Annotated in this window: 47 protein-coding genes (2 of these 47 cut by a window edge); 11 read left to right on the top strand and 36 right to left on the bottom strand. The window is 40.5% G+C overall.

The genetic code is table 11. From position 1 onward, the window contains the following. On the top strand, positions 1-323 hold the final stretch of the coding sequence (locus tag SJY38_RS06240) for a putative manganese transporter (protein ID WP_377109413.1). It extends 847 nt beyond the left edge of the window; only the last 323 of its 1,170 coding nucleotides appear in the window; the start codon falls outside the window, past its left edge; it ends in the stop codon at positions 321-323. 68 nt (positions 324-391) lie between these two features. Here the strand turns inward: SJY38_RS06240 and SJY38_RS06235 are convergent, their stop codons facing one another. The 7 genes from SJY38_RS06235 to seqA all read right to left on the bottom strand — a co-directional run bounded on the left by SJY38_RS06235 (position 392) and on the right by seqA (position 8,317). Further along, positions 392-757, bottom strand: coding sequence for a DUF805 domain-containing protein (locus SJY38_RS06235; RefSeq protein ID WP_054982556.1), 366 nt, complete (start codon positions 755-757; stop codon positions 392-394). 140 nt (positions 758-897) lie between these two features. Beyond that, the gene (locus SJY38_RS06230) at positions 898-2,496 is read right to left on the bottom strand and encodes a dihydrolipoyllysine-residue acetyltransferase (protein ID WP_377109412.1); all 1,599 of its coding nucleotides are present in this window, start codon (positions 2,494-2,496) and stop codon (positions 898-900) included. 8 nt (positions 2,497-2,504) lie between these two features. After that, a complete protein-coding gene (locus SJY38_RS06225) occupies positions 2,505-3,482 on the bottom strand; it encodes an alpha-ketoacid dehydrogenase subunit beta (protein WP_138685663.1) in 978 nt (325 codons plus the stop codon). Then, a complete protein-coding gene (locus tag SJY38_RS06220; RefSeq protein WP_004586667.1) occupies positions 3,482-4,696 on the bottom strand; it encodes a thiamine pyrophosphate-dependent dehydrogenase E1 component subunit alpha in 1,215 nt (404 codons plus the stop codon). The genes SJY38_RS06225 and SJY38_RS06220 overlap by 1 nt, the downstream gene beginning before the upstream one ends. Before the next feature lie 265 nt (positions 4,697-4,961). Then, positions 4,962-6,014 (bottom strand): succinylglutamate desuccinylase, encoded by a 1,053-nt coding sequence (gene astE / locus SJY38_RS06215; protein WP_377109411.1) that lies wholly within the window; start codon positions 6,012-6,014, stop codon positions 4,962-4,964. Positions 6,015-6,093: 79 nt separating this feature from the next. Continuing rightward, positions 6,094-7,731: a phosphoglucomutase (alpha-D-glucose-1,6-bisphosphate-dependent) gene (pgm, locus tag SJY38_RS06210; protein ID WP_377109410.1), complete on the bottom strand. Its 1,638-nt coding sequence runs from the start codon at positions 7,729-7,731 to the stop codon at positions 6,094-6,096. Between the two features lie 10 nt (positions 7,732-7,741). After that, a complete protein-coding gene (gene seqA / locus SJY38_RS06205) occupies positions 7,742-8,317 on the bottom strand; it encodes a replication initiation negative regulator SeqA (RefSeq protein WP_024033550.1) in 576 nt (191 codons plus the stop codon). A 344-nt stretch (positions 8,318-8,661) separates the two neighbouring features. On the opposite strand from seqA, the gene SJY38_RS06200 reads away from it, so the two are divergent. The 5 genes from SJY38_RS06200 to fur all read left to right on the top strand — a co-directional run bounded on the left by SJY38_RS06200 (position 8,662) and on the right by fur (position 11,201). Beyond that, positions 8,662-9,429, top strand: coding sequence for an alpha/beta fold hydrolase (locus tag SJY38_RS06200; RefSeq protein ID WP_055253688.1), 768 nt, complete (start codon positions 8,662-8,664; stop codon positions 9,427-9,429). A gap of 95 nt (positions 9,430-9,524) precedes the next feature. Continuing rightward, positions 9,525-9,746 (top strand): DUF2788 domain-containing protein, encoded by a 222-nt coding sequence (locus SJY38_RS06195; RefSeq protein WP_004586672.1) that lies wholly within the window; start codon positions 9,525-9,527, stop codon positions 9,744-9,746. A gap of 2 nt (positions 9,747-9,748) precedes the next feature. Then, on the top strand, positions 9,749-10,027 hold the full coding sequence (gene ybfE, locus SJY38_RS06190) for a LexA regulated protein (RefSeq protein WP_004586673.1): 279 nt from the start codon (positions 9,749-9,751) through the stop codon (positions 10,025-10,027). A 14-nt stretch (positions 10,028-10,041) separates the two neighbouring features. Continuing rightward, on the top strand, positions 10,042-10,569 hold the full coding sequence (gene fldA, locus SJY38_RS06185) for a flavodoxin FldA (protein ID WP_004586674.1): 528 nt from the start codon (positions 10,042-10,044) through the stop codon (positions 10,567-10,569). A gap of 188 nt (positions 10,570-10,757) precedes the next feature. Further along, on the top strand, positions 10,758-11,201 hold the full coding sequence (fur, locus tag SJY38_RS06180) for a ferric iron uptake transcriptional regulator (RefSeq protein WP_004586675.1): 444 nt from the start codon (positions 10,758-10,760) through the stop codon (positions 11,199-11,201). 126 nt (positions 11,202-11,327) lie between these two features. On the opposite strand, the gene glnS is transcribed toward fur, so the two are convergent. Continuing rightward, positions 11,328-12,992 (bottom strand): glutamine--tRNA ligase, encoded by a 1,665-nt coding sequence (gene glnS / locus SJY38_RS06175; protein WP_054982561.1) that lies wholly within the window; start codon positions 12,990-12,992, stop codon positions 11,328-11,330. A gap of 208 nt (positions 12,993-13,200) precedes the next feature. Here glnS and SJY38_RS06170 point away from each other — a divergent pair, with 208 nt between their 5' ends. Beyond that, positions 13,201-14,271, top strand: coding sequence for a DUF3083 family protein (locus tag SJY38_RS06170; RefSeq protein ID WP_377109409.1), 1,071 nt, complete (start codon positions 13,201-13,203; stop codon positions 14,269-14,271). A gap of 62 nt (positions 14,272-14,333) precedes the next feature. Here SJY38_RS06170 and sucD read toward each other — a convergent pair whose 3' ends face one another. The 8 genes from sucD to sdhC all read right to left on the bottom strand — a co-directional run bounded on the left by sucD (position 14,334) and on the right by sdhC (position 24,201). Continuing rightward, positions 14,334-15,206 (bottom strand): succinate--CoA ligase subunit alpha, encoded by an 873-nt coding sequence (sucD, locus tag SJY38_RS06165; RefSeq protein ID WP_004586678.1) that lies wholly within the window; start codon positions 15,204-15,206, stop codon positions 14,334-14,336. Then, entirely contained in the window at positions 15,206-16,372 is a 1,167-nt protein-coding gene (gene sucC, locus SJY38_RS06160) for an ADP-forming succinate--CoA ligase subunit beta (RefSeq protein ID WP_004586679.1), read from the bottom strand. The genes sucD and sucC overlap by 1 nt, the downstream gene beginning before the upstream one ends. Before the next feature lie 177 nt (positions 16,373-16,549). After that, positions 16,550-18,073: a 2-oxoglutarate dehydrogenase complex dihydrolipoyllysine-residue succinyltransferase gene (odhB, locus tag SJY38_RS06155; protein WP_054982563.1), complete on the bottom strand. Its 1,524-nt coding sequence runs from the start codon at positions 18,071-18,073 to the stop codon at positions 16,550-16,552. Between the two features lie 3 nt (positions 18,074-18,076). Then, positions 18,077-20,896, bottom strand: coding sequence for a 2-oxoglutarate dehydrogenase E1 component (locus SJY38_RS06150; protein WP_377109408.1), 2,820 nt, complete (start codon positions 20,894-20,896; stop codon positions 18,077-18,079). Between the two features lie 89 nt (positions 20,897-20,985). Continuing rightward, entirely contained in the window at positions 20,986-21,702 is a 717-nt protein-coding gene (locus SJY38_RS06145; protein WP_004586682.1) for a succinate dehydrogenase iron-sulfur subunit, read from the bottom strand. A gap of 10 nt (positions 21,703-21,712) precedes the next feature. Beyond that, positions 21,713-23,485, bottom strand: a complete 1,773-nt coding sequence (gene sdhA, locus SJY38_RS06140) for a succinate dehydrogenase flavoprotein subunit (RefSeq protein WP_004586683.1) — start codon at positions 23,483-23,485, stop codon at positions 21,713-21,715. Continuing rightward, positions 23,486-23,833 (bottom strand): succinate dehydrogenase, hydrophobic membrane anchor protein, encoded by a 348-nt coding sequence (sdhD, locus tag SJY38_RS06135; protein WP_004586684.1) that lies wholly within the window; start codon positions 23,831-23,833, stop codon positions 23,486-23,488. Beyond that, positions 23,824-24,201 (bottom strand): succinate dehydrogenase, cytochrome b556 subunit, encoded by a 378-nt coding sequence (gene sdhC, locus SJY38_RS06130; RefSeq protein WP_084554498.1) that lies wholly within the window; start codon positions 24,199-24,201, stop codon positions 23,824-23,826. The genes sdhD and sdhC overlap by 10 nt, the downstream gene beginning before the upstream one ends. 416 nt (positions 24,202-24,617) lie before the next feature. On the opposite strand from sdhC, the gene SJY38_RS06125 reads away from it, so the two are divergent. From SJY38_RS06125 to SJY38_RS06115, 3 genes are all read left to right on the top strand, one after another. Then, entirely contained in the window at positions 24,618-25,904 is a 1,287-nt protein-coding gene (locus tag SJY38_RS06125) for a citrate synthase (RefSeq protein ID WP_004586686.1), read from the top strand. A 110-nt stretch (positions 25,905-26,014) separates the two neighbouring features. Continuing rightward, positions 26,015-27,241, top strand: coding sequence for an aminotransferase class V-fold PLP-dependent enzyme (locus SJY38_RS06120; RefSeq protein WP_377109407.1), 1,227 nt, complete (start codon positions 26,015-26,017; stop codon positions 27,239-27,241). Positions 27,242-27,254: 13 nt separating this feature from the next. After that, on the top strand, positions 27,255-27,671 hold the full coding sequence (locus SJY38_RS06115) for a SufE family protein (RefSeq protein ID WP_377109406.1): 417 nt from the start codon (positions 27,255-27,257) through the stop codon (positions 27,669-27,671). A gap of 1 nt (position 27,672) precedes the next feature. Here the strand turns inward: SJY38_RS06115 and tcdA are convergent, their stop codons facing one another. The 7 genes from tcdA to SJY38_RS06080 are packed head-to-tail and all read right to left on the bottom strand — an operon-like array spanning position 27,673 to position 35,134. After that, complete coding sequence (tcdA, locus tag SJY38_RS06110) at positions 27,673-28,476, bottom strand: tRNA cyclic N6-threonylcarbamoyladenosine(37) synthase TcdA (RefSeq protein WP_154944550.1); 804 nt, start codon at positions 28,474-28,476, stop codon at positions 27,673-27,675. After that, the gene (locus SJY38_RS06105) at positions 28,477-29,148 is read right to left on the bottom strand and encodes a TIGR01621 family pseudouridine synthase (protein ID WP_377109405.1); all 672 of its coding nucleotides are present in this window, start codon (positions 29,146-29,148) and stop codon (positions 28,477-28,479) included. Between the two features lie 2 nt (positions 29,149-29,150). Further along, a complete protein-coding gene (gene kdsB, locus SJY38_RS06100; protein WP_024033541.1) occupies positions 29,151-29,912 on the bottom strand; it encodes a 3-deoxy-manno-octulosonate cytidylyltransferase in 762 nt (253 codons plus the stop codon). Then, positions 29,900-30,097: a Trm112 family protein gene (locus SJY38_RS06095; RefSeq protein WP_004586692.1), complete on the bottom strand. Its 198-nt coding sequence runs from the start codon at positions 30,095-30,097 to the stop codon at positions 29,900-29,902. Before SJY38_RS06095 ends, kdsB begins: the two co-directional genes overlap by 13 nt. Next, positions 30,087-31,067, bottom strand: coding sequence for a tetraacyldisaccharide 4'-kinase (lpxK, locus tag SJY38_RS06090; RefSeq protein WP_377109404.1), 981 nt, complete (start codon positions 31,065-31,067; stop codon positions 30,087-30,089). Before lpxK ends, SJY38_RS06095 begins: the two co-directional genes overlap by 11 nt. Beyond that, positions 31,064-32,809 (bottom strand): lipid A export permease/ATP-binding protein MsbA, encoded by a 1,746-nt coding sequence (gene msbA / locus SJY38_RS06085; RefSeq protein ID WP_004586694.1) that lies wholly within the window; start codon positions 32,807-32,809, stop codon positions 31,064-31,066. Before msbA ends, lpxK begins: the two co-directional genes overlap by 4 nt. A gap of 60 nt (positions 32,810-32,869) precedes the next feature. Beyond that, positions 32,870-35,134, bottom strand: a complete 2,265-nt coding sequence (locus SJY38_RS06080) for a DNA internalization-related competence protein ComEC/Rec2 (RefSeq protein ID WP_377109403.1) — start codon at positions 35,132-35,134, stop codon at positions 32,870-32,872. Here SJY38_RS06080 and SJY38_RS06075 point away from each other — a divergent pair. Beyond that, positions 35,114-35,626 carry a DUF2062 domain-containing protein gene (locus SJY38_RS06075; protein ID WP_377109402.1) on the top strand — a complete coding sequence of 171 codons (513 nt, stop codon included), beginning with the start codon at positions 35,114-35,116 and terminating at the stop codon, positions 35,624-35,626. The two genes, SJY38_RS06080 and SJY38_RS06075, sit on opposite strands and share 21 nt — an antisense overlap. Positions 35,627-35,763: 137 nt before the next feature. Here the strand turns inward: SJY38_RS06075 and SJY38_RS06070 are convergent, their stop codons facing one another. The 13 genes from SJY38_RS06070 to pepN form a co-directional block, all read right to left on the bottom strand. Beyond that, positions 35,764-37,500, bottom strand: coding sequence for a DUF3466 family protein (locus tag SJY38_RS06070; protein ID WP_004586697.1), 1,737 nt, complete (start codon positions 37,498-37,500; stop codon positions 35,764-35,766). Between the two features lie 11 nt (positions 37,501-37,511). Continuing rightward, positions 37,512-39,422 (bottom strand): ABC transporter ATP-binding protein, encoded by a 1,911-nt coding sequence (locus tag SJY38_RS06065; RefSeq protein WP_064387343.1) that lies wholly within the window; start codon positions 39,420-39,422, stop codon positions 37,512-37,514. A gap of 13 nt (positions 39,423-39,435) precedes the next feature. After that, positions 39,436-39,672, bottom strand: a complete 237-nt coding sequence (locus SJY38_RS06060) for a glutaredoxin family protein (RefSeq protein WP_096041650.1) — start codon at positions 39,670-39,672, stop codon at positions 39,436-39,438. After that, complete coding sequence (gene rlmKL / locus SJY38_RS06055; RefSeq protein WP_377109401.1) at positions 39,665-41,782, bottom strand: bifunctional 23S rRNA (guanine(2069)-N(7))-methyltransferase RlmK/23S rRNA (guanine(2445)-N(2))-methyltransferase RlmL; 2,118 nt, start codon at positions 41,780-41,782, stop codon at positions 39,665-39,667. Before rlmKL ends, SJY38_RS06060 begins: the two co-directional genes overlap by 8 nt. 89 nt (positions 41,783-41,871) lie before the next feature. After that, positions 41,872-42,402, bottom strand: coding sequence for a cell division protein ZapC (locus SJY38_RS06050; protein ID WP_024033533.1), 531 nt, complete (start codon positions 42,400-42,402; stop codon positions 41,872-41,874). A 131-nt stretch (positions 42,403-42,533) separates the two neighbouring features. Further along, positions 42,534-43,544, bottom strand: a complete 1,011-nt coding sequence (gene pyrD, locus SJY38_RS06045; RefSeq protein ID WP_004586702.1) for a quinone-dependent dihydroorotate dehydrogenase — start codon at positions 43,542-43,544, stop codon at positions 42,534-42,536. Positions 43,545-43,661: 117 nt separating this feature from the next. Continuing rightward, the gene (locus tag SJY38_RS06040) at positions 43,662-48,503 is read right to left on the bottom strand and encodes an NAD-glutamate dehydrogenase (RefSeq protein ID WP_377109400.1); all 4,842 of its coding nucleotides are present in this window, start codon (positions 48,501-48,503) and stop codon (positions 43,662-43,664) included. 213 nt (positions 48,504-48,716) lie between these two features. Beyond that, positions 48,717-51,038 carry an RND family transporter gene (locus SJY38_RS06035; RefSeq protein WP_096041646.1) on the bottom strand — a complete coding sequence of 774 codons (2,322 nt, stop codon included), beginning with the start codon at positions 51,036-51,038 and terminating at the stop codon, positions 48,717-48,719. Further along, entirely contained in the window at positions 51,038-52,033 is a 996-nt protein-coding gene (locus tag SJY38_RS06030) for a WD40/YVTN/BNR-like repeat-containing protein (RefSeq protein ID WP_377109399.1), read from the bottom strand. The genes SJY38_RS06035 and SJY38_RS06030 overlap by 1 nt, the downstream gene beginning before the upstream one ends. A 127-nt stretch (positions 52,034-52,160) precedes the next feature. Continuing rightward, positions 52,161-53,525, bottom strand: coding sequence for a DUF1329 domain-containing protein (locus SJY38_RS06025; protein WP_024033529.1), 1,365 nt, complete (start codon positions 53,523-53,525; stop codon positions 52,161-52,163). A gap of 13 nt (positions 53,526-53,538) precedes the next feature. Beyond that, the gene (locus SJY38_RS06020; RefSeq protein ID WP_004586707.1) at positions 53,539-55,632 is read right to left on the bottom strand and encodes a DUF1302 domain-containing protein; all 2,094 of its coding nucleotides are present in this window, start codon (positions 55,630-55,632) and stop codon (positions 53,539-53,541) included. Between the two features lie 250 nt (positions 55,633-55,882). Then, complete coding sequence (locus SJY38_RS06015; RefSeq protein ID WP_024033528.1) at positions 55,883-56,104, bottom strand: DUF2835 domain-containing protein; 222 nt, start codon at positions 56,102-56,104, stop codon at positions 55,883-55,885. Then, on the bottom strand, positions 56,105-57,671 hold the 3' portion of the coding sequence (pepN, locus tag SJY38_RS06010; RefSeq protein WP_377109398.1) for an aminopeptidase N. The gene runs 1,028 nt beyond the window's last position; only the last 1,567 of its 2,595 coding nucleotides appear in the window; the start codon falls outside the window, past its right edge; it ends in the stop codon at positions 56,105-56,107.

Raw genomic sequence — 57,671 nt, 5'->3', positions numbered from 1 at the left:
TGGCTTCGTTCATGTTGTTTGAAATATTAGTCAGTGTGGTAGGGCTTGATTTAAAAACCTGGTTTATGCACTACGCCTATTTAGCACCGTTAATTGCAGTCGTCATTGGTTTTTTACCTGGCTGTGGGCCACAAATAATTGTAACCACGCTTTATATACAGGGCATTATTCCTTTTAGTGCATTAGCTGCTAATGCGATTTCAAATGATGGCGATGCGTTGTTTCCTGCCATTGCAATGGCGCCAAAAGCGGCTGTAATTGCTACCTTGTATACCTCTGTACCTGCTTTAGTTGTTGGTTACGGGCTTTATTTTTTAAGTTAACAGTTTAAAAAATCATAAGTACAAAAAAGCTCAGCAATTGCTGAGCTTTTTTAATGTTAGCGTATTATTTATACAGAAACAGGTTCAGCCGCTAACTCTTTTGGATTTGGGCCATAATCGTTCTCACCTTCATGTGAGTCTTGCGCAAGGAATACAATTATAACAATCCAGCCAATGATTGGCACTAACCAAAGTAGCTGCCACCAGCCAGAGCGGCCTGTATCGTGTAAACGGCGTGCGCCAGCGCTCAATTGAGGAATTAACAGTGCCAAGCTATAGATAGTACCAATTACAGCTACACCCATTAGCTCATCAACAACACCTAGTACTATGCTGATTAATAAATTTATTAAGTAAAACATCCAAAATGCTTTACGGCGATTACGTCCTGAAAAATCTGCGTAGCTACGCAGCGCGTTCATATAATGTTCCATTACAATTCCTTAGTGTTAGTTTTTATATTCCCTAGCGGGTTTGTTTTATTACCTTTTAGTAACATTTGTATCTTAATTAAAAACACCGCGCTTTAAAACAAAAAACCAGCAAATTGCTGGTTTTTTTATAAGTTTAATTTTTAACTCATTGCCATCATCATCGCCGATGGGTTTTCTAAATACGATTTCCACAAATTATTAAAGCGCGCAATTGTACCGCCATCAATAACACGGTGATCGCCTGACCAACTCACTTGCATAATAGCTTTGCTAACAACTTGGCCGCTTTCATCAAAGCGCGGTAAGTGTTGTAATTTCCCTAATGCTACAATAGCAACTTCTGGCTTATTAATAATCGGGGTCGCAATAGTGCCGCCAATTGCCCCAATATTTGAAATGCTAATGGTGCCCCCTTTTAAGTCATCTGGTGCTACGCGCCCCTCGCGTGCTGCATCAGTTAAGCTTGTTAAACTGTTTGCAACTTCAACAATACTCTTAGATTGGCACGATTTAATATTAGGCACTAACAAACCCACTTTTGAATCCACTGCTACCCCAATATTATGATCGTCAAAGTAGGTAAGCTCAGTGCAATCATCATTTACTTTAGAATTAAGCACTGGGTACTCTTTCATCGCAAGCGATAACGCTTTGATAAAAAATGGCATCATAGTGAGCTTTACACCTTGCGCTTTATATTGCTCTTTTAAACTCGCTCGCAGGGCAATTAATTGCGTTAAGTCTATCTCGTCACTAAAGGTAAAGTGAGGGATTGTAGAGACCGAGGCCATCATTTGCTTTGCCATAGCCGCTTTAATGCCTTTAATTGGCTCTGCTCGCATACCACCGTTTTGTGTTTGTTGCGATTGTGGCTCTTTCTTTTGAGTAACGCTGTTTTTAGTAGTAGCACTACTAAGTGGTGATGTATCTATTGTGTTAGGTACCTCACCTTTAATAAATTCTTCTATGTCTTGTTTATAAATGCGGCCATTTTTACCGCTGCCCGGTACGCACGTTAAATCAACATCAAGCTCTCGCGCTTTGCGCCTTACAGCTGGAGAGGCAACCGCTTTTTTATTAACAACTTTATTTGCTGTTGTTTGCTGCGTTGCTACAGATTTATCTGCCGCTTTACTTTGTGCTTTTACAACGGCGTCGTTTACATCTACATTGGGTTTAGCTGTACTGCCGGCTATGCTCATTTGAAATAACGGGCTATGTACCTGAGCAATTTCACCTTTTTGATAGTAAAGCTTTTGCACTGTACCTGTGTATTTAGCCGGAATTTGTACCAGTGCTTTGTCGGTCATTACATCACACACAGCCTGATCTTCTTGTATTTCATCGCCTTCGGCCACTAGCCAATCAACTATTTCACACTCAACAATCCCCTCACCAATATCTGGAAGAATAAAATCTTCTAAATGCTCTGACGATGCGTTGTCGCTTTGTGTATTTTGCACTTGCTCTGTGTGTGTTTCATCGCTTTGGCTTTGCTCATCGGCTACATTCATAGCAAACAAGGGTGCATGAACCTGCGCTATCTCCCCTTTTTGATAATACAATTTAGTGATTACGCCATCGTGCACAGCCGGTATTTGCACTAGGGCTTTATCGGTCATCACGTCACAAATGGGTTGATCTTCTTTTACGGTGTCACCCTCTTGTATTAGCCATTCAACCACTTCGCACTCAACAATGCCTTCACCAATATCGGGTAATATAAAATCTTTAGCCATGGTATCCCCTAAAAATCCATTGATTGTTTAATTGCGGCCATTACTTTTAGCGCATCAGGCACATATTCTTTTTCAAGTGCTAATGGGTAAGGTGTATCTAACCCACATACTCGCATAATAGGTGACTCAAGGTGTAAAAAGCACTCTTGCTGAATAGTCGCCGCAATTTCGGCACCAAAGCCATTGGTAATAGGCGCTTCGTGGCTTATCACTAAACGTCCTGTTTTAGTGACCGACTTAGCAATTGTCTCAACATCCCAAGGTAATATGCTTCTAAGGTCAATCACCTCACAACTAATGCCTTGTTCATTGGCTTGTTTTGCTGCGTTTTCAACAATTTCCATTTGCGCGCCCCACGCAAGTACAGTGATATCTGTACCTTCTTGTACTACTTCGGCTTTACCCAGCTCAATGGTGTAATCATCCTCTGGTACTTCGCCGGTAGAAGCGCGGTATAAACGTTTAGGCTCGAAGAAAATAACGGGGTTATCGTCTTTAATACTTGCTCGTAGTAACCCTTTTGCTTGGTAAGGGTTTCGCGGTACCACTATTTTTAGCCCTGGCGTATGGGCAAAGTATGCCTCTGGCGATTGTGAGTGATATAACCCCCCCGCAATACCGCCACCATACGGTGTTCGAATCGTTAAATTGCCCACGTTAAATTCATTACCACTGCGGTATCTAAATTTGGCAGACTCATTAACTATTTGGTCAAATGCCGGAAAAATATAATCAGCAAATTGTATTTCAGCAAGTGCAGGCGCGCCAAACGCGGCTAAGCCATTGGCAAAACCTAAAATACCTTGCTCTGTAAGCGGTGTGTTAAATACACGGTGTTTACCGTACTTTTCTTGCAAACCTGAGGTCGCTCTAAAAACACCACCAAAATAGCCAACATCTTCCCCAAAAATACACGCCTGAGGGTGCTCATTCATGGTGATATCGAGCGCAGAATTAATTGCGTGTAGCATGTTCATTTTAGCCATTACTTAATTCTCCCTGCTGTGATTGGGTACGCATCTGGGTGCTGCTTTATATGTGCTTTTAAATCGTTATATTGGCGCTCAAGTGAAGGAATTGGCGTATCGTAAACATCTGATATGAGCTCTTCAAGCGCTGGCTTTTGCACTTTTTCAGCACGTTTAAGGGCGGCTAAAATATCTTCACGAATAGTGTCTTTCGCTTTAGCATCGTCCTCTTCGTTTAACCACTCTTGTTTGATCAACCATTTTTTAAATTTATCAATTGGGCAAACTTTATGCGTGGCCTCTTCATCTTTTGAGCGATAACCACTTGGGTCATCTGAGGTTGAGTGAGCGCCTAATCTGTACGCTATTGACTCAATTAATACCGGCTCGCCCTGCGTTGCTGCAATTTCGCGGGCCTTTTGTGTTGCTGCAAACACGGCTAATGCATCTGAGCCATCAACACGTATGGTTTTAATGCCATACCCTACGCCTCGCGACGCTATACCATCGCCTTTAAATTGCTCATCTGCAGGTGTTGATATTGCATACCCGTTATTACGTGCAAAAAATATAACAGGGGCTTTGTGTACCGCAGCCATATTTAAACCCGCATGAAAGTCACCTTCAGATGCTGCGCCCTCACCAAAGTAACAAATCGTCACATTATCTATGGTGCTTGCAAGCTCGCCAGTTTTTGCGTCAATGTGTTTTACTTTTTGCCCGTAGGCATACCCTGTAGCTTGAGGAATTTGCGTACCGAGGGGCGATGATATGGTCATATAATTTAATTCTTTTGAACCATAATGAATCGGCATTTGGCGCCCTTTTCCTAAATCTAACTCATTAGAAAACATTTGATTCATAAATTGGTCAAGCGTAAATCCGCGATAATGCAAAGCGGCTTGCTCGCGGTATTGCGCCATAATCATGTCATCTTGATCAAGTGCGGCAGCAGAGGCAGTAACAGCAGCTTCTTCACCTAAACATTGCATATAAAAGCTTACGCGGCCTTGGCGCTGCGCCCCTTGCATCCGCTCATCGAGTAGGCGAATAAAACGCATTGTTTCGTATAATTTAATCGCTGTGTGTTTAGAAATAGTCGGTGCGGTAGCACTAGGATGAATGTCGCCGTCCTCAGTTAAAATACTAAGGGTTGGAATAGTTAGCGCATGACCGTCTATAAACTCGAGGTCGTGGTTAATATTCAGCGATACGTTATTTGGATTACTCATAACCTACCTTCTCTTGTTGTCTGTGATACAGCACCCCTTTTAAGTTTTTATTATGGGTGAGGCTTGCGAATAAACTTTGCAGCATCTGCGCTGTATTTAATTAAAGCTGCCACCACCTTACGTTAACGTAAGATGTTATTCAACAAGTGTAAGACGAAACAAAAGTAAAATACGATTAAAAAGATGGAAAGTTAACTGTACGCGTTTATTAAACTAATAAAAACATACAGTTAAATATTTAAGGCGAGTGGTCTGATGAGTTTTGTTAGACGAAATTACTATCTACTTGCATAGGAATAACGGTAAGCAATGCCCTTTGCCCAAGTGCAACGTGCGCATTTGGAAAAATAATAGCTTCCCCTTCCACATCGGCATAATAAGGGGTATCGCCGTCTGTTGCTAGCAACTCACCTTTAGCAAACCCTGTGAAATTTTCTGCATCATCAGAAAACGGAAAGCTAAAGTCCTGCTGCGTTCTATTAATTGTGCGATGCACGGCAAACAGCTCAAAGTCACTTGCATTAAATTGAGGGTATTGAACTTCTTTTTGGCTAATTAATGCAGTTAGCGTTTGCTTGGTTTTTGCAAAGCGAGCCATGTCGTTTTCACCAAACGGTTTAACTTGACCCAGTTCAACGGTAAATGAATCAGCGCCATGAACAAACGAAGAATAGTAACTGAATGTGGTTGCCGGTGATTTCATCATCAATACGGTATTTACACCGCAGCTAAGTAAAAATTGTAACTGCGATTTTTTCCATGGTTTACCATGAAGATAAGGATACACAGCGAATTTTTCATTTTTTGAGCCACGTATAGCAGTATGTAAATCATAATGATAACGTGCACTGCCTTGCTCGCCCCGTGCAAAAAAGTCAGTTACATACTCTTCTAGTTTTGCTGCGCGTTTGCGCTCATCATTCATTGGCACACCCTCAACAGTGTGGTGGCCATTAAACAAACGGTTTAGGTTTTCTTCTACAAAGCGCAGGCCAATATTTATTGATTTTGGATTACCAAATATAAAGAGCACACGCTGATTTAATGCAAGCTCACCTTTTATTATGGTTTTTATTAGCTCGTCACATATTTCTATAGGTGCGGTTTCGTTACCGTGTACAGCGCTTGAAAGCACAACATCTTTTGTTGTTGTACCCTGAGGTTGAAATTCAATAACACCTGTATCGTGAACAGTTACGCACGTGCCATTTACTAGCGTGAATTCACTTGCCTCTAAATGCCATTCATTGTCGCGACTGAGTGTTAAAAAATCGCCGCTATTTATTAGTTCATTTAAATAATCTGGTTTGGCTAACATGATAAGCCCTTTTATAGTGTGAGAGATACAAACAAAAACGGCTGAATAAATCAGCCGTTTTTAAATAGTGTAAACCGTGTTAGCTGATCACAGAATCAACTAATTGCTTCGCTTCTTTTTCTAGTAGTGCTAAATGCTCTTCACCTTTGAAAGACTCAAGATAAATTTTATAAATCTCTTCAGTACCAGAAGGGCGTGCTGCAAACCAGCCGTTTTCAGTCACTACTTTTAAGCCGCCAATAGCCGCATCATTGCCAGGGGCATGAGTCAGTTTTTGTAAAATAGGTTCACCAGCTAATGTATCGGCTTTAACATCGCTTGCACTAAGTGCTTTTAAACGTGACTTTTGCGCACTGCTAGCAGGGGCATCTAAACGCTTATATAGTGGAGAGCCAAATTCTTGCTCTAGCTCTTTATAAAGCGCTGATGGTGTTTTACCTGTTACTGCGAGTATTTCAGCTGCAAGTAACCCCATTATAAAGCCGTCTTTGTCGGTACACCATACGCTGCCATCAAATCGTAAAAACGCAGCACCCGCACTTTCTTCGCCACCAAAGGCAAGTTTACCTTTGTTTAAGCCATCTACAAACCACTTAAAGCCAACCGGCACTTCTTTAACTTTACGCTCATTACGAGCTACTACGCGGTCAATCATTGAGCTAGAAACCAGCGTTTTGCCAATTTCTACACTGCTGTCCCAGTCGCGGTGTTTTAATAAATAATCAATCGCTACCGCTAAAAAGTGATTAGGATTCATTAATCCATCTGGGGTAACAATACCGTGGCGGTCGTAATCTGGGTCGTTGCCAATAGCAATATCAAAGTCGTCTTTTAATTTAATTAAATTAGCCATTGAGTAAGGTGATGAGCAATCCATACGGATTTTGCCATCTTTATCAAGTGGCATAAATGCAAAACGCGGATCAACACTGTCGTTTACTACGGTTAAATCTAAATTATATTTTTGCGCTATTAATGGCCAAAAGTTAATACCAGAGCCACCTAGCGGGTCAATACCTACTTTAATACCCGCATCGCTAACGGCTTTTAAATTAACGATATTTTCTAAGTCGTTAATGTATGGCGTCATTAGGTCTTCGTATTTAATAAACCCTGAACGCGATGCTTTAGCAAATGGAAACAGCTCAACTTCTACTAAATCTTCTAATAGTAATTGATTTGCTCTGTCTTCAATCCATTTAGTTACGTCGGTATCTGCTGGGCCACCGTTAGGTGGATTGTACTTAAAGCCACCGTCTTCTGGCGGGTTATGTGAAGGCGTTACCACAATACCATCGGCTAATTCGTTAGGATTTAATTTGTTATGGCAAACAATAGCATGGCTAATGACAGGGGTTGGCGTGTAATCGTGATTTTGCTGGGTAATTACTTGCACCTCATTAGCCACTAATACTTCTATGGCAGAGTTAAAAGCAGCTTCACTTAATGCATGCGTATCTTTACCTAAAAAAAGCGGACCAAAAATGTCATTTTGCTTTCTGTAGTCACAAATAGCTTGTGTAATGGCTAAAATATGAGATTCGTTAAACTTAACATCGTAAGAGCAACCACGGTGACCCGACGTACCAAAAGCAACACCATGCTCTGGGTTTTGCTCTAAGTCTGGCTCATTTAAATAATAAGCCGATACCAGTTTTGGTACGTTAACTAAAGTTGAATGTGGCGCAGTTTTCCCAGCACCTGAATGAATAGCCATGTTTATTTCCTTACAAGTAATCGCGAATTTCTTCTGCTTGCTCTGCTGAATAACCTAAGCACAGCGCAACCTCGTGTAGCATCATTTTTTTACGTGTCGTGTTTGAATTTGTCATTACCCAGTACTCACTGTCGGTAATGTTTTTAGGGTTCATACTACTGCCGCTATTAACTAAGTCTTCTTTGCTGGTTGCAAAGTAAACGCGGTCGCGCCCTTTTATATCAAGCACAGCACTAAACTCTTTTTTATGCGTTCTATAAAAAGCACTTAAAATAAATAAAAACCTGCCTACCACCCCTTTTTGCATTGCTAGTTCTTCTTTATTTAGAATATTAAATACATTAGCGTTTGTTTGCTTCACGGGTGTGACAACCTCTTGCTCTTGGCTGTCGTTAGTAGCTGGCGTGTCGTCAAGTGGGGCTTGAGTAGCTGTTTGGTTGTTTTGATTGTTCTTAGCAACGGGAGTGTTGTCATCACCGTTTAGATTTAATAAACGACGTAAAATAGTGGATGCGCTTTCGCCAATACTTTGTGTATTGCTAGCAATATACTGATATAACTCGTCGTCTATGTCGATTTGTTTCATGTTGTTCCTGTCATTACGGGCCACATTTTTTCTTTCCCCGTGATTATACCCAAACCAAATATAAATGCGAGTTACAACAAGCACTCGCACAAACATAACCTATAAACGCGCTAATAAAAGTGTGTTGATTATTTGCTTATAAACCCAATGTAGTAATTAACAGCTTTTAAAAGTACTACCCATATTATTATCTCCATTAGGCTGGTAACACCAAAGAGCCCATAACTGGCGTAAAAATAAACGGTGTTACCCCATAAAAGGCGCGTGCAGAGCAGTTAACCGTTATATCTTTTGCTTTTTAGGGCAATGCTCGGCAAACTAAGCCAAAATTTTAGGAGGCGGTCATGCTATTAAACTATAAACAATACGGTGAAGGTCCGGATGTAGTGATCATTCATGGTTTATTTGGCTCTTTAGAAAACCTAAATGTTATTGCAAAACCATTGAGCGAGCACTTTAGGGTAACGAATGTAGATTTGCGTAACCATGGCGCTTCACCGCACAGTAATGAAATGAACTACCCTGCAATGGCCGCAGATATTGTTGAGCTAATGAACGCGTTAAATATTAACAATGCGCACCTGATTGGCCATTCAATGGGCGGTAAAGTGGCGATGGAAGTGGCGCTAATGCATAGCCAAAAAGTAAATAAGCTGGTGGTACTTGATATTGCCCCTGTGAGTTACCCTGCCCGCCACACACAAATTATTAATGCACTAAAAAAAGTGGCAACTAGCCAGGTTACTGATAGAAAACAAGCCGATGCTATTATGAGCGAGTACATTAATGAGCTAGGTGTTAGGCAGTTTTTACTAAAAAGCTTAGCTAAAAACGACGATGGACAGTACAAATGGCGATTTAATTTAGATGTACTTGATGAAAAATATTCGACAATCACAGCCAATGTTAATGAAAACAATTCTTGTTTGTGCGATACTTTGTTTATCAAAGGTAACGATTCTGATTACATACTGCCAGAATACCGCGATGAAATAACAAAGCGCTTTAAAAATACACGAGCAAAAATTATACACGGTGCAGGACATTGGCTTCATGCGCAAAAACCCGCTGCAGTTAATAAAGCAATAAATGACTTTTTAACAGGGCTTTAATGCAATTTTAATCATGTGTTTTTGGTTATCCGTACTAAATTAATGCATATTTATATGCTATAGTACGCGCCGTTTAATTTAAAGGTTATACGTTGATGGTCAGTCAGTTTATTAACGAATTTGATACCCTAGGGTTGTACTTTGGCTTAGCCGGTATTTTTGTATTCATCGGCCTGGCAATTAAAGACGTACTTAATAGTGGTAACGTACCTAAGTTTGGTCGCTACATTGTGTGGGGCGTCCTCTTTTTAGGGTGTTCTGGCTTTATTGCGAAAGGACTTATACAAGTTTTTTGGCAAGGTGCAGGTGTAGGTTAGGCATGGCGAAGTCAGAAACAGATAGAACAACTCCCGATTTATTTGAATACGAAAAGCGCCCAGGCAGGCCTAAAACGAACCCTTTACCAAGGGATATGCAGTTAAAGGTTAATAAACGTAATCAAATAAAACGAGATAAAGCACGCGGTTTAAAGCGTGTAGAATTTAAAGTTTCATCACAGTTATATCAGGCACTGAGTGATATGGCAGATGCACAAAATATTAGCCGTAGTGCGCTGATTGAAACAATTTTACAAGAAAGATTGGCTATTGATAGATAAAAGGTTTGAAGTCCATGGCAAGTGTAGGCATTTTTTTCGGAAGTGACACAGGTAATACAGAACACGTAGCAAAAATGATCCAAAAAGAATTGGGTAAAAAGCTTGTGGCTGTACACGACATTGCAAAAAGCTCTAAAGAAGAGATTGCAGAGTTCGATTTAATCTTATTCGGTATTCCTACTTGGTACTACGGTGAAGCACAATGTGATTGGGATGACTTTTTCCCTGAGCTTGAAGAAGTAGACTTTGAAGGAAAGCTAGTGGCTATTTTTGGTTGTGGCGACCAAGAAGACTACGCAGAATACTTTTTAGACGCTATGGGTATGATCAACGATATCGTTACCGAGCGCGGTGCTATTGTGGTTGGCCATTGGTCTAGTGAAGGCTACGACTTTGAAGCATCTAAAGGTATGGCTGATGACACACACTTTGTAGGCTTAGGTATTGATGAAGACCGCCAACCTGAATTAACAGAGCAACGTGTTAAAGCATGGTGCGCACAAGTATATGATGAAATGTGCTTAAGCGAACTAGCAGACTAACCTCCCCCCCTTTTATCGCTAACTGTTTAAATAATTATCAAACAGTTAGCGACTTTAGAATTAATAGCAAAATTGATCAATTGTTCTTTGCACTCAGTGCTTAGGCGCGTTATCCTTGTTATTGCTAATGTGTCGTGTGCATCTGTAAGAGATGTCTAGTATAACCAAACAAATTTGAGACAGATTTAATGACTGATCATAACTTGGAACTTAAAAAAGCCGGTTTAAAAGTAACTTTACCGCGTATTAAAATCTTAGAAATTCTACAATCTCCAGATAACCAACACATCAGCGCTGAAGATGTATACAAAATTCTTTTAGATTTAGGTGAAGAAATTGGTCTTGCGACTGTTTACCGTGTATTAAACCAATTTGATGACGCAGGTATTGTAAGCCGTCACCATTTTGAAGGCGGAAAGTCAGTATTTGAACTTTCTGGCAGCACTCACCACGACCACCTAGTGTGTTTAAAATGTGGTAAAGTTGTTGAATTTGAAGATGACTTAATTGAACGTCGCCAGTTAGAAATAGCCGAAGAAAACGGTATTACACTAACAAATCACTCTTTATACCTATACGGTGAGTGTCAAGACAAAGCAGCGTGTAAAGCATTTAGCGATTCAAATAGCTAATAACGCGCTATAGTAATAAAAAAACCTGCTTTTGCAGGTTTTTTTGTGCTTAAAATTAAGCATTTAAACTGTGTTTAATACCAATTTGCAATAATAATATATTATGCAAATTGGTATTTTAAAGCGTTACTGCTTCTCGATTTTAGCCCATGAATCTCTAAGACCAACCGTTTGGTTGAATACTAAATTTTCTGACTTTGTATCACGTGAGAAATAGCCAGTACGCTCAAACTGGAAGCCTTGGGCTGGTTCGGCTTTAGCAAGCGATGCTTCTAGTTTTGCATTTTCTAATACAACTAACGAATCAGGGTTAAGTGTCGATTCGAACTCTTCAGCTGCACCTGGGTTTGGTACATTAAATAAACGGTCATACAATCTAACTTCTGCATTAACCGACTCAGGCGCAGAAACCCAATGAATAACCCCTTTTACTTTACGACCGTCACTTGGGTTTTTACCTAGTGTTTCGTTGTCGTAAGTACAGTAAATAGTGGTAATTTCACCATTTTCATCTTTTTCTACACGCTGGGCTTTAATTACATAAGCACCACGTAAGCGTACTTCTTTATCAAGTACTAAGCGTTTAAATTTATTATTCGCTTCTTCGCGGAAATCTTCACGCTCAATGAAAAGCTCACGAGTAAACGGTACTTCACGACGCCCCATTTCTTCTTTATTAGGGTGGTTAGCTACCGACAATGTCTCTACTTTATCTGCATCAAAGTTTTCTATTACAACTTTAACTGGATCGAGTACTGCCATTGCGCGTGGTGCGTTTTCATTTAAGTCTTCACGGATACACGCTTCAAGCATGCCCATTTCAACCATGTTTTCTTGCTTAGTCACACCGATACGTAAACAGAACTCACGTATTGAAGCCGGTGTATAACCACGACGACGTAAACCAGCAATAGTTGGCATACGTGGGTCATCCCACCCTTCTACATAGTTATTTACAACTAAGTCGTTTAGCTTACGCTTAGACATAATTGTGTATTCAAGATTTAAGCGCGAAAACTCAATTTGCTGTGGGTGGCACTCAAGGCTGATATTATCAAGTACCCAGTCGTATAAACGACGGTTATCTTGAAACTCAAGTGTACACAATGAATGGGTTATCCCCTCAAGCGCATCAGAAATACAATGTGTGAAGTCATACATTGGGTAAATGCACCACTTGTCACCTGTTTGATGGTGATGAGCAAAACGAACGCGATAAATAATTGGATCGCGAAGCACCATAAATGAGCTTGCCATATCAATTTTAGCGCGTAGCACACACTCACCTTCTTTGAATTCACCCGCGCGCATTTTTTCAAACAAGGCGAGGTTTTCTTCTACTGAGGTGTCTCTGTATGGGCTGTTTTTACCCGGCTCTTTTAACGTACCGCGATACTCGCGTGCTTGATCGGCCGTTAAAAAACAAACGTACGCTAAGCCTTTTTCAATAAGCTCTACTGCATAGCCGTATAGGGTATCAAAATAGTTTGACGAATATTTTATCTCACCACTCCAGTTGAAGCCTAACCACTGCACGTCTTCTTTGATTGAATTAACGTAGTTAATATCTTCTTTTTCTGGGTTTGTATCATCAAAACGTAGGTTACATAAACCATCGTAATCTTTTGCAATGCCAAAATTCAAACAAATTGATTTTGCATGGCCAATATGTAAAAAGCCATTTGGTTCAGGTGGAAAACGTGTATGCGTAGTTGCATGTTTGCCACTTGCTAAATCTTCATCAATTCGAGTTCTTATAAAGTTACTTGGGCGATTCTCAATTTCCGCCATAGGAGTGCGATCCTCTGAATATTCGTGATAACAAAACTAATGCATTATTACAAAAACAAACACTAACATACAGCACTAGATGCGGGTTTATTCTAGTTATTATGACAATGGTGCATTAGTTTATTACTTAAATTTGTTTTAGCGCAATATTTGAGTCATGAAAGGCATTTATAGTACCTAAACTTAAGCTCCTTAAAAGGATTCAAAGATGGCCAGTTCTACACAACACAGAGTTTATATTCCAACAAATGCACGAGCTAATCACTATTTACTCGCTGAAATAACACCCACTGATGACTTTTACACTAGTTTTAGCGATATCGATAGTTGCTATACCCGCATTGCCAAGCAACTATTTGCAAGCTGTGATGAATACGAGCTACATAATGTACACCTACTCGCTAACGACAAATTACCTGTGGTCAGATTTCATGATGAGTCGTATCAATTAGAAACAGCAAAGCAAATGTTGTTTTTTTACAACCCGCGTTACCACGAGGCGCACAAACTACACTACACCCCTACTTTTAAAAGTAAAAAAATTCGCTTGTTATTTTTAGCCACCGGTGATGATTTACGCGCAAGCTCGGCACAATTTCACAGCAGGGTGCAAAAAGTGTTAGATAATTTACAAACACAATTATTTATTGAACAACCCCAGTTTAAGCTTCGCGATCATCAGCATTTAACCTATGACTTATTTGCCAAGAGTAAAGGCTGCAACCAAAGTTACGGCTACAAACTTAGAAGCCTATACCCCCGTTACTTAGCTCGCCAATGTAAAATACCCGCCGAGCATGCAGAAATGACCTATGCAACGTTTTCTATACCGGTTTCGCGCGGCATTAAAACTCAATTTCAAAGCTTAATAAATAAAAATAATTACACTGAGTTTTATAACTACTTCGCCCAATCATTTAAAGGGTGCTGCGAGCGATACGAATTATCTCACGGCGCTATGGTTGCTAATGGTGTAAGGCCCATAGTGCGTAATAGCCAAATAGATAAAAATGATGGGAATGCAGAATTACAAAAAATAAGTTTTGATGTGAATGGCACAGCCACGCAAATACATATTTTTTTCAATGCTGAAAAATTAGTTGAGTCACTACATTTTGTGATTGTTGCCACCCATAAAGATAAACATGAAATGGGCTACGGCCGCTTTATGAATCAAGTAGAAAAAACAATACACGCTATGTGCTCAGAGCTGGCAATAAATAAAGAACGACAAGATTTATCAGTACGGTTTTTTCAACACATTAGTTATCCATACTAATTTTTTAGCCAATAACAAAAAGGCTCGCAAATGCGAGCCTTTTTAAAGATTAAGCAAACTGATTACCAGCCTGTTTTTTCTTTAAGTGCTTTACCGATATCAGCAAGTGAACGTACAGTTTGTACGCCAGCAGCTTCTAGTGCAGCAAATTTCTCATCAGCAGTACCTTTACCGCCTGCGATGATTGCGCCAGCGTGACCCATACGCTTACCTTCTGGTGCAGTTACACCAGCAATGTAAGAAACAACAGGCTTAGTTACGTTAGCTTTAATGTACTCTGCAGCTTCTTCTTCTGCAGTACCACCAATTTCACCAATCATTACGATTGCTTCAGTTTGTGGATCTTTTTCGAACATTTCTAGCACGTCGATAAAGTTAGTACCTGGGATTGGGTCGCCACCAATACCAACACACGTAGACTGACCAAAACCAGCGTCTGTAGTTTGTTTAACTGCTTCGTACGTTAAAGTACCAGAGCGAGAAACAATACCTACTTTACCAGGCTTGTGGATGTGACCAGGCATGATACCAATCTTAGTCTCACCAGGAGTGATAACACCTGGACAGTTAGGACCGATCATACGAACACCAGAGTTATCAAGCTTAACTTTAACGTCAACCATGTCTAGTGTTGGGATACCTTCAGTGATACAAACAATTAGCTCGATGCCCGCATCGATAGCTTCTAAGATTGCATCTTTACAGAACGGTGCTGGTACGTAGATAACTGACGCTGTTGCGCCTGTTTCTTTAACTGCATCGCGTACTGTGTTGAATACTGGAAGACCAAGGTGCGTTTGACCGCCTTTACCTGGGCTTACACCACCAACCATTTGTGTACCGTACTCAAGCGCTTGCTCAGAGTGGAAAGTACCTTGGCCACCAGTGAAACCTTGACAGATAACTTTTGTATCTTTATTGATTAATACAGACATTATTTGCCCTCCGCAGCAGCTACAACTTTCTCAGCAGCGTCTGTTAGTGATTCAGCAGCGATGATATCTAGGCCAGAGTTCTTAAGAACGTCACGACCTAATTCAGCGTTAGTACCTTCTAAACGTACAACTACAGGCACGTTTACACCTACTTCTTTAACTGCGCCAATGATACCTTCAGCAATCATGTCACAACGTACGATACCACCAAAGATGTTAACTAAAACAGCTTTTACGTTATCGTCAGAAAGGATGATTTTGAATGCTTCAGAAACACGCTCTTTAGTCGCGCCGCCACCAACATCTAGGAAGTTAGCTGGCTTGCCGCCGTGTAGGTTTACGATGTCCATAGTACCCATCGCTAGGCCTGCACCGTTAACCATACAACCTACGTTACCATCTAGTGCTACGTAGTTAAGCTCGAAGCTTGCTGCGTGAGCTTCACGTGCATCTTCTTGAGATGGATCGTGCATTTCACGGATTTTTGGTTGACGGTAAAGTGCATTACCATCGATACCGATTTTGCCGTCAAGACAGTGAAGGTTACCTTCGTCTGTGATTACTAACGGGTTGATTTCAAGAAGTGCGAAATCAAAATCGTTGAACATGTTGCCAAGACCCATAAAGATCTTAACGAACTGCTTCATTTGTGTAGGGTTAAGACCCAGTTTAAAACCTAACTCACGTGCTTGGTAAGCTTGAGGACCCACTAATGGATCGATCTCTGCTTTGTGGATAAGCTCTGGAGTTTCTTCAGCAACAGTTTCAATTTCAACACCGCCTTCAGTAGACGCCATGAAAACAACTTTGCGAGAAGCACGGTCAACAACTGCACCTAAGTACAATTCGTTAGCGATATCTGTACAGCTTTCTACTAAAATTTTAGCAACAGGCTGACCATTTTCGTCTGTTTGGTAAGTAACTAAGTTTTTACCTAACCAGTTTGCAGCGAATTCTTTTACTTCTTCGATTGTTTTAACTAGCTTAACACCGCCAGCTTTACCACGGCCACCTGCGTGAACCTGAGTTTTAACAACCCACATATCACCGCCAATTTTTTCGGCAGCTGCTGCAGCTTCTTCAGGTGTATCGCAAGCGAAACCTTGAGAAACTGGTAAACCATATTCGGCAAAAAGTTGTTTTGCCTGATACTCATGCAAATTCATGATGCTTTATCCAATTTTTTATACTAAAAGAGCTGAATATTTATGCAAATAAACAGCTATCCCAAATTGCGCACCTAGTATAGATCCCAAGGCTTAACATGAAAACCCCAGTAACACCAAAGGCGCAAAAAAAAAGCTGTGAATTGTCATTCACAGCTTATATTTCATACTACTCGATTAAACATCCAGTAATAAGCGAGTTGGATCTTCAAGTAACTCTTTAATAGTCACTAAGAAACCAACAGATTCTTTACCATCGATTTGGCGGTGATCGTAAGATAGTGCCAAATACATCATAGGAAGAATTTCAACTTTACCATTTACAGCCATAGGACGCTCTTGGATTTTGTGCATACCCAAGATTGATGACTGTGGTAAGTTAATAATAGGCGTAGAAAGTAACGAACCAAATACACCACCGTTAGTAATAGTAAAGTTACCACCTGTCATATCGTCAAGTGTTAGTTTACCATCACGGCCTTTAAGGGCTAATTCACGAATACCTTTCTCGATTTCAGCAACAGATAGTTTGTCGCAATCTTTAAGTACTGGTGTAACTAAACCACGTGGTGTAGATACAGCGATGCTGATATCAAAGTAATTGTGGTAAACAATATCGTCACCATCAATTGATGCATTTACGTCAGGGAAACGCTTAAGTGCTTCAGTTACTGCTTTCACGTAGAAAGACATAAAGCCTAAACGAATACCGTGACGCTTCTCGAATACTTCTTGGTATTGCTTACGAAGGTCCATGATAGGTTTCATGTTTACTTCGTTAAATGTAGTTAACATTGCTGTTGAGTTTTTAGCTTCTAATAAACGATTAGCAATGGTTTTACGTAAGCGCGTCATTGGTACACGTTTTTGTGTACGGTCACCCATCGGTGCAGCAGGTGCTGAAGCGGCTTCTTTTTTAGCAGCTGGAGCAGGCGTTTTTAAGAAAGTATCAACGTCTTCTTTAGTTACACGGCCGTTTTTACCTGTGCCTTTAATTTTAGACGCATCAAGCCCTTTTTCAGCGATTAAACGACGTACAGACGGCGTTAACACATCTGAGCTATCGTTAGACTCACTTGCAGCAGGCGCTTCTTCTGCTTTAGCAGCAGGTGCCGCTGGAGCGCCGCCCGCTTTAACGTTACCAATAACTTGTTCGCCAAGTACAGTATCGCCTTCTGCGTTTAGTTGCTCGCCCATGATACCGTCTTCTTGAGCTACTACTTCAAGAACAACTTTATCAGTTTCAATATCTACCAAGTTTTGGTCGCGAGTTACCGCTTCACCTGGTTGTACATGCCATGTAGCAATTGTTGCGTCTGCAACTGATTCTGGAAGTACAGGTACTTTAATGTCCACTTCTTTACCTTCTGATGCTGGAGCTGATTGCGCCGCAGGCGCGTCTTCTGATTTTTCAGGTGCGGCTTCTTCTTTAGCCGGAGCACTGTCACTTGCTGGTGCTGCATCAGCATCACCAAGTAAACCGATAACTTGGTCGCCAAGTACCGTTGCACCTTCTTCTTGTGATATTTCAGTAATTACACCGTCATTTTGTGCAACCACTTCTAAAACCACTTTATCTGTTTCAATGTCTACTAAGTTTTGGTCACGGCTTACTTTGTCGCCTACACTTACATGCCATGTAGCAACGGTAGCATCTGCAACCGACTCAGGAAGAACAGGAACTTTAATTTCTGTGCTCATTGCTTATCCTTTCTTTTGTATAGTAAGCGCGTCTGCAACGAGCGCTTGTTGTTCTTTAGTATGTACTGACATGTAACCACACGCTGGAGATGCCGACGCCTTACGCCCTGCGTAAGTCAATTTAGCACCCTGTGGGATTGCATCAATAAAGTGATGTTGCGAACAGTACCAAGCACCTTGGTTTTGTGGCTCTTCTTGACACCAAACAAAATCAGTAACGTGTTGGTAACGTTCCATAATCGTGTCCATTTCTGCATGTGGGAACGGATATAACTGCTCCACACGTACAATAGCAATATTGTCTTGCTCAAGCTTACGACGCTCTTGTAATAGTTCGTAGTAAACTTTACCACTACAAAATACTACGCGTTCTACTTTCTCAGGGTTAATATCATCGATTTCGTCGATCATATTATGGAATACACCTTGTGAAAGTTCTTCAAGTGAAGATACCGCAAGTGGGTGACGAAGTAGTGATTTTGGTGTCATTACAATCAATGGACGACGAAGTGGTCTAACTGATTGACGACGTAGCATAGCGTAAACTTGTGCAGGTGTTGAAGGAACACACACTTGCATGTTGTGATCGGCACAAAGCTGTAAAAAACGCTCTAAACGTGCAGAACTATGCTCTGGGCCTTGACCTTCATAACCATGCGGAAGCAAACATGTTAAGCCACATAAACGGCCCCACTTTTGCTCACCAGAGCTTAAGAACTGGTCAAATACGACTTGTGCACCATTTGCGAAGTCACCAAACTGGGCTTCCCAAAGGACTAATGATGTAGGTTCAGCTGTTGCATAACCATATTCAAAAGCAAGTACCGCTTCTTCTGATAAAACAGAATCAAATACTTCAAAGGTACCTTGGTCATCACTTAAATTTTGAAGAGGGAGGTAAGTTGAACCATCCGACTGGCTATGTACTACAGCATGGCGGTGGAAGAAAGTACCACGCCCTGAGTCTTGGCCAGTTAAACGTATATCTGTGCCTTCAGAGGCAATTGTTGCATAAGCAAGTGTTTCTGCCATACCCCAATCTAGTGGTTTTTCGCCACTTGCCATAAGCTTACGGTCATCGTAAATCTTTTTAACACGAGACTGTGCTTTATATTGTTCAGGGAACTGCGCAACTTGTTCGCCAAGTGCTTTTAGCTTATCTACCGGTACGCTTGCGTCGTACTCAACATTCCACTCATGGCCAACATATTTTGCCCAATCAGATGAGTGCGAAGTTTCTGGCTGAATTTCTTCAACAACACAGTTACCTTCATCTAAGCCGTTACGGTATTCATCAGCTAATGCTTTAATTTCACTCTCAGTGAATGAGCCTTCAGACATAAGTTGATCAGCGTAAATTAAACGCGGAACCGCATGCTTTTTAATTTTTTGGTACATAAGAGGCTGTGTTGCATTAGGCTCATCAGCTTCGTTATGACCATGGCGGCGATAACATACTAAATCGATTACTACGTCACGTTTAAACTGGTTTCTAAAATCAAGTGCAAGTTGTGTAACAAATGCAACGGCTTCAGGGTCATCAGAGTTAACGTGGAAGATTGGTGACTGAACCATTTTAGCAATGTCAGTACAGTAATCTGTAGAACGTACGTCGTCTTGTTTTGAAGTTGTAAAACCAACTTGGTTATTTACAACAATACGGATACTACCACCACATGAGAAGGCGTTTGTTTGCGACAAGTTAAATGTTTCTTGTACAACACCTTGGCCTGTAATCGCAGAATCACCGTGGATAGTAATAGGTAATGCTTTGCTACCTGAACTGTCACCTAAACGGTCTAAACGCGCTCTTACCGAGCCCATAACCACAGGGTTAACAATTTCTAGGTGAGAAGGGTTAAACGCAAGTGCCATATGAACATTGCCACCTTTGGTCGCAAAGTCAGATGAATAACCCATATGGTATTTAACGTCACCAGAGCTTAACGTGTCTTTGTGTTTACCAGCAAACTCATCGAATAACTCAGATGGGTTTTTACCTAACACATTAACTAGTACGTTTAAGCGACCACGGTGAGCCATACCAATAACTGCTTCTTTTTGCCCGCTTTCGCCAGCACGGTGAATAAGTTCTTTAAGCATAGGAACTAACGCATCGCCACCTTCAAGTGAGAAACGCTTAGCACCAGGGAACTTTGCACCTAAATATTTTTCAAGACCATCTGCTGCGGTTAATCCTTTAAGGATACGCAGTTTTTCTTCTTTAGAAAAAGTAGGTCGTGATTGAACAGATTCTAAACGCTGTTGTAACCAACGCTTTTCTTCTGTTGATGTGATGTGCATATACTCAGCACCAATAGAACCACAATAGGTGGTTTTAAGTGCCTGGTATAGTTCACCTAAAGGCATAGTATCGCGGCCTACGGCAAACGATCCTACGTTAAATTCGCGGTCAAAATCAGCTTTAGATAAGTCGTGGTATTCTAGCTCTAAATCTCGAACACGCTCTCGTTGCCAAATGCCTAATGGATCTAGGTTAGCATTTTGGTGTCCTCGAAAGCGGAAAGCATTAATAAGTTGTAGTACTTTAACCTGTTTGAGGTCACCGCCACTACCCTCTGCTACCACTACCTCTCTATGCTTGTTTTTAGCAAGCGCCGCAAACTGTGAACGAACTTCTGAATGCTTTACTTCAACATCCACACCATCTACTTTTGGTAATTGTTCGAACACTTCTCGCCATTCTTCTGGCACAGAAGTCGCATCATCTAAATACGCTTCATAAAGCTCTTCTACATAAGCAACGTTGCCGCCGTTTAAATGTGAAGATTCTAGCCATGCCTTCATCACACCTTCGTGCATTTATAAGCCCTTTTCTTTAGCGCAGAAATTAATAGTTGTCATAACAAGATGGCTAATAAAAATATTAGCCATCTTACGTTACTAAGTGATTAAACCGCGCGGTTTAATAACATAGATTTAATTTGTCCAATTGCTTTGGTCGGGTTAAGACCCTTAGGACAAACGCTAACACAGTTCATGATACTGTGGCAACGGAACACACTGAACGCATCGTCTAAGTCTGCTAAACGTTCTTCAGTTGCCGTATCGCGGCTATCTGCCAAGAAACGGTAAGCATGAAGAAGGCCTGCTGGACCAATGAACTTGTCTGGATTCCACCAGAACGAAGGACACGATGTAGAACAACATGCACATAAAATACACTCGTAAAGTCCATCTAATTTATCACGTTCTTCAATAGATTGAAGACGCTCACCAGCCGCTGGCTGATCGTTAATTAGGTATGGTTTAACTTTTTCGTACTGAGTGTAGAACTGACTCATGTCAATAACAAGGTCACGTACCACAGGTAAGCCAGGTAAAGGACGAATTACAATAGTACCTTTGCCGCCTTTTTGCAGCGTAGATAATGGTGTAATACATGCTAAACCATTTTTACCATTCATGTTAACGCCATCAGAGCCACACACGCCTTCACGACATGAGCGACGGAATGATAATGTTGGATCTTGCTCTTTTAATAATAAAAGTGCATCCAATACCATCATGTCCTGACCTTCCTCTGTTTGCAAAGTATATTCTTGCATACGAGGTGCGTTATCAACATCCGGATTGTAACGATAAACTGAAAATTGTACTTGTGCCATCGTCTCGCTCCTAGTAGGTACGTGCTTTAGGTGGGAACGCTTCACGCGTCTTAGGCGCGTAGTTTACGTCACGCTTGCTCATTTCATCCGTTACCGGATTGAATACTGAGTGACATAACCAGTTTTCGTCATCACGATCTGGGTAGTCAAAGCGAGAGTGTGCACCACGGCTTTCAGTACGGAAGTTTGCAGCTACTGCAGTTGAGTAAGCTGTTTCCATTAAGTTGTCTAGTTCAAGACATTCGATACGCTGCGTGTTGAAGTCTGATGATTTATCATCAAGACGTGCATGCTGCAGACGTTCACGAATTTCTTTAAGCTCTTTAAGACCTGTCGCCATAGACTCACCTTCACGGAATACCGAGAAGTTAAGCTGCATACATTGTTGTAGGTCTTTTTTGATTTGAACTGGGTCTTCACCTTGGCCAGCCGTTGAATTTTCCCAACGGTTAAAGCGTGCAAGAGACGCGTCAATATCAGATGCTGTCGGTGCTTTAGTAATTTCAACTTCGTTTAGGTATTTACCTAAGAAGTTACCCGCAGCACGGCCAAATACAACTAAATCAAGTAATGAGTTACCACCTAGGCGGTTTGCACCATGTACAGATACACAGGCAATTTCACCTACGGCAAATAAGCCTTCTACTACTTTTTCGTTGCCGTTAGCATCGATTTGTAGCGCTTGACCATTTACGTTAGTTGGAACACCACCCATCATGTAGTGACAAGTTGGTATTACTGGAATTGGCTCTTTAGCAGGGTCAACGTGTGCGAAAGTTTTAGCAAGGTCACATACGCCTGGTAGACGTAAGTTAAGCGTTTCTTCACCTAAGTGGTCAAGTTTAAGCTTAAGGTGTGGACCCCAAGGACCATCACAGCCTCGGCCTTCACGGATTTCAGTCATCATTGAACGTGCTACAACGTCACGAGACGCTAAGTCTTTAGCGTTTGGTGCATAACGTTCCATGAAGCGTTCGCCATCTTTATTTAAAAGATAACCACCTTCACCACGACAACCTTCCGTTACAAGTGTACCAGCGCCTGCAATACCGGTTGGGTGGAATTGCCACATTTCCATATCTTGCATAGCAACGCCTGCACGGGCTGCCATACCAACACCATCACCCGTATTAATGTGAGCATTGGTTGTTGATGCGAAAATACGACCAGCACCGCCGGTTGCAAGTACAACAGCTTTTGATTTGAAGAAAGTGATTTCACCTGTTTCAATCTCAATTGCTGTACAGCCTACTACATCGCCATTGTCGTTTTTAACTAAATCTAGTGCATACCACTCAGAGAATACATTAGTTTGGTTTTTAACGTTTTGTTGGTATAGAAGGTGTAATAAAGCGTGACCAGTACGGTCAGCTGCTGCTGCAGTACGTGCAGCTTGTTCACCACCAAAGTTTTTCGATTGACCACCAAAAGGACGTTGGTAAACACGGCCATTTTCAAAACGAGAAAATGGTAAACCCATGTTTTCTAATTCAGTAATAGCTTCTGGGCCTGTTTGACACATGTATTCGATAGCGTCTTGGTCACCGATAAAATCGGAACCTTTAACGGTATCGTACATATGCCATTCCCAGTTGTCTTCGTGTGAATTACCTAGCGCTACTGTAATACCACCCTGTGCAGATACAGTGTGTGAGCGTGTTGGGAATACTTTAGATATTAATGCACACGTTTTGCCAGATTCGGTAATGGCAAGAGCGGCGCGCATACCAGCACCACCTGCACCAATTACTACGGCGTCAAATTCACGAACAGAATATTTCACTTAAACACCCCATAAAACGATTAGACCAATAGCTACGTAAGCAACGGCCATCAGGTTTAATACAAAGCCTAAAACAGCGCGTAGTTTAGCGTTTTTAACGTAATCCGTTAAAACTTGCCAAAGGCCAATGCGGGTATGAACCATCATGCATACAAGAGTAATAAGTGTAAAACCCTTCATTGCTAGATTAGAGAATAGGCCTGTCCAGGCTTCGAAAGTGACTTCTGGCGTTGCTAAAAAATAGCCGATAATAAAAATCGCGTATGCGGTGATTACTAGTGCCGTGGTACGTAAAGATACGAAATCTTGTACACCATCACGTTTAAGAGTTGCTTGATTTAAGACCATATCCACACCCCTGCCAGTACGGCAAATACAACGCCAAGTGCCATTGCAATTTTAGCGCTAAGGTTACCTGATTCAAGTTCTTCCCAGTGGCCCATATCCATAATGATGTGACGGATACCACCAATAAGGTGATAACCCAATACAGAAAGTGTGCCCCAAGCTATGAATTTGGCAATGAATCCGCTAAACAGACCCTTGACGAATTCAAAACCTTCAGCTGAAGAAAGAGACTCAGACCAAGCCCAAATGACAAACGTTAAAGCAAAAAATAATGCAACACCGGTGACGCGGTGAAAGATTGATGCTTTAGCCGTTGCCGGCATAGATATAGTTGTTAGATCTAGATTTACAGGTCTTTGCTTTTTCACAGTTACTTGCCCATCTTGCTCACATTGGAGCTCATCTACTTGTTTTTCTAAAACCCACCAAAATTTCTGGTGGAACTATCAAAGTAAACGTGTCAATACAGCAAAAGTTCACAAATCTGCAAAAATTACGCTGTAAAAATATGTTTACCTAAATACAAAGCGGTTTAAAACCTCCGATAGTATATATACCCAAAGGTTGTTTTACAATTCTTGTTTAGTTAGAGACGTTTGCGAATTAGCCGATAGTATAATATTTAATTAATACCGAATATTTATTATACATATATGCATAATGTTTATAAAAATTGACTTTAACCCCCTCTTTCACGTTAAAATGCGAAGATGTGCTTAAAACAAGATTTCAGAACTTTAAAAATCTAAAAATCAGAATAGATATCTTAATAGGAGATACATAGATGGCAGATAAAAAAGCCACAGTCCATATTGATGGACTAGATCCAATCGAACTTCCAATTTATCAAGGCACTGCTGGCCAAGATGTGATCGACGTACGTACGTTAGGTTCACACGGTCACTTTACTTATGACCCAGGTTTCATGTCGACTGGCTCTTGTGAATCTGCAATCACCTACATTGATGGTGGTAAAGGTGTATTACTTCACCGTGGTTACCCAATTGAGCAATTAGCTGAAGACTCTAACTACATCGAGCTTTGTTACTTACTATTAAACGGTGAGTTACCAACTAAAGAGCAATACGATGCATTTGCAAAAGAAATCACGCATAACACCATGCTTGATGAGAAAATTGCTAACTTTTTCCAAGGTTTCCGCTTCGATGCTCACCCAATGGCAATGCTATGTGGTGTAGTAGGCGCATTATCTTCTTTTTACCACGAAGATCTTGATATTACTGATGCAAGCCAACGTAAAACAAGCGCTATTAAACTTGTCGCTAAATTACCGACTATTGCAGCTATGGCGTACAAAACAAACATTGGTCAACCGTTTGTTTACCCACGTAACGATTTAAGCTACGCAGAAAACTTCTTACACATGATGTTCTCTGTACCGGCTGAAGAATACAAAGTTAACCCTGTGACAGCTAAAGCAATGGATAAAATCTTCATGCTTCATGCTGATCATGAGCAAAACGCATCAACGTCAACAGTACGTTTAGCAGGTTCTTCAGGCGCTAACCCATATGCATGTATTGCAGCGGGTATCGCATCTCTTTGGGGCCCTGCTCACGGCGGTGCTAACGAAGCATGTTTAAACATGTTAGAAGAGATTGGTTCTGTTGATCGTATTGATGAGTACGTAGCAAAAGCAAAAGATAAGTCTGATCCGTTCCGTCTTATGGGCTTTGGTCACCGTGTTTACAAAAACTTCGACCCACGCGCTACAGTAATGCGTCAAACGTGTCACGAAGTATTAGAAGAGCTTAACATTCAAGATCCGCTTCTTGATATTGCGATGAAGCTTGAACAAATTGCCCTTGAAGACCCATACTTTGTAGAGAAGAAACTTTACCCTAACGTTGATTTCTACTCAGGTATTATCTTAAAAGCGATTGGTATTCCAACAAGCATGTTCACTGTAATTTTTGCAATGGCACGTACTGTTGGTTGGATCACTCACTGGGATGAGATGCTATCTCAACCTGGTCATAAGATCAGCCGCCCTCGTCAAATGTATACTGGTTACACTCAACGTGACTTCGTATCAACTGACAAGCGCTAAGCTTAGTTAGGTAAAAAAGGCCGCTTTTGCGGCCTTTTTTGTGTGCTTTGCTTGTCAATTTTATGAAACCGATTACAATTCCTGCCTAAATTTATAGATGTTGAATAGCCATGCCTTCTCAAGAGTTTGATATAACAAAAATCCGCAACGACTTCCCTACGTTAAACCAAACCCTTAATGGCAACCCTTTAGTATATTTAGACTCTGGCGCAACCTCGCAAAAGCCACAAAGCGTTATTGATGCAACCACTCGTTTTTATAATTTAGGCAACGCAAACGTTCACAGAGGCCGCCACACCTTAAGTGAGCGCGCTACAGAGCAATATGAAGAAGCAAGATTAAAAACAGCGGATTACTTTAACGTAAATGCTAAAGAAATCGTCTGGACAAAAGGCGCGACAGAGGCGCTAAATTTACTTGCTCATGGTCTACAAAGGCAAATTACTCGTGAAGATACGGTTTTAATTACCCCCCTTGAGCACCACGCTAATATTGTTCCTTGGCAAGTATTAACGCAAAATACAGGGGCTACACTATCTGCACTCCCCCTTGAGCAAAACGCGACGTTTAATATAGCGCGCTGTATAGACATGATCACGCACACTAAAGCAAAGGTGCTGTGTATCAGCCAAGCGTCTAACGCATTAGGTAATATTACCAATTTAGCGCCATTAATAGCTGCAGCGAAAGCAGTCGGCACGTTAGTTGTTGTTGATGGCGCACAAGGAGCCATGCATTTACGCCCTAATTTAAAGCAGCTTGGATGTGATTTTTATGTATTCTCAGCGCATAAAATGCTTGGCCCTACGGGTGTAGGGGGCTTATATGGTCGCTATGAATTACTTAATGCGCTTACCCCGTATCAAACGGGTGGTGAGATGATAGATACTGTAACGCTTGAAAAAAGCAGCTACAGAGACGCTCCTGCTAAATTTGAGACCGGCACCCCAAATATAGCCGGCGTCATTGGCTTCAGTGCAGCAATTGATTATTTATCAGCCCTAAACATAGAACAGTTACAGCGCCATGAGCAGGCAATTTTTATTTATGCAGCCACACAGTTGAGTAAAATTGACGGTATTACTATTTATAGCGACCTGAACAATAATATTGGCACCCTCAGTTTTAATTATAAAAGTGAACACCCCTACGATTTGGCAACTTTGCTTGACGGATTTGGTATTGCAGTGCGCAGTGGACACCATTGTACGCAACCATTAATGCACCATTTAGGGGTAAAAGGCACTGTTCGAGCAAGCTTTTCATTTTATAATACCCATCAAGATGTTGATAATTTCATCAATGCTTTGAAAGAATCGATTGAATTATTAGACTAATTTAGGATAACTCATGACAAATACGTTTAAAAACGTAGTAAAACCTATACAGCAGGCGCAATCTTGGCAGCAAAAATATCGCGAAATAATGCTTCTGGGCAAAACACTTCCCGCTTTAGCGGATGTACTTAAAATCGATGACGCACTGGTGCCAGGGTGTGAGAGCAAAGTGTGGATGTTTATGGAGTTTGACGATAGCGAGAATCGTTTAGTGGTTATTGGCGACTCAGACACCCGCATTGTAAAAGGCTTATTAGCGATAATTTTAGCGCTTTATAATGGCTTAACACCTGAAGAAGTCGTGAATATTAATGCGTATGACGAATTTGAAAAGTTAGGCTTAATTAAACACCTTAGTGCATCTCGAGGGAACGGAATAAAAGCCATGGTCGAGGCAATTCAAAGCATGGCAACTAACAAGCTCAATTAAACTATTGAGCTTGTTGTAAACGCTGTTTTTTATCTAAATATTTACGTACCGCTTTAGCCGCTACAAAAAAGCCAAAACTTCCGGTGATCATAGTTACCGAGCCAAACCCGTTATTACAATCCATATTCATTGTACCATCAGCATTTTGTTTAGCGTGGCATACACTGCCATCACTGCCTGGGTAAACAAGTTGCTCAGTTGAGTACACACAATCAATATTAAATTTGCGTTTAGGGTTGTTACTAAAATTATATTGTTTGCGTAAAATATAACGCACTTTAGCAAGTAGCGGATCTTGCGTGGTTTTAGCCACATCACCAAATGTTATTTGGCTAGGATCAGTTTGCCCACCCGCGCCACCAGTAGTAATAATAGGCATTTTATTGCGCTTACAATGAGCTATAAGCGCTGCTTTTTCTTTAACTGCATCAATACAGTCAATGACGTAATCAAAACCTTGAATATGCTCACGAATATTTTCAAGAGTAATAAAGTCATCTATCACAGTTACTTTACACTCTGGGTTTATCAGTTCGCAGCGACTTTTCATTGCATCTACTTTGGCTTGGCCAATACTGCCGCTAAGTGCATGAATTTGCCTATTTACGTTCGTCGCGCAAATATCATCTAAATCAATTAAAGTGATTTTACCCACGCCTGTACGTGCTAAAGCTTCGGCGGTCCAACTTCCTACACCGCCTATCCCTACTACACAAAAATGGGCTTGTTGTAGCCAGTCAAATTGTTGGTTACCGTATAGGCGTTTGATCCCGCCAAAACGAATATCTGTTACTTTTTCGCTCATTTACCAATCCAGTTGCCACGGCGATTGCCATGCTTGAAATTCTTGATGATTAATTAATTGCTGATACTCATCACCCGTAGTAGGTAGCAAAGAGCAATTAATTTGCTCCCCATGCCATAAAAAACTTAACGCATAGGCATGAAGATACGCCCGCTCAGCTGCGCTGCCACTATAAAGTGTATCGCCTAAAATTGGCGCCCCTAAACTTTTTAATGCCACTCTAAGTTGGTGGGTTTTACCCGAATACGGCTTTAAAATATACGCCCTAAATCCCGGCTTATAACTAAAAGAATAAAAGCGGGTAATGGCTGGGTTTTGCAGGGTCGGTAAAAGCTTAAACATGCCCCTGCGAGACTTAGTCATATCACCTTTTATCCACCCTTGCTTTTTTTTAGGTTTAGCATTGCTGATTGCTAAATAAAACTTGTTTATTGCATGCTCAGTAAAAAGAGACGTAAATTTAGCAGCGGCTTCTTTATTGCGACTAAGAATAATAAGGCCAGATGTCACTTTATCAAGGCGGTGAACAGCAAATAATTTTTCGCCAGTTTGCTGCTCAGCTAATACCACAAACCCTTTTTCACCTTCTGAGTGAAAATTAAGCCCCGCTGGTTTTTCAAATATATAAAAATCAGCGTGGCTAAATACTGTGGGTAATTCACTTTTAACCATTATTAGGCTTGCTTAGCTTTTAGGTAGGCAATCACTTTTTCTAAATCCTCGGCCGTATCAACCCCAGCATGTGGCGTTACTTTGGCCTGCTCAATTTTAATAGCGTAACCATGGTACAACACCCTAAGTTGCTCTAGCGACTCAAGTACTTCAAGTGGCGATACACTTAGCTCAATATACTGCTTAATGAAGCCAGCGCGATAGGCATATATACCCACATGGCGCTGAAAAGGCGTTATATCTAACACACTGTCGTTATTTAACATTGCGCTTCTGTCAAACGGAATACTGGCACGTGAAAAGTACAACGCATTTTTATTAATATCACTAACAACCTTCACGGCATTAGGATTAAACACTTCGTCTTGCTCTTCAATGGCTACACTTAATGTTGCCATTGGCGCGCTTGAATTATTTAGTAAAGTGGCAACTTGCGATACGTTTTCGCTGGCAAGTAATGGCTCATCGCCTTGTACATTGACCACCAGGGTTTCTGCGTCTAGCTTAAGAAGGTCAACAACCTCTGCTAAACGCTCAGTACCCGATTGATGATCTTCTCGCGTCATCAGCACATCGTTTGTGAACAATTTAACAGCATCAAAAACCTTTTGATGATCGGTTGCAATAACCACTTTACTTGCACCTGACAAACACGCTTTTTCATACACGTGTTGAATCATAGGTTTACCGCATATGTCAGCTAATGGTTTGCCAGGCAAACGGGTAGACGCGTAACGTGCAGGTATAACAACTACGAATTCCACTTATCAACCTCATCTTGAGATAGCTCACGCGCTTCATTTTCTAAAAGTACCGGTATATCGTCGCGTACTGGGTATGCAAGTTTAGCTGCAGTACTAATAAGCTCTGCATTTTCTTTATCAAAACGAAGCTTTCCTTTACACACAGGACAAGCAATTATTTCAAGTAATTTTGTATCAAAGGCCATTGAGGATCCCTTTTTGTTTTAATAATAAATCTAATTTATGTATTACAGCGTCTGTAGGTTTTGCATTTACGGGTAGGTAGTACCAAGTATCTTTTGCAAAGTCTCTACATTTTACTGCATCTTTTTCTGTCATTAATATGTTGTCATCATTAAATTGAGTAAAATCAGCCATGCTATAAGCATAGTGATCTCGATAATGATGAGTCGAAAGCAGCTGAATATTTTGCCCCTTTAATGAATTTTCAAAACGTTGTGGGTTACCAATGGCACTTACCGCATGGCCTTTTTCAATTGTTTTATTCACAGGGGTATTGTTAGCAACGTGTTTAAGTGCACCAGTTTGCAAAACGTAGCTGTGGGATGCATCTCCCCCGTTTTCAATCACTAAATCAACGCTATTTAATCTGTTTGTGGTTTCGCGTAATGGCCCTGCAGGCATAACAAAGCCATTACCAAATCGCCTTTGGCTATCAACAATGCAGCACTCTATATCGCGCGCCATTTTATAATGCTGCATACCATCATCTGAGATTATGACATCCACACAAAATTGCTGCTCTAATAATGTAATGTTGGCTTTTCTATCGGGTCCAACAACAAGCGGACATTTTAAGCGATTAAATAAAAGTATTGGCTCATCACCGGCTTGTGCACTTGTTACGCCGCGCTCTACCACCAGCGGGTAGCTGTTGGCTTTACCGCCGTAACCTCGGCTGATAATACCCACTTTTAGGCCTTGCTCTGACAAGTATTCGTAAAGCCATAACACAAATGGCGTTTTGCCATTTCCGCCTACACTTATATTGCCCACCACAATCACTTTAGATTTAGCTTTAAAAGGCGTGGCAAAGCCAACCTTAAAAACCCATTTCCTAATGCTTGAAATTAACCAAAAAAGCGCAGCTAATGGCAGTAAAAGTAGCGTTATAAAACTAAATGGTTTATACCAGCTTTGCTCTATTTTACTCACCCGTGCTCACCAAACTGCATTTTACATAGAGCTGAATAGGTACCATCTTTAGCTAGTAAGCTCTGATGATCGCCACTTTCAATCACCCGGCCACCATCAATAACGTATATTTTGTCGCTGTTCTCAATGGTTGAAAGACGATGGGCTATTACAATAGACGTTTTGTCTTGCATTAAGGTATCGAGAGCTTGCTGAATTAGTTTTTCAGACTCTGTGTCTAAGGCTGAAGTTGCTTCATCTAAAATTAAAATAGGTGCATCTTTTAATATAGCGCGAGCAATTGCTATACGTTGACGTTGACCACCAGAGAGCATTACCCCGTTTTCACCGACCATGGTATTGAGCTGCTCAGGTAGGTCTTTAACAAATTCCCACACGTGGGCTTGTTTAACCACCTCTTCTAGTTGCTGCGGTGTTATTTCTCGGCTTATGCCATAACAAATATTATTGGCAATTGTGTCGTTAAATAACACAACTTGCTGAGATACTAAGGCAAACTGGCGGCGTAAATCGGCCAGTTTATATTTCTCAAGCGCAACGCCATCTAATAAAATTTCACTTGGTGCTTCTAAATCATAATAACGCGGTAATAAATTAGAAATAGTCGATTTACCCGAGCCTGAACGCCCTACAAGCGCGATGCTTTCACCGGCTTTTATACTTATTGATAGGTTATTTAAAACAGCTTCATCTTTAGTTGGGTATTTAAAGGTCACGTTTTTAACCTCAATTTCGCCCTTCACCTTATCTACGGTGTAAGTACCTTTGTCTTTTTCAATTTCTTCATCTAAAACTAAAAAAATACTTTGCGCTGCAGAAATACCGCGCTGCATATCACTGTTCACGTTTGCTAATTGTTTAAGCGGGCGTAAAAGCATCATCATAGAAGAAATGAGTACCATAAAATCGCCAGAGCTGATCGTATCTATCATTGAAGGCATAGATACAACCCACAAAATAACAGCCATTGCACTTGCTGCAAGCACTTGAATTACCGACACGCTTAACGCTTTAGTGGCATCCATTTTAATACGTTGCTGGCGATTATGATTATTGATTTTTGAAAACTGATCGATTTCTTGTTTTTGCCCACCAAAACCATGAATAACTTTGTGTCCACTTAGCATTTGCTCAGAGCTACGGGTGACCTGCCCCATTGCAGACTGTATATTTTTTGAAATATGGCGAAAGCGTTTAGACACAAACGTTACAATAATTGCCACTAATGGAATGATTACTAAAAAAATCAGCGAAAGCTGCCAGCTGGTATAAAACATAAGAGCAAGTAGAAAAACGACAAAAGCGCCTTCTCTTACAACAATTAAGAGTGCTTTGGTGATTGCTTGCTGAACTTGTTCTGTATCAAAAGTAATTTTTGAAATTAAATCACCTGTTGAGTTTTTATCATGAAACGAAACAGGCAAATGTAATATGTGTTCAAATAACTGCTGGCGTAACGAACGAACTACTTGCGAGCCTACATAGCTTAGACAATACGAAGACATAAAATTAAACAGGCCACGCCCTATTACCAGCGCAATTACAACAAATGGGGCATAAGCTAACACTTCGCTATTACGTTGGTTTAGGCCTTCATCAATAAAGGGTTTCATTAATTGAATAAATAAAGCATCCATACCCGAATAGCCGATCATTCCAATAATAGCGACGAAGGCAACGCTTTTATAATCACCAACGTAAGAAATCAACCGTTTATAAATTTGTGTAGTACTTTGACTCATATTACTCTCGTTATACAATTACAGCCCTTATTGTATCCTTCAAACCGTTAAAACTAAACGTCAATCTTCTATAAACCAATAACTTTCGTGTTTGCGCGCCGTTGTCACTTTAAAGCTATCTTGATAAATACTTACCGTAATTTGCCCATCACGTGCCGTAACATATTGTTTAGCATTTATTGCTTTGTAGCGCGAAACCACTTTTTCACTGGGAAATTGCCATTGGCCTTGAAAAGCTGTTGAGTGAATAACCGTATGCGGATTTACATGGTTGATAAATTCTGTGCTTGAAGACGTATCGCTGCCATGATGAGGGCTTAAAATCACATCGGCTTGTAATGAGTGAGTTTTGATAAGGCTCAGCTCACGTGCTTTAGAAATATCACCCGTTAATAACATAGTAAGTTGCGGTGATTTGATTAAAAGCACACACGAATTATCGTTTTCGTTATTAAATGTGCTATCAGCAAAGCTGCTAATGCGTAATCCATTAAAGTTATAATCTAAAGACATACACTGTGTGGTTATTCCATGTGGGTGAAACCGCTTAAAGCTTTCACCAAATCCTGCATTAATAAAATGTGCTGCGCCTCCTGCATGGTCGTTGTCTTGATGGCTTATTATTGCATCACTGACGGTTAAGTTATGTGTTTTTAAATAGGGAATTAACACACTGTATGTACGGCTAAAACGGTTAAAATAACTCGGGCCAAAATCGTAAACCAGCGCTTGATTGTCTTTTTCGAGTAACGTCATTAATCCGTGCCCAACATCAAACACATGCAATTGCCAAAGAGGTTTTGGTAAATACAGATAATCTATTAATGTAACGCATAGAGGAATGAGTGCTAAACGTTTAAAGGGGCTAAACCAGGCGATTAATATGCATAGATAAGCTGCGACTAAGTACAATGTACGCGGTTTAGCTATATCTAACCATCTGTAATGCCAAGGGATTGCATCCATATACTTAAACAATGTTATAAGTACACTATCGAATAATAAAATGACGGGCGCTATATCTACCACACCACTTATTATCGTAAATAGCAGCAAAAGTGGCATGATTGCCACGCTTAATAATGGAATTGCCAATAAATTAATAACCAACCCAGCAATACTTACCCCACTAAAATAAATAAGGGTAATGGGCAAAAGCCCAATGAATAAAGCAAGCTGAATAATACACAGCGCCATAAACACGCCAAGCCAATTATATTTAGTTTTAGGAAGGTGCTTTATAACAAGGAAAATAATTGCAACCGCAATAAAAGAAAAATATAAACCTGGGTTTAAAACATTAAAAGGATTGATGAGTAATACAGCGACTAAAGCATATAAAATGCTTCGCCAGCGCAGTGGCTGTTTGGCAATAAAGTAAAGACCCAATACGCAACTTAACATAATAAATGCGCGAGTCGCTGAGAGTAAAAATTCACTTAAATACACATAGATAAATGCCGCTAACCACCCGATAAAACAATAAACAATAGTTAAATTAATAGACTGCAATACTTTAATTTTAAGGATGTATGCTGTGTACTTACTTAGTAAATAAAAACAGCTGAATATAAGCCCTATGTGCAACCCTGAAATAGCTAATAAATGGCTGAGCCCTAAACTTTGCATTGTTTGTTTATTTTCAAACGACATCAGTGATTTATCACCACTAAGCAATGCATAATAAAGCCAATTAAGCGTTGTTTTTTGATAAGTGTGTTTTAAAAACGACCTGTATTTATAAATTATTGAAGGTGAAGCGGCGCTAGTAATGCGCAATTGTTTATTAAGTACTTTGCCTTTAAATAGTATGCGTTGTTTAAAGGCATGCACATTATTATCAAACACACCGATATTTTTAATTGTTCTGAATTTTTTCAGCGCTATTGTTGCCTCAAAAGTATCGCCCTGCTTAATAAGCTGTGCAGAATCGACACTTAACATGGCTTTAGGTGCTTTAAATTTGTGTATTTCATCCCCATTTAACTTTAATAACGTTGCTTTTATATACTGTGGTTGCTTTGCAGAGATAACGTCATCAACAAGAATTGTGGCAGGGTAAGCATAGTTATTTTCATCATTTGGCAATGTATAGCTATAAAACAGGTAAAAGTGCACAACAATGCAGCAAATAGCTAAAATAAACCCTAACAAAACATTCAAAAACGGCTTAAAATAGGCGCTCGCAATAAGGACAGATATTGTGATGACTGTAAATTCATGGGTTTGATAATAAAATACGGTTGAAATACAACCTATTACAAATCCAAGACTAATCCACACTGAAGTAAATGGTTGCTTGAAATGCCTAAGAAAACGATCCAACGATTTTTACCTGATCCTAATAAAATTAGGCATCATAAAACACTTAGAATATTCGGCCGCCTATTACAAGACGCCAACCTATGGCATTTAAACAGACGCTCTGCAAGGGGCGCATTTGCAGTTGGTTTATTTTTTGCGTTCATCCCTGTTCCTTTTCAAATGGTTTTAGCCGCTGCGGCAGCTATTGTATTTAGAGTTAACTTACCTATTTCTGTGGCATTGGTGTGGCTTACCAACCCATTGACTATGCCGCCAATATTTTACGGCTCATACCTTGTAGGTACGCTTGTTTTAAATCAACGAGAGCAGCATTTTGCATTTGAAGCCAGTTGGGCATGGTTCTTAGAAAGCCTTTCTACCATCGGACCTGCATTTTTAATTGGCTCACTGGTATGCGCTTCTGTTGCCGCAATTATTGCTTATTTAGGTATTGATATTATTTGGCGACGCTCTGTGCGCAAAGCCTGGTTAGCGCGAAATACTAATACGTAATAAAGCCAACTATTAAAGTGCTCAAATAGAATGACTTAATGAAGCAAATTGAGATAACTAATTAACGCCAAGCACTTTATTATAGACGAAAAAAAACCAACTTTTATACGTTGGTTTTTTTATGAAAAGCAAAAAGCTTAAAATCTAAATACTCTGCGTAAGCCCACTAGCGGCAATAATAACAGTGTGTACCAAGGGAAGCTTGCTGAGCTTCTTTCATAGAGCTCTTCTTCTATGGGTGTACAGTCTTCTACTTCACCATCAATAGGTGTTAGTTTTACTGCAACAGCAACACTCTCGTACTCAATATTACCTTCAATATCGGTTTCTACATTACCAAAGGTATCGCGCTTTTCAACGGTTTTGGTAGCTACACCAAAAATTTCATTGTCTTCATTAATGACTTTCGCTTCAGCCATTGTGTAGGCGTAGTCTGTTTCACCATCTGTTTCGTAACAAGGTAGTAAATCGTTTAAGTTGGTAATTTTATCGTCACCAATTTTATATATAAACGCTTCTTTACGACGGCTGTTTTCAGATGTACCTACCTCGCCTTCACCAACAACATAACCTTGGTTATTAATATCATTACCATAAGCGCTTGAGCTATTAAAGTAACCGGTAGGGAAAACGGTATTGCCAGTACTTATATCATGATAGAAAAACTGATCACGGATCGTGGTTTCAATACGCTTTGATGCATAACCAACAATTACATCGTTGTCATTGACAGCAAGCGCTTTACCAGAAAGCCAATCATCTTCTTGGTCTATAAAATTAAACACGTCACCATTTTTAAAATAAACAGGCATTGTTAAAATAGTGTCGTCATTTTTATAGTAACGAGCATTTGAAGAGCCCACCACTGTGCCATTATTATTTAGTGCAAGAGCGGTACTTGTAAAAGCAAAGTCATCATCTTCTTCTGGCGTTAAGGCAAGGCCTAGTATTTCAGTAGAAGTGATATTGAATGCTTCATCAAGCTCCCATTTTACCGCGCGCTCATCAAATACGCCGGTGGTTACACTTGAATTTAATAATTCCACACAGGTATTGGTTGGCTCGTCTTCGTTATCACAGTTATCTTCAATATTATCAAGCCTGTCTTCAGGAATACCTGTTGAAACATAACCAACAACAGTGTATCCGTCATTTGTTTTAACAATATCGTTAGCTCGGCTAGTACCGCCGTAATCGTCAAAGTCTGGAACTAACTCAACCTTTTGCGTTCCATCTTCAGAAATAACTATTCCGCGCTCAATAAAGTCATGGGTAAACCATGTTTCTTCTTCATCTTCATCATCTGGCGTAAATAAAACTTTATCATATGGAGCAGCACTCCAACCAACGCTCACGCCATCTTCGCTTACCGCATTATAAAAGTTACTAACCGAACGCGTTAAACCATCGTAATCTACCGACTCTTCATCAAACAGTATTTGCTCAGTCACTATGCCATCGTCAAACTTAATACCAACTACCGAGCTTAACTTTTGGTACTCGTAATCCGTTGGTCTGCCAGCTAAAAAGCTAACCATAAATGAATGCGCATCGGCGTTATTAAAAACCGCATCGTTATTTTCTATATCATCAAGTGTAAAAGTAATTTCTTTATCACTTAGCTCAAAGTTGTACTCTTCACTATCGTACGCATTTTCAATAACGCTTTCGGTAAAGTCGATATAGCTAATATCGATTGGTAAATTATACAATCCGTTGGCAGTACCAATAATGTGCCCGCTTTCGCTTACGTCAGTCACGTAAGAATGTTTAGCGCCGTCAAGAGTACCTAGTTCTGTTAATTCATAGGTTGCACTTAATGCAGATGTACTCAATGTCGCTAAAATACTGGCAGCGAGTAATTTATATTTCATTTTAATCCTTACTACTGATTCTGTAATTCTTCAAGTTCTTCCCAGCGCTCAAACGCGGCTTCAAGGTCAGACTCAAGTTTTGCTAAATGGTTCAATGCATTAGTGGTTACGTCGCTATCTTGTTTGAAAAAGTCAGGATCGCTCACTACAGCTTGCTGCGCTTCTACAGCGGCTTCAAGTTGTTCCATTTTATTGGGTAGTTGCTCTAATTCAAGTTTTAATTTGTAAGAAAGCTTAGTGGTTTTATTTTCAGGCTTTGTCGCGGCTACAGGCGCAGGTTTAACGTCTTTTTTTGGTGCTTGTTGCTGTTTTTCCTGCTCGGCTAAATAGCTTAAATAAGCTTGGTAATCGGTGTAACCCCCTACCATATCAGTTATTTTGCCATCACCTTCAAACGCCCAAACACTACTACACGTATTATCAATAAATTCACGGTCATGGCTTACTATAAGCACAGTACCCTGATACTGATTAATAATTTCTTCGAGTAACTCTAATGTTTCAATATCCAAGTCATTGGTTGGCTCATCAAGTACTAAAATATTTGAGGGTTTTAGAAATAGTTTTGCAAGTAAAAGCCTGTTTTTCTCACCACCAGAGAGTGCTTTTACAGGTGTACGCGCACGTGCCGGTGGAAACAAAAAGTCTTGCAGGTAACCAAGTACATGACGAGAACGCCCGCCCATCATTACCTCTTGTTTACCCTCGGCAACGTTATCTTGAACAGTGGCCTCTTCATCAAGCTTTTGCCTATATTGGTCAAAGTAAGCAAATTCTAAATTAACACCTTGTTTAACATGGCCGCTATCGGCTTCTAAATCACCAAACAGCAGTTTAAGTAAGGTAGTTTTACCAATACCATTTGGGCCTACTAAGCCAATGCGGTCACCGCGCATAACAAGGGTAGAAAAATCATTAGCAATCACTTTATCTTTAAATGCATGGCTAAGATGTTTTGCCTCAAACACTAGCTTGCCCGATCTGTCAGCCGTTTCAATATTAAAATCGGTTTTACCTACTTGCTCTACACGGGCTTTGCGCTCAACACGTAGCTGTTTAAGTTCACGTACACGGCCTTCGTTACGAGTACGACGGGCTTTAACACCTTGGCGTATCCAGGCTTCTTCCTCTGCTAAACGCTTATCAAAGAGTGCATTTTGTGATTCTTCTACTTTTAAGTCATGCGCTTTTTGTTCAAGGTAGGTCGCGTAATCGCCAGGGTAAGAGATAAGTTTACCGCGGTCTAAATCTAAAATACGCGTTGCAACAGCACGGATAAACGCACGGTCATGCGATATAAATACAATACCGCCTTTAAATTCTTTTAAAAACTGCTCTAGCCATTTAACACTGTCTACGTCTAAATGGTTTGTTGGCTCATCAAGTAACAATAAGTCAGGCTCACTCACAAGTGCACGTGCTAAGGCAACTTTACGCAACCAACCACCTGAGAGCGATTCTAATTTAGCATCTGGGCTAAGCTCTAAACGCGTGAGTACTAATTGAATACGCGAATCAAAACGCCAACCGTCACACGCTTCTAAATCGTTAGATAAACGCTCAAGCTTATTTAGCAGTTTGTCGGTACAGTCGGTTTGTAGCTGTGTGCTCACATGATGATAATCAATTAGCAAATTAGCAATATCAGGCATGCCCTGTGCTACATAATCGAATACTGAGCCATTTGCTCCTTTAGGAGGATCTTGCTCTAAGCGAGATATTTTGATCCCGCCAAGCTGGTTAATTTCACCATCATCTAAAATAACTTGGCCATCTAGTACTTTTAAAAGTGTAGATTTACCCGCCCCATTTCGCCCTACAATACAGACGCGCTCACCGCTTTCTATCACTGCATCAGCATCATCAAGTAATGGGTGCGTACCATAAGCTAACTGCGCTTTTTGTATTCTAATTAAATCCATAAATACTGCTCTTTTATTCTTGCGCTAAAAATTCATGCACTGTTTGTGCATCAAACGGCCAATACAAATAGTGGCCGCTTTTGCTCTCAAATACGGGAATACTTAACTGAAAACGCGCTATTAGCTGCTCATCAGTGAGTATATCAATTAATTTAAGCTCACTATTTTTATCCAAAACCGATAATAAAACCTGCTCGGCTTGCTCACATAAATGACAGCCATCGGTGTGGTATAAAACATAATTAGCCATGGGTAATTAACCAACTGTTGTGTATTTTTTTATTACGTTTGAAATCAGGTGATAACGTTTTTTCTGAAATATTTTCAGCTTTTAACCCTAAGCCCATCAAACCTACTTCATCCATTACAAAACCACGTTTGTTATTAGAAAAAATTAATGTACCCGACGGACTCAAGATTTTTTTAACCCAAGTAAGTAATTTTATATGATCGGTTTGCACATCAAACGCGTCTTTCATTCGTTTAGAATTAGAAAACGTAGGCGGGTCTAAAAAGATTAAATCGTATTGCCCTTGTGCGTATTCTAGCCATTTTAAACAATCAGCTTGCTCAAAACGGTAGCGGGTATTGCTAATATCATTTAATGCAAAGTTATCTTGGCCCCACTTAAGGTAGGTTTTTGATAAATCAACGGTGGTAATTGCTTTTGCACCCCCTAATGCCGCGTGCACAGAGGCTGTACCGGTGTAGGCAAATAAGTTTAAAAAGCGTTTGTCTTTTGCATTTTGCTGAATATAACGACGCGCTAAACGATGATCTAAAAACAGCCCTGTATCGAGGTAATCAAACAAGTTTACTTTAAACTTAGCGCCAAATTCTTCCACCACCATAGTGCGGTTTTGTTTAGCCATTGGGGTGTACTGCTCTTCCCCTTTTTGTTTTTTACGCACTTTAACGGCTATGTTTTCAGGTGCTATGTTTAACTGCTGTGCAGTTAAGCTAATCACATCTTGAAGACGCTTTTCTGATGTTTTTTCGTCAATTTCTTTAGGTGCTGCGTATTCAAAAACAACAGCAGAGTCGCCGTAAATATCAACCGCTACGTTGTATTCAGGAATATCAGCATCATATACGCGATAAGCTTGTACTTCGTTTTGTTTAAGCCAATTTTTTAGGCCTTGTTTGTTCTTTTTCAAACGATTAGCAAACGACATTGAGCCTTCAAAATTAAGAGCCGGTTTGTCATCGCTTGTCAGGCTTACCTGTTTATCATCTAACTGATATAAATTTAGCTCTACATCTAATGGGCCGTTTTTAAATTTATAACGCTTTTGTTTAACCAGTTTTAACAGCTTAAATAGGCTTTCATCCATGCCTAGTAACGCAAGCTTCCAATGATTAAAGTGCTTTTTAAAACCCACGCCCATGCTGCGGTGTAAATTTACCAGCTCAGCCATAGAGCCAATACGTTCGCCGTACGGTAAGTTAGAAATAACCACCCCGGGTAATTTAGCAACAGAGGTAAGCTTAGTTGCATCACTTTGCTTAAACTTAATAACATTACCCAGCTCTGCACGCTCGGCATTGGCAATGGCTTTATCAAGAACTTGCGCATCGTAATCGTGGCCAATTAACCACAATTTAGGATCGGTAATTTGCTCAATTAATTCTTCACGCAGTTGTTTAAATTTGGCCGCTCTAAAACTAGGTAAACGCTCAAAAGCAAACCCTTCTCTAAATAAACCAGGTGCTTCGTTACGCGCCATGCCCGCCGCTTCTATTAAAATAGTGCCGGCACCACAACATGGGTCAAATAAAGGTTGATTTACATTTTCAAGCCAACCACTGCGTTTAATAATCGCGGCCGCTAAGTGCTCTTTAATTGGGGCTTTACCTTGGCCTTGGCGATAACCGCGCTCAGATAAACGAGGACCCGAGTAATCAATATACAAAGCCACACCATGGCGATTTAAACGCGCCACAACACGCACATTGGCATCTTGCTTATCTACATTTGGGCGCTGTTCGTATAAATCGTTAAAATAGTCAACAATCGCATCTTTAATTACCAAGCCTGAAAACTGGGTATTTTTTAAAGAGTCGTTGGTACCATTAAAATCAACGGCAAATGTTTGGGTAGGGCCAAACCATTCTTGCCATGGCTGAAAACGAGCAAATTTATACAGGCTATCTTTATCATTCACGCCTTCTTTTTCTTCAATAAGCATCAGCACACGTGTTGCGTAACGAGTTGATAGACAAACCTTTTGCGCCAATGTTGAATCTGCCTCAAAGCGAACAGAACCCACAGTTTGTTTAGACACGACGGCGCCTAATTCTGTTAGTTCATCAACAAGTAAATTTTCGATTCCGATAGAAGTAAGTGCGATAAATTGCAAAGTAATAACCCTTAATAGCTAATTGCGCAGGATTATAACATAGGTTGGCTGACAAACACTTGATAAACGCAGCTCGATTTGTAAATTTGCTAAGCTGATTTAGTGTGATATTGCTCAAGTAATAGCGGGTGAACACGATTGTTTAAAACGCGGATAACTTCAAACTGTTCAAGGGACAAATTATCATCAAGTTTGAATGTTTCGTTAAGGTTTAGGCAAATTGAAGCATCAGGGCAATGTTCAACAATTAAAAACTCACCGGTTTGCGCTTTTGAGGTAAGTTTAACGATGGCTTCTGTACTTGGCTGGGTGCCAGTGTACTCTTCAAAAAACCAACTTTTAGCCAGTACCGGTTTTAAATGAAATTTTACAGCGGTGGCATTGAGCGCAATTTGGCAAATTTGTGCAGGCTTATACAGCTCAAAACCATCTAAGTAGTTATATACCTGTTCATAAAAAGCAGCATCTTCTAAGCTAAAACGCGGGTTTTCAAATACACAGTCGGTGAGTTGTCTTAATTTATACGGTGTGCATAGTTGCATATCGTCATTTAAATCAAGTAGTAAGCGGTTTTTATTTGCACATGCAATCCACTGCCATTGTTTTGTTGCTTGTAACATTTGCCTCCTCCTTGTTTAAAAATTTATTTTTTAATTAAGACATTAATATTAGATTATAACGGCTTTTGACCATTTTTAAAACATTTGTTTAGAACATTTATTGAACGATCAAAAGCTTACATAACTGATCCTTATAAGGAATCAACGATCGATTTTACCAATTGTGGCCCTTTGTAGATGAACCCAGTATAAACCTGCACTAAATTTGCGCCTGCATTTAGCTTTTCTTGAGCTGATTGCGCATCATCAATACCGCCTACACCAATAATTGGTAATTTACCTTGTGTTAAACGTTTAAGTTCGCTAACAACGTGTGTAGAGCGCTCTCTTACAGGGCTGCCAGATAAACCACCCGCCTCATCGGCGTATTGCTGACCCATTACTGCACTACGTTCAAGCGTAGTATTTGTTGCAATTACGCCATCAATTTGATTAGTTAATAGTGACTCGCTAACCTGCTCAATTTGGATTTGATCAAGATCTGGCGCTATTTTAACCAGCATAGGTACTTGCTTATTATGCTTGGCAATTAAATCGAGCTGTTCATTCTTTAAACTTTGCAGTAAATCATCTAACGCGGCACCATATTGTAAATCGCGCAGCCCTGGTGTATTTGGAGATGAAATATTGACCGTAATATACGAAGCATGCTCGAACACTTTACGCATACAATGGATATAGTCGTCTTTACCTTGCTCATTTGGGGTATCTTTATTTTTACCAATATTAATACCTAAAATACCGGTGTACTTGGCATTTTTTACGTTATTAACTAAATTATCGACCCCTTTATTATTAAAGCCCATTCGGTTAATAATGGCATTTGACTGCGGTAATCTAAAAATGCGCGGCTTATCATTACCTGCTTGGGGGCGCGGGGTAACTGTGCCAACTTCTACAAAACCAAAGCCCATTTGGCTAAAGGCATCAATACACTCAGCGTTTTTATCTAAACCTGCAGCCAAACCCACAGGGTTTTTAAACTCAAGACCTAAAAAATTAACGGGTTTGTTTTGTAGTTGTTGTGACCAAGCTGCGTTTAAAGGTGTGTGTGCAAAACGGCGTAAATTATTAAGCGCAAACTCATGTGCCCATTCAGCATCTCGGGTGAACATAAAACGGCGGGCTAAATCGTAAAACATGAATTGTTCCTCTTTAAATTACAGACAAAAAAATACCTCAGACTAGGCTGAGGTATTGTATAACAATTTTAACAATTAACTGATTATTTACTGAATAAATAACCAATTAAAGCTAAATTATTTTCCTGATGTATCACAGTTATGGCTTAACAACATTAATTCGCGCAGTGCAACTGAGAACTTAGCAAAGTCGTGACTTTGCGAGGTTTTAAATTCAGCTAACATTTGCTTCCAACGCTGTAGCAGCAGATCTTGGCTGGCCATCCACTGATCGATTTGATTATCAACATCGTTTTCGTCACCTTCAAAGCTGTTTAGCACAACATGAGAAAGCGTACGTTGTTGCCAATCAAGCTCTTCACGGTACGACGCACGGGCAAGTGCTTGCCAATGGTTAGAAACAGGCTGGTTAGTAATTTGATCTAAGAACCAGTGTAAGCCCATACGCGAGCCGAGTTTAAAGTAGGTATTAGATACCATCGCCACACTGCGGCCTGAATTATGCGCTATTTCAGCAATATCCATTACAGAGAACAGGCTAGAAAGGTCTATAATACGCTTAGCAATTTGCTTAGGTACACCTTTTTCAACTAGCTCATTTGCTTTACCAGTTAAACATTCGTGTTCTTTGTCTTGCATGTACGTATTTAAGTTTTCGCTTAAATCTTTAAACGTTGGCGCAAAGAACTCGATAGCTTGTTCAATTGTTTGTGACTTATTACGATGACGTAAGAACCAGCGTGTTGCACGACGAACAGTACGACGTAATTGGTACAGCATTTCGGTTTGAACTGCTGCTGGGATTTTATTATCTAGCGCACTGATTGATGACCAGGTTTCACGCATTTCAAAAATCTCACTCGCAATTGAGTAGCACATTGCGATTTCAGCTTCGTTAGCACCGGTCTCTTCGTTCATGCGTACCATGAAGTTTAAGCCCATGTCATTAACGATATTGTTCGCCAGTTTTGTTGCAATAATTTCTTTGCGCAGTGGGTGGTTATCCATCGCGTCGTTAAATTTTTCACGCAGTGGACGCGGGAAAGACTTAACTAGTAGCTGACGGTAGTAAGGGTTTTCAGTAATTTCATCTGTTACTAACGACTCTTTAAGCACCATTTTAGCGTACGAAACTAATACTGAAAGCTCTGGACGTGTTAGGTCTTTACCTGCTGCAGCGCGCTCTGCCAACTCTTCATCCGTTGGTAAAAACTCAATTGCACGGTTTAGCTTGCCTTCTTTTTCAAGGGCATGAATAAAGCGGATCTTCTCTTTAAGAGTTGATGCACCTTTAGACTGTGTAATCGACAATGTATGTGTTTGACGGTAACAATCTTTAAGTACAAGCTCAGACACTTCGTCGGTCATAGAGTAAAGTAACTCATCACGTTGTTTACGTGTTAAATCCCCTTCTGAAACTAAGCCGTTAAGTAAAATTTTAATATTTACTTCGTTATCTGAACACGCAACACCGCCTACGTTATCAATAAAGTCGGTATTTACACGCCCGCCTTTGGCTGCAAACTCGATACGCCCTAATTGGGTTGCACCTAAGTTACCCCCCTCACCTAATATTTTAGCGCCAAGGTCTTTACCGTTTATGCGCAGCGCATCGTTTGCACGATCCCCTACATCAGCGTCTGTTTCGTGGCTGTTTTTAATATAAGTACCAATACCACCGTTCCACAGTAAATCAAATTCCATCATTAATGAGGCTTTGATTAACTCGTTCGGTGTCATGCTTGCTTTTTTAGTGCCAAGCATTTTTTTCATTTCTGGGCTTAAAGAAATCGATTTAGCTGCGCGCGAGAAAATCCCACCACCCGCTGAAATCAGATCTTTATTGTAATCTTCCCATGATGAACGAGGCAGGTTAAACAAGCGCTCACGCTCTGGGTAAGAGGTCGCTGCATCTGGTGTAGGGTCTACAAATATGTGCATATGGTTAAACGCGACTTGTAAGCGAATGTGCTTAGACAATAACATGCCGTTACCAAATACATCGCCGGCCATATCACCAATAGCAACCACAGTGAAGTCGGTAGTTTGACAGTCAATATCCATTTCACGGAAATGACGTTTAACAGACTCCCATGCACCTTTTGCTGTTATGCCCATTTTCTTATGGTCATAACCTACTGAACCACCTGATGCAAACGCATCACCTAGCCAGAAGTTGTATTCGTTAGCAATACCATTAGCAATATCAGAGAAGGTAGCTGTACCTTTATCGGCTGCAACTACTAAGTATGGGTCGTCTTCATCGTGACGTGTTACATTAGTTGGCGGTACAATTTCACCACGCTCAATGTTATCGGTAATGTCTAATAAACCACGAATGAAAATCTTGTAACACTCTTGACCTTCTTTAATAAAGGCTTCGCGTTCACTCGGTAGCTGCTTACATACAAAACCACCTTTAGAACCTACCGGAACAATTACAGTGTTTTTAACTTGTTGCGCTTTTACTAAGCCCAATACCTCAGTACGGAAATCTTCACGACGGTCTGACCAACGAAGGCCACCACGAGCAACTTTACCACCACGTAAATGCACACCTTCTACACGCGGAGAGTATACAAAAATCTCAAATGCTGGCAGCGGAAGCGGCATATCAGGAATTAAGCTAGGCTGTACTTTAAACGACACGTAAGATTTAAACTGACCTGTTTCATCTTTTTGGAAGTAGTTAGTACGCAGTGTTGCGACAATCATATCTACGTATAAACGTATAATACGGTCATCATCAAGGTTCGCTACGTTTTCAAGCTCTAAGTAAATTTGTGCACTTAATTTTTCAAGTGTTTTAGGACTTGCAGGGCTTTTTACTGAGAATTTTTTAGCAAATAAGTTAACTATTTGCGCAGCAATATGCGGGTAATTTGCAAACGTGCTCTCAATGTAGGTCTGTGAGAAGGTAACCCCAATTTGGCGCATATATTTTGCATAGGCACGTAATATAGAGGCTTCACGACCTGTTAAACCACCCATTAATACTAAGCGGTTAAAGCCGTCGTTTTCAAGGCGGTTGCCCCATACATTAGTTAATGCAGCGCGAAAACGAGCAGAAATCTTATCAAAGTCGGCCATTCCTTTGCTGTCAATCAGCATAGAGAAGTCCATGATCCAGTTGATACGACCATCACTTGTTTTAACAGAATATGGCGTTTCACCTACAACGCGTAAACCAAAGTTTTCTAGCATTGGCATAACATCAGATAAGTGAATGGGCTCATCTTTATGGAACAAGCTTAGGCGTACAATATTGCTGTTAGCTTCTTCTTGCGGACGGTAGAACAACATTTCTAGCTTGTTCTCGTCGTTTAACAATTCTAGCTTTTCAATATCTACAACCGCAGCACTCGGTAGTACTTCATCTTTGTACGAGCGTGCAAACGCGTTGCAATATTTACGATTTAGCTCATTACCGCGGGCTTCCCCTGCGGACTCTAACAGTGCAGATTGTAATTTATCTTCCCATGTACGAGCAGCTTCTACTAGGTTGTTTTCGATGTCTTTCACGTTATATTCGATATTGTTATCGGTCACACGAACGGTGTAATGTGTACGCGCCAGTGTTGACTCAGAGAAATAGGTAGTAAATTCGACTTTTTCGTCAGAATTAAAGGCGTTAGCTAAAATGTCTTGTGTTTCTCGGCGCAGCGCTGTGTTATATCGCTCACGCGGGACGTACACCATACAAGAGAAGAAACGTCCGTAGGCGTCTTTACGAACAAACAAACGACACATGTCACGCTCTTGAATTTGTAAAACACCCATTGCTACTTCGAGTAACTCGCTCTCGCGAGCTTGAACTAATTCATCACGTGGGTACGTTTCTAAAATATTAAGTACCGCTTTGTATGCATGGGTGCCTTTTGCAAAGTCACACATATCCATGATGCGGTTAATTTTAGTTTTTAGAACAGGCACATCTGCTGCGCTGTTGTTGTAAAAGCTTGATGAAAATAGGCCGATAAAACGGTCTTCACCAACCACATTGCCTTCATCATCAAAGCGTTTAATACCAACGTAATCTATGTAGGCTGGGCGATGAACACGCGATACAGAGTTCGTTTTTGTTAATACTAATAAGTTACTGCTGAGGGCTTCTTGGCGAGCAAATTCTGGTAATTCAGATAATAAACGTGTGTGCTCATCGGTTGAATTTTTCATCAGGCCGAGACTGGTGTCCATTTTACCTTTTAACTGGTAATCACCTTGTACAGGGGTAAGCTCGTACTCGCGATAGCCCATTAAAGTAAAGTTATCTTTAGCCAGCCAATCTAAAAACTCTACGGCTTCAGATACTTCGTTCTTATTTTTATTGTGCTTACGTTTTGGTACTTCTTTAGTAACAGAGACTAATTTTTCGCGAATTGGCTGCCAATCATCTACCGCAATAGAAACATCAACCAATACTGATTCGAGCTCTTTTTTGAAAGACGCAATAACAGATGCATCGGTTTGGCGGTCAATCTCAATAAAGAACACTGTTTTAGTAGAGGTTGATTCTTGCTCTGCTTTTAAATTTGATAAACCAGAAATTTTAGCGTTATTGTCACGCTGAATTTTTAGTGGGCAGTGAAGTAATAAGTGAGAAGCTATATTTTCACGGGTCATAGCCATACGAACAGAATCTACTAAAAATGGCATATCTTTAGCAATAATTTCTACAATTGTATGTGATGACTGCCAGCCATCTTTTGCTACTTCAGGGTTGAAAACGCGAATTACTGCGTCGTCCGTGGTGTTTTTTTCTAGTGCATTCCAAAGGCTGAGTGCAGCACCGTATAGGTCACTATCATTGCGATTTGCCAAATCCTCTTTAGACATATTGCTGTACAAGGCTTTGGCGAATTTCTCAACGAGTAACACATTATCAGCGTGAACTTTTTTCTGGATAAGCTTACAGACATTATCTAGGATAACCGAGGCTTGGCCTTCATTTCGTGTCATTGTATGTTCCTTAATCTATTACTGCTTTTAGTTAAGCAGAATATTTGTACAGCCATTTATTAGCGTGGAGTCAGTTAAATTCTAACCCTTTTAGCGCTAATAAACAGCCTTTTCGATGAAAACATTTTAAGCATTTCAGCTATTTGGTCATCTATTCACAAAATATAGATATAAATGACCATTACAGGTCATTTAGGAGCACAATTATTCACTTTATTTTTTCTGGTCGGTCCACAGCAGACTACCAATTGCGGGTAATAGCAGTACCGCACCTAACATATTTACTAAAAACATGAAGGTAAGCAGTATTCCCATATCTACTTGAAACTTAAGATCAGAGAATATCCACGTACTCACACCTATCGCAAGGGTAATACCGGTAAACAATACAGCACTGCCACGCTCAACAAGGGCATTACGGTACGCCACGCTCAGCGGTACGTTTTGCTTAAGTTGGCCCATCATTGAAGAAAGTATATAAATACCGTAATCCACACCAATACCTACACCTAAGGCTATAACAGGTAAAGTAGATACCGTTAAGCCAATTTCTAATTGCACCATAAGTGCTTGTGCAAGAGTTGATACAATATACAGAGGTAATACCACTGCGATTGTCGCTTTTACGCTCTTAAAGCTTAACAAACACAAAATAATAACTGCGCCGTAAACGTATAGCATCATCGGAATTTGCGCCGCAGAAACAGACTCGTTTGTTGCCGCCATCACCCCTACAGGCCCAGACGCTAACTTAAAGGCTAACTTGTCTGTGCCTTCTTCTTGTGCAAATTGCTTAACACGTTGAATAACGGTATCGATTGTATTTGCTTTGTGATCATCTAAAAATATAATCACCGGCATGACTGAGCAATCACCATTAAGTAACCCTGTGCTTGTTTCTACACGGGCTGTTGATTGCACTAAGCTGGCTGAATTACGCGGTAAGCTTTGCCATTTTAAGTTACCTTCGTTGTAACCTGCGTTAACCGACTGCGCCACAGAGCTTAAACTAACCGCCGATTGTACGCCTGGCACGTTTTCTACCTTGTACTGAAAACGGCTAATGCGCGCCATCACATCGTGCTCTGTACACGCCGCTGGGTAAGCCTCAACAATCACTTTTAAAATATCCGACGAAATAGTGTATTTGTCCGATATTAAAAAAGTATCTTGATTGTAGCGAGCATCTTGATGCAGCGAAGGCGCACCTGCATGTAAATCACCAATTCGCATTTTATCTGCTTGCCAGTAACCTAAGGCAAATAACACCAGGGTAAAACCAATAATCATTTTTGCGGTTTTAGGGTCTGTGGCTTTTACTAATAAATCGCGTATCGCATCTAGCATATTTGGCTTTTGCGCATCGCCTGATTGAATATGCACAGTGTTGGCAAAATTCATATACGAGGCCCACACTGGTAATAAAATTAAATTAGTAAATATAATAACCGCAACACCTAAACTTGCTGTGATTGCAAGTTCACGAATAATACCTATATCAATAGTCAGCAGGGTTAAAAAGCCCACCGTGTCTGAAAGCAGCGCAATACCACCAGGTACAAGTAATGCTCTAAAGCTTGATTGACAACAAATGCGGGTACTTTTGCCCTCACCTACTTTTTTACCAATGGCGTTGATCATCTGCACGCCGTGGCTTACACCAATCGCAAATACTAAAAACGGCACCAATATAGACATAGGGTCGAGTCCAAAACCTAAACTCGACAATAAACCCATTTGCCAGATTACGGCAATAATTGAACACGCTATAGGTAAAATGGTGAGCTTTAAACTGCCACAAAATAGCCATACCATAATAAAGGTAAAACCAATGGCAATAGCAAAAAATAGCACAACGCCTTTTGCCCCTTGAGCGATATCGCCGGCCATTTTGGCAAATCCAATAATATGAATACTGACTTTATCTGTACTTAAAGGCTCTCTTACTTGCGTTTCTAACTTATCTGCAAATGCGAGTGTATCTAGCTTTTGCTGAGTTTGCGGGTCGGTTTCTAGTAGCTGCGCGGTCACCATGGCACATGAGTAATCGCTGGCAATCATTCGCCCTACTACTTTTGCTTTTTCGATGTTTTCTTTAACTACCGCTAAACCTTTTTGGTCGGCTTTAAAGTTTGCAGGAATAATTGGGCCGCCAGCAAAACCATCTTCAACCACTTCGACAAAACGCGCACTGGGCGCAAAAATAGAGTTAACTAATGGGCGGTTTACACCAGGAATAAAATACAGTTGATCGTGTACTGCTTTTAATTGGGTGAAAAATTCGGGGTTAAAAATGTTGCCACTGTCATCACACACCGAAATTAAAATGCTATTTGCGCCACCAAATTGTTTTTCGTGTTTGGTGTACACTTTCATGTATTCATGATTTAGTGGAATATTTTTGTTAAACGAGGCGTCTAGTTCAATGTGAGTGGCTTTATAGCCTAAAAAACATGTGATTAGCGCAAAAGCGATCAACATGATAGTACGGTGTCTAAACACTGCCTTTTCTAAAAAATCTAAAAACGTATGCATTAAGGGTTCAACTCCTTCACTTTAATGCCATCTTCTGTTGCCATGACTAATTTATTATTAATTATTACGCCATCAAGAATAGCTTTACCATCGGGGCGTTGTTCATGTGTAAGTAAGCCGTCTTTTAAATGAAAGATCACACCACTATTTGCCAGCAGTAACCAATGCTCATTATTATAATTTATAACGTTATTAACCGTGGCCGTTTTAACATTTTCAAAATGCTGCCATTGTTGTTCATTTTTATTTTTAGCAAATACATTTCCTCTGAGCCCTGCCACAATCTCTTGCTGCGGATCTGATGCTACCGCAAAAAAAGAACCTGGGTAAATTTCATCAAGGCGTTGCCATGTTTGGCCATTATCACTGCTTTTGGCCATTAACCCCATTTCACCGACTAACATCAAACCACTGTCTGTTTTTTCAATACGGTTAAAATGAGGCAGTATAGATGCTGTTTCAGCTTCGTAGCCTTGAGGATCATTTTCTTTTAAATCATTCAAATACTCTCTATCTTCACTAAACAGTAAAGAGTCTAAAAAGCGTTTACGCCAGTGCTTGCCGCCATCACTGGTTTGATAAAACATGCCATAAGCGCCCACAGCAAAACCATTTGAGTCATCTTCAAAGTAAATATCTAAACAAGGCTTATCAAGCTCTGGTTTTGCTTGTTGTAATTGCCAATTTAAACCACCATCGGTGGTATTAATTATTGTGGCATCGTGCCCGCACGCCCACCCGTGGGTTTCATTAGAAAAATCGACAGCCGTTAACAATACCTGTGTAGGGACGCTTTGCGCTTGCTGCCACTGCTCAGCGTTTTTGCTTGTTATTACCGTACCGTGCTTACCTACAGCCACTAAACCTGCACCTGTATTGGTAATATCAGTTAGTAGGGTTTTATTTGCGTTAATTGCGCTAATAGCATACTGAGGTGCATCTTGTGCAATACTCGCACCGCTTATGATCAGGCTGGCATATACCAAATACTTCATAAATTTTAATCGCCTTGAACTGAAGAATTGTTTGTCTGTTTGCTGAGGAAAATCCTGCGTGTCGTATAGACAAACGCGATGAGAAAGAAAAAAGCAGCTAACGGGCTGTTAGCTGCATATTACGTTGTTATCTACCTTCACGGCGTAATGCGCTTGAAGTAAATTCGTTATCGTTAAACGACTCTGAAAAGTCGTACATTTTTTCTTGGTTATCTAAACCAATAGCTAAGTAACGGCGCGAATTTAAATCATGATACACTTCTAAAGTACTCCACTGCGTAGGTACTTCGTAGTAGTTTAAGCCATATGCCATTGCTACACGATAAAGCTGGTCGCGATTATCATAAATATCGGTCACTTGTACTTGCCAGCTATCTTCATCAATATAAAACACGCGTTTTTTATAAATATGGCGTGTATCATCTTTTAAGTTAGCTTCAACAACCCATACACGGTGCTTTTCATAACGCGTATGCTCTGGGTTAATGTGGCCTGGTTTTAAAATATCGTCGTACTCTAGTTTATCACTGTGTAACTTGTAGCTATTGTACGGAATATATAGCTCTTGCTTACCTTTTAACGTCCAGTTATAACGGTTAGGTGAGCCATTAAACATATCAAAATCATCGGTAGTACGTAAGCTATCTGCGGCTGTACCTGGAGCGTCATATGCAACATTTGGTGCACGACGAACACGACGCTGACCTGAGTTATATGTCCACGCTTGGCGAGGCGTTAAAATTTGATCCATGGTTTCGTGTACAAGTAGCGCTGTACCGGCAAGGCGTGCTGGCTCTGTCACCTTTTGCTTAAATTTAAACAAAATGTTTGAGTCTTGAAGCTCTGCAGGAGTCGCTTTAGGATCTGAATATTTAACCAATAGTTGTTCATCAAAGCCTACATAATTGTACGAACCCGATGCGGTGGGTGCAGCTTGTCCACCAAAACGCTCTATTGATTGTCCACGATAGCGTAATAAGTGATTCCAAATAGCTTCTAAGCCAGATTTAGGAATAGGAAATGGAATACCAATTGCGGTATTTTTTATTCCGTTGCCACCTTCAATAAGCTCAGCCGTTGCAGCAAACTCTTTTGTTGCATCGTATACAAACTGTGGGTAAGACGCAGAGCGGCGCGTTTCATAAACAGGCATTTTAAACGTATCTGGGTATGCTTCAAATAAAGCAATTTGACCAGGGCTTAAGTTAGCTTTGTACTTATCAAGGTTTGTTTTATCAATGGTAAACAACACTTTGTCCGCAGAATACGGGTCTAAATGGTGCATGCCTGGCTCATAACCTTCTGGTGCAGATGTAATACCGCCATTCCACGCTGGAATTGACCCATCAGCATTGGCTGCTTTTTCTGCGCCAAATGGCGTTAAGTCTTGTCCTAAACGTGCAACTTCTTCAGCGCTCATTTTTGCCATTGCCGCTGAACTTAAAAACATGCTACACAAAGCGGTAGCGATGAGGGTAGGTTTTTTAATCATACTAATATTACCCCTAAATTGAATATTTTAAATTGAAAGAAACGTAGTCACGATCTGAGAAAGTATTGATATCGCCACCACCCCAAAATGAGTTGTAGCTCACATCAAGTGACCATGCATTTTGGTAATTAAAGTTCATCGTTACACCCAACGATTTACGGTCTTCAATAAACAAGAACATAGGATCCGGGGTGTTACCGTTTACATCATGAGAAAATACAAATCGTGGAGAGAAGTTAATGCCATTGTAAAGGTTAAAGTAATCACCTTTAGCAATTAGGCGGTAACCCCAAGATGATGCCGTTGCAAACGACTTTTCTTCTGGGCCATTAGAAAGGCCTAGTTGTAATGTTGTGTAGTCAGTAGTGCCTGGGCCTGTGATCACACCGCTTCGACCTGTACCCGACACATTTAAACGCATTTCGTCGTAGTCAGGCATATCATGAATTTTAACAGCACCTACTTCACCTACTACAGCCCAGCTATCAGCACCTAATGACGGGCCAAATAAATGTGTTGCAGTAAACTGAATTTGTGATGTGTCGCGTTCAATATAACCTTGTGCAACTTCACCTGCCGCTACAGAGCTAATCGCATCACCAAAACTCATTTGCGAAATACCCGCAAAGTCTGGGCGAATACCGGCAAGCGCCAATTGTTCAGGCATGGCGGTATAAAGTAGCTCTACATCGTCTATTTGTAACGGTTCGTCTTTACGAAATGCAAACTCACCAGCAAACGCGGTTTCGCCAATTGTGGTGTTAAAGCTTAAACCGTAAAGTTTAATATCTTCTGGGTAATCATTTTCTGCTTTTGAAAACGCAACTAAATCTGCCACGTTGTCATCTGTAATTTCTGTTGTTGCAATCATCGCTAAATCTTGTGCGATGGCAGCTTGAGAAAAGTTAGATACACGACCAGAAATTAGCGGACGTCGACTATGGTAGTTAACGTGGTATAACGCCACTTCTGTGTCGTTCCACTCTGGTAAAAATACACCTAAACGTAAACCATATTGGCCGCCGTCATCTGGCTCTGTTTTACCGTTATCGCCTTTCCCCTTAAGCGCAACTTTAGTTGGATGAGCTAAATACATGTTTGCAAGCAGGGCTTGGCCTTCAGCACTTGTTGGGTCAATACCCTGTGCTGCGGCTACCTGAGCAAAATTAGTATAAAGGTTATTAAGGCTGTCGGTTAAAAAGGCCATATCAATGTCAGGGTTTGAAGTAAAACCTAACTGTACATTTTGCTGATAGCCGTTTTCTGCTGCAAAGTCATTGGTAGAAAAATAAGTACCCGCAGCCGGTAGGCGTGTTTCATGCCATTGGTACTGATAAAAACCTTCTAAAGTAATATTTTCAGTGATCCCTAATGACGCCCAAAGCATACCTACAGGAATAAATGCTTCTTTAAGCTCAGCACCTGGCGCTTTTAAGCGGTCAATATCGACCGGGTTTACGTTAATACCATGAGAGATAAGTGTACTCTCACCCCAGTTAACTACTTGTTGACCAAGGCGAATTGACAGCGGGTTATTGCCATCGTTTAAGTCAAAATTTGCCCAAACGTAGGCATCTAATAAACGAATGTCGGCACAGCTTTGCTCTTTTGTGTCGTCATCATCACATGGATCTACGCCTTGTCCTGAGGTTGGGTTAACGTAGGCTCTATCACCATCCATTAACTCAAAATCGTAAAAGTACATAAAACGTGTGAATAAGCCGTAGTTATCTTTACTAATTGAAAGGTCGTGTGTTCCTTTCAATAATTTTGAAAACGAATCACCGCTATCAAAATTAAGATTACCTGCATCGCCATTATTAGAGTAAGAGCCTGGTTGAGCCCAAACATCTTGAGAAGAATAAATTGTATTTAATGAAGGATTATACCCAGTCCAATCAAATGCAGGATTATTGCTTTTACCAATAATGTCGAAATCTCTGTCTTCAACACGGACGCTTTGACCATAGGAAAAAGTTGAGTCGAAGGTGACATCAAAGCCCCCTACCTCAAAATTTGCTGCATTCGCTGCTGCAGATAAACCTAAGCTTGCGGCTGCTAAACCTATAGCTATTTTGTTTTTAACAAAAAGCGATCTTCTTATCATTGTGTATCCCCCCTGTCGTGGGTAATTATGTGTGATCAAGTTATTGTTTTTAGTGTAATCTTAACGATAGAAGCGATTATAAAAAATTACAAATGGTCGCGTTCAATCAATTATTATATTTTTTGAGCTGACGTTTACGTATTGGTAAGACGTCATACCAGATAATTTATACACGTAAATTAACAATAGAACAAATTGAAATTAACAAAAAGATAATATTTTTATGTATCTATAACATAAAAACAGCAGATTAGGCGATACGTTCGAGGCGAATAAATTTATTCTCGGGGGTAAGTAAAAGTCTAAAACGCCCTCTTATTCCTATAGATGAAATGTAAGGGCGTAAGTGCGAGGCGGCAAAGCGTATTGTTTTACCGTTATCCTCAACCACTTGTACTGAGCTAAAACGACCATGGTAGTAGTCCATGCATTTGTTATAGCTCAGGTGTAAAGAGAAGTAATACTCAATCATTTAATTAAGCGCTTTTTCAACCTTTTCAAATAAATCAGCACTTAATCCTTCAAGGTTTGCTAAGCGTTGCAACTGTGCTTTCATTGCTTGAGCACGGGTTGTGTCAAAGCGTTTCCACGACATGAAAGGCGTTAACATTCTAGAGGCATTTTGCGGATTAATCGCGTTTAGCTTAATAAGTAAATCACCTAATAATGCGTAACCTTCACCATCTTTTCGGTGAAATTGTGCGGTATTAAAATGACTAAAGCTGCCCACTAATGCCCGTACACGATTTGGATTTGAAAAATCAAAGCTAGGATGCGCGTACAACGCTTTTATATTATCAATAGCATCATCACCAGATTGCATAGCCTGCAGCGCAAACCATTTATCCATAACTAAAACATCATGACGCCACTGGCTATCAAAATGATCTAACAACGTTGTTCTTAATGGGTGTGATGCTTTTACTACCGCACTTAATGAGGCTAAAACATTGGTCATATTCGGTGAATCTGCCGATTCTTTGATAAAGCGGTCAACTTGCTCAGAAGGTATTTTAGCTAAGTAATGTAAACAAACACCTTTAAGCGCTCTTATAGCCACTGCATCTGGATTTATACTGCCATCATCTACTAACGAACTGTAACAATGTAAAAGCTCATCAGATAATTGCTCGGCAATCTGTTGCTCAAACAATCTTGTGATTGTAATGATTTCGTCAACAGGAATTATGTCAAACTCAGCGGCAAAGGTGTCAAAGCTTGGCAGTTTTATAAGCTCTGCTACCAGTGCTAAATCGCCACTTTGTGCGCTTATTAACACACGTAGTGCATTAATAACGTTTTCACTTAGTGTTGCGTGTTCAGGTGCTTTGACTGCTTGCTTAACCGCATTAATAAATAACTGCTGCTGCGCATCCCAACGCGAAAAATCGCTGCGCGCATAACGCATAATATGCAGTAAATCCGGTTCTGAATTTTGCTGGCTTAAAATACAGGGCGCTGAAAAATCTTCAAGTAACACAGCCACTGGGCGAGCAGGTATTTGATCAAAGTAAAACGTTTGCGTTGGCGCAGTTACGTTAAGCACGTGGTCGCGTTTTTCACCTTGATAAGTAAGTGCAATACTTTGCCCATTTTCATCTAATAATTCGATGGCAAATGGAATGTGAAGGCTCTTATTATCTGGCTGATTTAGCGGAGCTGTTTGCTCAATTGTTAAAGTATAAAGTTGCTTATCGTGATCATAGTGCTGTGTTGCATTTAATCGTGGTGTACCTGATTGGCTATACCAACGCTTAAATTGCGTTAAATCTATGCCTGAAGCATCACTCATTGCAGCAACAAAATCATCACAGGTAACCGCTTGACCATCATGGCGTTCAAAGTAAAGCTGCATCCCTTTTTGAAAGTTAACCTCACCTAACAGGGTGTGCATCATTCGGATAACTTCAGCCCCTTTATCGTACACCGTTACGGTATAAAAGTTATTCATTTCGATAACTTTTTCAGGGCGAATTGGGTGCGCCATTGGCCCCGCATCTTCACTAAACTGATGTGTGCGCATTACCTTAACGGCATCA

This window comes from Pseudoalteromonas sp. R86517, assembly GCF_042466295.1.
GTDB classification, from domain to species: Bacteria; Pseudomonadota; Gammaproteobacteria; order Enterobacterales; family Alteromonadaceae; genus Pseudoalteromonas; species Pseudoalteromonas atlantica.
The sequence above is the reverse complement of the archived record's forward strand: the minus strand, read 5'-3'. Positions and strand labels throughout refer to the sequence as shown.

Coding starts and splice junctions, on each gene's coding strand:
- SJY38_RS06235 (WP_054982556.1), bottom strand. CDS start 757: ATGGAACATTATATGAACGCGCTGCGTAGCTACGCAGATTTTTCAGGA.
- SJY38_RS06230 (WP_377109412.1), bottom strand. CDS start 2,496: ATGGCTAAAGATTTTATATTACCCGATATTGGTGAAGGCATTGTTGAG.
- SJY38_RS06225 (WP_138685663.1), bottom strand. CDS start 3,482: ATGGCTAAAATGAACATGCTACACGCAATTAATTCTGCGCTCGATATC.
- SJY38_RS06220 (WP_004586667.1), bottom strand. CDS start 4,696: ATGAGTAATCCAAATAACGTATCGCTGAATATTAACCACGACCTCGAG.
- astE (WP_377109411.1), bottom strand. CDS start 6,014: ATGTTAGCCAAACCAGATTATTTAAATGAACTAATAAATAGCGGCGAT.
- pgm (WP_377109410.1), bottom strand. CDS start 7,731: ATGGCTATTCATTCAGGTGCTGGGAAAACTGCGCCACATTCAACTTTA.
- seqA (WP_024033550.1), bottom strand. CDS start 8,317: ATGAAACAAATCGACATAGACGACGAGTTATATCAGTATATTGCTAGC.
- SJY38_RS06200 (WP_055253688.1), top strand. CDS start 8,662: ATGCTATTAAACTATAAACAATACGGTGAAGGTCCGGATGTAGTGATC.
- SJY38_RS06195 (WP_004586672.1), top strand. CDS start 9,525: ATGGTCAGTCAGTTTATTAACGAATTTGATACCCTAGGGTTGTACTTT.
- ybfE (WP_004586673.1), top strand. CDS start 9,749: ATGGCGAAGTCAGAAACAGATAGAACAACTCCCGATTTATTTGAATAC.
- fldA (WP_004586674.1), top strand. CDS start 10,042: ATGGCAAGTGTAGGCATTTTTTTCGGAAGTGACACAGGTAATACAGAA.
- fur (WP_004586675.1), top strand. CDS start 10,758: ATGACTGATCATAACTTGGAACTTAAAAAAGCCGGTTTAAAAGTAACT.
- glnS (WP_054982561.1), bottom strand. CDS start 12,992: ATGGCGGAAATTGAGAATCGCCCAAGTAACTTTATAAGAACTCGAATT.
- SJY38_RS06170 (WP_377109409.1), top strand. CDS start 13,201: ATGGCCAGTTCTACACAACACAGAGTTTATATTCCAACAAATGCACGA.
- sucD (WP_004586678.1), bottom strand. CDS start 15,206: ATGTCTGTATTAATCAATAAAGATACAAAAGTTATCTGTCAAGGTTTC.
- sucC (WP_004586679.1), bottom strand. CDS start 16,372: ATGAATTTGCATGAGTATCAGGCAAAACAACTTTTTGCCGAATATGGT.
- odhB (WP_054982563.1), bottom strand. CDS start 18,073: ATGAGCACAGAAATTAAAGTTCCTGTTCTTCCTGAGTCGGTTGCAGAT.
- SJY38_RS06150 (WP_377109408.1), bottom strand. CDS start 20,896: ATGCACGAAGGTGTGATGAAGGCATGGCTAGAATCTTCACATTTAAAC.
- SJY38_RS06145 (WP_004586682.1), bottom strand. CDS start 21,702: ATGGCACAAGTACAATTTTCAGTTTATCGTTACAATCCGGATGTTGAT.
- sdhD (WP_004586684.1), bottom strand. CDS start 23,833: ATGGTCTTAAATCAAGCAACTCTTAAACGTGATGGTGTACAAGATTTC.
- SJY38_RS06125 (WP_004586686.1), top strand. CDS start 24,618: ATGGCAGATAAAAAAGCCACAGTCCATATTGATGGACTAGATCCAATC.
- SJY38_RS06120 (WP_377109407.1), top strand. CDS start 26,015: ATGCCTTCTCAAGAGTTTGATATAACAAAAATCCGCAACGACTTCCCT.
- SJY38_RS06115 (WP_377109406.1), top strand. CDS start 27,255: ATGACAAATACGTTTAAAAACGTAGTAAAACCTATACAGCAGGCGCAA.
- tcdA (WP_154944550.1), bottom strand. CDS start 28,476: ATGAGCGAAAAAGTAACAGATATTCGTTTTGGCGGGATCAAACGCCTA.
- SJY38_RS06105 (WP_377109405.1), bottom strand. CDS start 29,148: ATGGTTAAAAGTGAATTACCCACAGTATTTAGCCACGCTGATTTTTAT.
- SJY38_RS06095 (WP_004586692.1), bottom strand. CDS start 30,097: ATGGCCTTTGATACAAAATTACTTGAAATAATTGCTTGTCCTGTGTGT.
- msbA (WP_004586694.1), bottom strand. CDS start 32,809: ATGAGTCAAAGTACTACACAAATTTATAAACGGTTGATTTCTTACGTT.
- SJY38_RS06075 (WP_377109402.1), top strand. CDS start 35,114: ATGCCTAAGAAAACGATCCAACGATTTTTACCTGATCCTAATAAAATT.
- SJY38_RS06070 (WP_004586697.1), bottom strand. CDS start 37,500: ATGAAATATAAATTACTCGCTGCCAGTATTTTAGCGACATTGAGTACA.
- SJY38_RS06065 (WP_064387343.1), bottom strand. CDS start 39,422: ATGGATTTAATTAGAATACAAAAAGCGCAGTTAGCTTATGGTACGCAC.
- SJY38_RS06060 (WP_096041650.1), bottom strand. CDS start 39,672: ATGGCTAATTATGTTTTATACCACACCGATGGCTGTCATTTATGTGAG.
- SJY38_RS06050 (WP_024033533.1), bottom strand. CDS start 42,402: ATGTTACAAGCAACAAAACAATGGCAGTGGATTGCATGTGCAAATAAA.
- pyrD (WP_004586702.1), bottom strand. CDS start 43,544: ATGTTTTACGATTTAGCCCGCCGTTTTATGTTCACCCGAGATGCTGAA.
- SJY38_RS06040 (WP_377109400.1), bottom strand. CDS start 48,503: ATGACACGAAATGAAGGCCAAGCCTCGGTTATCCTAGATAATGTCTGT.
- SJY38_RS06035 (WP_096041646.1), bottom strand. CDS start 51,038: ATGCATACGTTTTTAGATTTTTTAGAAAAGGCAGTGTTTAGACACCGT.
- SJY38_RS06030 (WP_377109399.1), bottom strand. CDS start 52,033: ATGAAGTATTTGGTATATGCCAGCCTGATCATAAGCGGTGCGAGTATT.
- SJY38_RS06025 (WP_024033529.1), bottom strand. CDS start 53,525: ATGATTAAAAAACCTACCCTCATCGCTACCGCTTTGTGTAGCATGTTT.
- SJY38_RS06020 (WP_004586707.1), bottom strand. CDS start 55,632: ATGATAAGAAGATCGCTTTTTGTTAAAAACAAAATAGCTATAGGTTTA.
- SJY38_RS06015 (WP_024033528.1), bottom strand. CDS start 56,104: ATGATTGAGTATTACTTCTCTTTACACCTGAGCTATAACAAATGCATG.